Source organism: Halomonas sp. IOP_31, assembly GCF_021151495.1.
In the GTDB taxonomy this organism is placed as follows: domain Bacteria; phylum Pseudomonadota; class Gammaproteobacteria; order Pseudomonadales; family Halomonadaceae; genus Modicisalibacter; species Modicisalibacter zincidurans.
In genome coordinates this window covers 57672-113946 of sequence record NZ_JAIRBP010000008.1, presented here as the reverse complement: position 1 = coordinate 113946, position 56275 = coordinate 57672, and the positions used below count along the sequence as shown (strand labels likewise).

At 64.5% G+C, this 56275-nt stretch carries 53 protein-coding genes and 2 pseudogenes (2 of these 55 only partly in view); 23 read left to right on the top strand and 32 right to left on the bottom strand.

The window, feature by feature from the left end; all coding sequences use genetic code 11:
- Nucleotides 1-244: the beginning of a sigma-54 interaction domain-containing protein gene (locus K7I12_RS06655; protein WP_231663592.1), read on the bottom strand. The gene continues 665 nt to the left of window position 1, outside the view; the window shows 244 of its 909 coding nt (coding positions 1-244); its start codon is at nt 242-244; its stop codon lies off the left edge, out of view.
- A gap of 636 nt (nt 245-880) precedes the next feature.
- Between K7I12_RS06655 and K7I12_RS06650 the strand changes: the two genes are divergently transcribed.
- From K7I12_RS06650 to K7I12_RS06640, 3 genes are read left to right on the top strand one after another with little or no spacing between them, the layout of a single operon-like run.
- Nucleotides 881-1729 carry a CsgG/HfaB family protein gene (locus K7I12_RS06650; protein WP_084173352.1) on the top strand — a complete coding sequence of 283 codons (849 nt, stop codon included), beginning with the start codon at nt 881-883 and terminating at the stop codon, nt 1727-1729.
- Nucleotides 1713-2459, top strand: a complete 747-nt coding sequence (locus K7I12_RS06645; protein WP_031383067.1) for a hypothetical protein — start codon at nt 1713-1715, stop codon at nt 2457-2459. The genes K7I12_RS06650 and K7I12_RS06645 overlap by 17 nt, the downstream gene beginning before the upstream one ends.
- 51 nt (nt 2460-2510) lie before the next feature.
- Nucleotides 2511-2909 carry a hypothetical protein gene (locus tag K7I12_RS06640; protein ID WP_031383066.1) on the top strand — a complete coding sequence of 133 codons (399 nt, stop codon included), beginning with the start codon at nt 2511-2513 and terminating at the stop codon, nt 2907-2909.
- 26 nt (nt 2910-2935) lie between these two features.
- Here K7I12_RS06640 and idi read toward each other — a convergent pair whose 3' ends face one another.
- From idi to fadB, 3 genes are all read right to left on the bottom strand, one after another.
- Complete coding sequence (idi, locus tag K7I12_RS06635) at nt 2936-3475, bottom strand: isopentenyl-diphosphate Delta-isomerase (protein ID WP_231663590.1); 540 nt, start codon at nt 3473-3475, stop codon at nt 2936-2938.
- Between the two features lie 196 nt (nt 3476-3671).
- Nucleotides 3672-4850, bottom strand: a complete 1179-nt coding sequence (gene fadA, locus K7I12_RS06630; protein WP_031383064.1) for an acetyl-CoA C-acyltransferase FadA — start codon at nt 4848-4850, stop codon at nt 3672-3674.
- A 27-nt stretch (nt 4851-4877) separates the two neighbouring features.
- Nucleotides 4878-7058, bottom strand: coding sequence for a fatty acid oxidation complex subunit alpha FadB (gene fadB / locus K7I12_RS06625; RefSeq protein ID WP_231663588.1), 2181 nt, complete (start codon nt 7056-7058; stop codon nt 4878-4880).
- Between the two features lie 199 nt (nt 7059-7257).
- Here fadB and K7I12_RS06620 point away from each other — a divergent pair, with 199 nt between their 5' ends.
- The gene (locus K7I12_RS06620) at nt 7258-8397 is read left to right on the top strand and encodes a DUF5924 family protein (protein ID WP_231663586.1); all 1140 of its coding nucleotides are present in this window, start codon (nt 7258-7260) and stop codon (nt 8395-8397) included.
- A gap of 65 nt (nt 8398-8462) precedes the next feature.
- The gene (slyA, locus tag K7I12_RS06615; RefSeq protein WP_031383061.1) at nt 8463-8912 is read left to right on the top strand and encodes a transcriptional regulator SlyA; all 450 of its coding nucleotides are present in this window, start codon (nt 8463-8465) and stop codon (nt 8910-8912) included.
- 28 nt (nt 8913-8940) lie between these two features.
- On the opposite strand, the gene K7I12_RS06610 is transcribed toward slyA, so the two are convergent.
- Nucleotides 8941-9465 (bottom strand): preprotein translocase subunit YajC, encoded by a 525-nt coding sequence (locus tag K7I12_RS06610; protein WP_231663584.1) that lies wholly within the window; start codon nt 9463-9465, stop codon nt 8941-8943.
- 96 nt (nt 9466-9561) lie between these two features.
- On the opposite strand from K7I12_RS06610, the gene K7I12_RS06605 reads away from it, so the two are divergent.
- Nucleotides 9562-10017 (top strand): universal stress protein, encoded by a 456-nt coding sequence (locus tag K7I12_RS06605; RefSeq protein ID WP_031383059.1) that lies wholly within the window; start codon nt 9562-9564, stop codon nt 10015-10017.
- 48 nt (nt 10018-10065) lie between these two features.
- On the opposite strand, the pseudogene K7I12_RS17655 reads toward K7I12_RS06605, so the two are convergent.
- A pseudogene (locus K7I12_RS17655) lies at nt 10066-10281 on the bottom strand (ABC transporter ATP-binding protein); the annotation flags it as partial.
- A gap of 291 nt (nt 10282-10572) precedes the next feature.
- Nucleotides 10573-11997: pseudogene (locus K7I12_RS06600) on the bottom strand (ATP-binding cassette domain-containing protein); the annotation flags it as partial.
- 140 nt (nt 11998-12137) lie between these two features.
- Here K7I12_RS06600 and K7I12_RS06595 point away from each other — a divergent pair.
- Both K7I12_RS06595 and K7I12_RS06590 read left to right on the top strand, forming a co-directional pair.
- Nucleotides 12138-12980: a TatD family hydrolase gene (locus K7I12_RS06595; protein WP_442908027.1), complete on the top strand. Its 843-nt coding sequence runs from the start codon at nt 12138-12140 to the stop codon at nt 12978-12980.
- On the top strand, nt 12980-13465 hold the full coding sequence (locus tag K7I12_RS06590) for a hypothetical protein (protein ID WP_231663576.1): 486 nt from the start codon (nt 12980-12982) through the stop codon (nt 13463-13465). The genes K7I12_RS06595 and K7I12_RS06590 overlap by 1 nt, the downstream gene beginning before the upstream one ends.
- Nucleotides 13466-13478: 13 nt before the next feature.
- Here the strand turns inward: K7I12_RS06590 and K7I12_RS06585 are convergent, their stop codons facing one another.
- Complete coding sequence (locus tag K7I12_RS06585; protein WP_231663575.1) at nt 13479-14063, bottom strand: elongation factor P hydroxylase; 585 nt, start codon at nt 14061-14063, stop codon at nt 13479-13481.
- A 137-nt stretch (nt 14064-14200) separates the two neighbouring features.
- Here K7I12_RS06585 and K7I12_RS06580 point away from each other — a divergent pair, with 137 nt between their 5' ends.
- Both K7I12_RS06580 and K7I12_RS06575 read left to right on the top strand, forming a co-directional pair.
- A complete protein-coding gene (locus K7I12_RS06580) occupies nt 14201-15652 on the top strand; it encodes an MATE family efflux transporter (protein WP_231663573.1) in 1452 nt (483 codons plus the stop codon).
- A gap of 71 nt (nt 15653-15723) precedes the next feature.
- Entirely contained in the window at nt 15724-16422 is a 699-nt protein-coding gene (locus K7I12_RS06575; RefSeq protein WP_231663571.1) for a hypothetical protein, read from the top strand.
- Between the two features lie 45 nt (nt 16423-16467).
- Here the strand turns inward: K7I12_RS06575 and tusA are convergent, their stop codons facing one another.
- On the bottom strand, nt 16468-16716 hold the full coding sequence (tusA, locus tag K7I12_RS06570) for a sulfurtransferase TusA (RefSeq protein WP_231663569.1): 249 nt from the start codon (nt 16714-16716) through the stop codon (nt 16468-16470).
- Nucleotides 16717-16752: 36 nt separating this feature from the next.
- Nucleotides 16753-17877 carry a 23S rRNA (cytidine(2498)-2'-O)-methyltransferase RlmM gene (gene rlmM / locus K7I12_RS06565; RefSeq protein WP_231663566.1) on the bottom strand — a complete coding sequence of 375 codons (1125 nt, stop codon included), beginning with the start codon at nt 17875-17877 and terminating at the stop codon, nt 16753-16755.
- 124 nt (nt 17878-18001) lie between these two features.
- Here rlmM and K7I12_RS06560 point away from each other — a divergent pair, with 124 nt between their 5' ends.
- Complete coding sequence (locus K7I12_RS06560) at nt 18002-18736, top strand: RNA methyltransferase (RefSeq protein ID WP_231663565.1); 735 nt, start codon at nt 18002-18004, stop codon at nt 18734-18736.
- A gap of 149 nt (nt 18737-18885) precedes the next feature.
- On the opposite strand, the gene rpsA is transcribed toward K7I12_RS06560, so the two are convergent.
- The 7 genes from rpsA to K7I12_RS06525 form a co-directional block, all read right to left on the bottom strand.
- Nucleotides 18886-20559, bottom strand: coding sequence for a 30S ribosomal protein S1 (gene rpsA / locus K7I12_RS06555; RefSeq protein ID WP_231663563.1), 1674 nt, complete (start codon nt 20557-20559; stop codon nt 18886-18888).
- A 204-nt stretch (nt 20560-20763) separates the two neighbouring features.
- Nucleotides 20764-21459, bottom strand: a complete 696-nt coding sequence (cmk, locus tag K7I12_RS06550) for a (d)CMP kinase (RefSeq protein WP_231663562.1) — start codon at nt 21457-21459, stop codon at nt 20764-20766.
- On the bottom strand, nt 21456-23723 hold the full coding sequence (locus tag K7I12_RS06545; protein WP_231663608.1) for a bifunctional prephenate dehydrogenase/3-phosphoshikimate 1-carboxyvinyltransferase: 2268 nt from the start codon (nt 23721-23723) through the stop codon (nt 21456-21458). Before K7I12_RS06545 ends, cmk begins: the two co-directional genes overlap by 4 nt.
- A 45-nt stretch (nt 23724-23768) precedes the next feature.
- A complete protein-coding gene (gene pheA, locus K7I12_RS06540) occupies nt 23769-24860 on the bottom strand; it encodes a prephenate dehydratase (RefSeq protein WP_031383046.1) in 1092 nt (363 codons plus the stop codon).
- Nucleotides 24861-24948: 88 nt separating this feature from the next.
- Nucleotides 24949-26031, bottom strand: coding sequence for a 3-phosphoserine/phosphohydroxythreonine transaminase (gene serC / locus K7I12_RS06535; protein ID WP_031383045.1), 1083 nt, complete (start codon nt 26029-26031; stop codon nt 24949-24951).
- Nucleotides 26032-26187: 156 nt separating this feature from the next.
- Entirely contained in the window at nt 26188-28971 is a 2784-nt protein-coding gene (gyrA, locus tag K7I12_RS06530) for a DNA gyrase subunit A (RefSeq protein ID WP_231663560.1), read from the bottom strand.
- A gap of 213 nt (nt 28972-29184) precedes the next feature.
- Nucleotides 29185-29619: an acyl-CoA thioesterase gene (locus K7I12_RS06525; RefSeq protein WP_231663557.1), complete on the bottom strand. Its 435-nt coding sequence runs from the start codon at nt 29617-29619 to the stop codon at nt 29185-29187.
- Between the two features lie 373 nt (nt 29620-29992).
- On the opposite strand from K7I12_RS06525, the gene K7I12_RS06520 reads away from it, so the two are divergent.
- Both K7I12_RS06520 and K7I12_RS06515 read left to right on the top strand, forming a co-directional pair.
- Nucleotides 29993-30922, top strand: a complete 930-nt coding sequence (locus K7I12_RS06520) for a recombination-associated protein RdgC (protein WP_231663555.1) — start codon at nt 29993-29995, stop codon at nt 30920-30922.
- Nucleotides 30919-32079 (top strand): 1-acyl-sn-glycerol-3-phosphate acyltransferase, encoded by a 1161-nt coding sequence (locus tag K7I12_RS06515; RefSeq protein ID WP_231663552.1) that lies wholly within the window; start codon nt 30919-30921, stop codon nt 32077-32079. The genes K7I12_RS06520 and K7I12_RS06515 overlap by 4 nt, the downstream gene beginning before the upstream one ends.
- Before the next feature lie 111 nt (nt 32080-32190).
- Here the strand turns inward: K7I12_RS06515 and K7I12_RS06510 are convergent, their stop codons facing one another.
- Together K7I12_RS06510 and K7I12_RS06505 are read right to left on the bottom strand one after the other, a co-directional pair.
- Nucleotides 32191-33669: a TrkH family potassium uptake protein gene (locus K7I12_RS06510; RefSeq protein ID WP_231663550.1), complete on the bottom strand. Its 1479-nt coding sequence runs from the start codon at nt 33667-33669 to the stop codon at nt 32191-32193.
- Nucleotides 33670-33801: 132 nt separating this feature from the next.
- Entirely contained in the window at nt 33802-34143 is a 342-nt protein-coding gene (locus tag K7I12_RS06505; protein ID WP_231663548.1) for a tryptophan synthase subunit beta like protein, read from the bottom strand.
- Nucleotides 34144-34484: 341 nt separating this feature from the next.
- Between K7I12_RS06505 and K7I12_RS06500 the strand changes: the two genes are divergently transcribed.
- A complete protein-coding gene (locus tag K7I12_RS06500; protein ID WP_224421277.1) occupies nt 34485-34766 on the top strand; it encodes a hypothetical protein in 282 nt (93 codons plus the stop codon).
- Between the two features lie 64 nt (nt 34767-34830).
- Here K7I12_RS06500 and K7I12_RS06495 read toward each other — a convergent pair whose 3' ends face one another.
- On the bottom strand, nt 34831-35268 hold the full coding sequence (locus tag K7I12_RS06495) for a pilin (RefSeq protein ID WP_269438581.1): 438 nt from the start codon (nt 35266-35268) through the stop codon (nt 34831-34833).
- 312 nt (nt 35269-35580) lie between these two features.
- On the opposite strand from K7I12_RS06495, the gene pilB reads away from it, so the two are divergent.
- From pilB to yacG, 5 genes are all read left to right on the top strand, one after another.
- Nucleotides 35581-37401: a type IV-A pilus assembly ATPase PilB gene (gene pilB / locus K7I12_RS06490; protein WP_269438580.1), complete on the top strand. Its 1821-nt coding sequence runs from the start codon at nt 35581-35583 to the stop codon at nt 37399-37401.
- Nucleotides 37402-37493: 92 nt separating this feature from the next.
- A complete protein-coding gene (locus K7I12_RS06485) occupies nt 37494-38762 on the top strand; it encodes a type II secretion system F family protein (RefSeq protein WP_231663546.1) in 1269 nt (422 codons plus the stop codon).
- 240 nt (nt 38763-39002) lie between these two features.
- Complete coding sequence (locus K7I12_RS06480) at nt 39003-39824, top strand: prepilin peptidase (RefSeq protein WP_231663602.1); 822 nt, start codon at nt 39003-39005, stop codon at nt 39822-39824.
- A 45-nt stretch (nt 39825-39869) separates the two neighbouring features.
- Complete coding sequence (coaE, locus tag K7I12_RS06475; RefSeq protein ID WP_442908026.1) at nt 39870-40499, top strand: dephospho-CoA kinase; 630 nt, start codon at nt 39870-39872, stop codon at nt 40497-40499.
- A complete protein-coding gene (gene yacG, locus K7I12_RS06470) occupies nt 40496-40759 on the top strand; it encodes a DNA gyrase inhibitor YacG (RefSeq protein WP_231663544.1) in 264 nt (87 codons plus the stop codon). The genes coaE and yacG overlap by 4 nt, the downstream gene beginning before the upstream one ends.
- Before the next feature lie 60 nt (nt 40760-40819).
- On the opposite strand, the gene brnA is transcribed toward yacG, so the two are convergent.
- From brnA to K7I12_RS06440, 6 genes are all read right to left on the bottom strand, one after another.
- The gene (gene brnA / locus K7I12_RS06465; protein ID WP_231663542.1) at nt 40820-41098 is read right to left on the bottom strand and encodes a type II toxin-antitoxin system BrnA family antitoxin; all 279 of its coding nucleotides are present in this window, start codon (nt 41096-41098) and stop codon (nt 40820-40822) included.
- Nucleotides 41088-41246 carry a hypothetical protein gene (locus K7I12_RS06460; protein ID WP_231663540.1) on the bottom strand — a complete coding sequence of 53 codons (159 nt, stop codon included), beginning with the start codon at nt 41244-41246 and terminating at the stop codon, nt 41088-41090. The genes brnA and K7I12_RS06460 overlap by 11 nt, the downstream gene beginning before the upstream one ends.
- Before the next feature lie 153 nt (nt 41247-41399).
- The gene (gene prpD / locus K7I12_RS06455; protein ID WP_231663538.1) at nt 41400-42884 is read right to left on the bottom strand and encodes a 2-methylcitrate dehydratase; all 1485 of its coding nucleotides are present in this window, start codon (nt 42882-42884) and stop codon (nt 41400-41402) included.
- A gap of 137 nt (nt 42885-43021) precedes the next feature.
- Nucleotides 43022-44149 carry a bifunctional 2-methylcitrate synthase/citrate synthase gene (prpC, locus tag K7I12_RS06450; protein ID WP_231663536.1) on the bottom strand — a complete coding sequence of 376 codons (1128 nt, stop codon included), beginning with the start codon at nt 44147-44149 and terminating at the stop codon, nt 43022-43024.
- Between the two features lie 166 nt (nt 44150-44315).
- Nucleotides 44316-45197, bottom strand: coding sequence for a methylisocitrate lyase (prpB, locus tag K7I12_RS06445; RefSeq protein ID WP_231663534.1), 882 nt, complete (start codon nt 45195-45197; stop codon nt 44316-44318).
- Complete coding sequence (locus tag K7I12_RS06440) at nt 45194-45931, bottom strand: GntR family transcriptional regulator (RefSeq protein ID WP_231663532.1); 738 nt, start codon at nt 45929-45931, stop codon at nt 45194-45196. The genes prpB and K7I12_RS06440 overlap by 4 nt, the downstream gene beginning before the upstream one ends.
- 258 nt (nt 45932-46189) lie before the next feature.
- On the opposite strand from K7I12_RS06440, the gene pabB reads away from it, so the two are divergent.
- Together pabB and K7I12_RS06430 are read left to right on the top strand one after the other, a co-directional pair.
- Complete coding sequence (pabB, locus tag K7I12_RS06435) at nt 46190-47575, top strand: aminodeoxychorismate synthase component I (protein ID WP_231663529.1); 1386 nt, start codon at nt 46190-46192, stop codon at nt 47573-47575.
- A gap of 121 nt (nt 47576-47696) precedes the next feature.
- Complete coding sequence (locus K7I12_RS06430) at nt 47697-48317, top strand: phosphoadenosine phosphosulfate reductase domain-containing protein (RefSeq protein ID WP_231663527.1); 621 nt, start codon at nt 47697-47699, stop codon at nt 48315-48317.
- 71 nt (nt 48318-48388) lie between these two features.
- On the opposite strand, the gene cysB is transcribed toward K7I12_RS06430, so the two are convergent.
- A complete protein-coding gene (cysB, locus tag K7I12_RS06425; protein ID WP_231663524.1) occupies nt 48389-49360 on the bottom strand; it encodes an HTH-type transcriptional regulator CysB in 972 nt (323 codons plus the stop codon).
- 278 nt (nt 49361-49638) lie between these two features.
- Here cysB and trxA point away from each other — a divergent pair, with 278 nt between their 5' ends.
- Nucleotides 49639-49962 carry a thioredoxin gene (gene trxA / locus K7I12_RS06420; RefSeq protein ID WP_231663522.1) on the top strand — a complete coding sequence of 108 codons (324 nt, stop codon included), beginning with the start codon at nt 49639-49641 and terminating at the stop codon, nt 49960-49962.
- A gap of 71 nt (nt 49963-50033) precedes the next feature.
- On the opposite strand, the gene K7I12_RS06415 is transcribed toward trxA, so the two are convergent.
- The 4 genes from K7I12_RS06415 to K7I12_RS06400 form a co-directional block, all read right to left on the bottom strand.
- A complete protein-coding gene (locus K7I12_RS06415) occupies nt 50034-51080 on the bottom strand; it encodes an AI-2E family transporter (RefSeq protein WP_231663597.1) in 1047 nt (348 codons plus the stop codon).
- A gap of 174 nt (nt 51081-51254) precedes the next feature.
- Entirely contained in the window at nt 51255-53078 is a 1824-nt protein-coding gene (locus tag K7I12_RS06410; protein WP_231663520.1) for an acyl-CoA dehydrogenase C-terminal domain-containing protein, read from the bottom strand.
- A gap of 185 nt (nt 53079-53263) precedes the next feature.
- Complete coding sequence (locus tag K7I12_RS06405; RefSeq protein WP_231663518.1) at nt 53264-54037, bottom strand: SDR family NAD(P)-dependent oxidoreductase; 774 nt, start codon at nt 54035-54037, stop codon at nt 53264-53266.
- On the bottom strand, nt 54038-54640 hold the full coding sequence (locus K7I12_RS06400; protein ID WP_231663515.1) for a TetR/AcrR family transcriptional regulator: 603 nt from the start codon (nt 54638-54640) through the stop codon (nt 54038-54040).
- Nucleotides 54641-54755: 115 nt separating this feature from the next.
- Here K7I12_RS06400 and K7I12_RS06395 point away from each other — a divergent pair, with 115 nt between their 5' ends.
- Nucleotides 54756-55943 (top strand): acetyl-CoA C-acyltransferase, encoded by a 1188-nt coding sequence (locus K7I12_RS06395; protein WP_231663513.1) that lies wholly within the window; start codon nt 54756-54758, stop codon nt 55941-55943.
- A gap of 140 nt (nt 55944-56083) precedes the next feature.
- On the opposite strand, the gene crcB is transcribed toward K7I12_RS06395, so the two are convergent.
- On the bottom strand, nt 56084-56275 hold the 3' end of the coding sequence (gene crcB / locus K7I12_RS06390; protein WP_231663511.1) for a fluoride efflux transporter CrcB. The gene runs 207 nt beyond the window's last position; the window shows 192 of its 399 coding nt (coding positions 208-399); the start codon falls outside the window, past its right edge; the stop codon is at nt 56084-56086.

The window sequence follows — 56275 nt, the reverse complement described above, 5'->3', positions numbered from 1 at the left end:
TAAAGGCGCCCCTCAAGTGGCCGAATAATTGCGACTCGAAGAGTTCAGACGGAATCGCCGCACAATTGACGGCGATGAAAGGGCCTTGATGGCGCTTTCCGTATTTATGGAGAACACTGGCGCAGAGTTCCTTGCCGGTGCCACTTTCTCCGCTAATAAAAACGGGCGCATCGGAACGTGAAACTTGCTTCAGCTTTTTGTATAACATTTTCATCGGCAGCGAGTCACCGATAAAGGCGCTCATGACCCGAGGATCCGTTGCCGCACCTTGCCTGCTTGAAAGATATGATTCACAACCCATAACAAGCCCCCAGAAAACTTCTAGATTCATTTGTTTAATAATTTTATTGAGTTATATAACATCAACCAACACACTAAGCATCTTTATTACTTTTTCAATCGCTTACATCCAATAAAACGCAGACTAACCGAACGTCGCCAGCTTGCAACAATAAAAGCAAGAGCACAGCCATTAAAAAATCAACGCAAACCATTGAAAACTAATCCAAATTACTGAAAAATTAAATAGACGCCCTGTCATAGCTCTCAAAAACCCCAAAAAAACATTATGCCAACATCTGCGAAAATAACAAAAAAGCATCAACGAGCTAATCGATATTACCTACATCAAAACATTAGCAAAGTGCGCAACCATCGCTCACATCAAGTCTCGATCTTCAAGCGTCATCAACTTATAAACTCTGAGGCTGGTCACACTAATAAGAATTTTTCAAAATACAAGGCATTTTGCAAAAAACAACAATAACATCACGCCATTATTGTCCAACAACTCATTGCCAGAAAGAGAAAATGAATATTTGGCACACATGATGCTTAAAGGATAGCCAAGCACTTACGGACTATCTCGGGTGAATAACACATGCTCAATTTCAAGTATTATCCGGCGCTCTTGTTCGTTCTCCTGGGTAGTGGTTGTGCAGCAGTCGATCCGGACTTCGAGCATGTGAAGCCGCTGCTAGGGCCGCCCGTGACCAGCAATAACACACCCTATAGCCAATGCCTGGCCGATCTCGACAAGTTACCGGCTGCCAATAATCTTCCAGTGATTGCCGTGGGCCAGATCGCCGACAAGACCGGCCAACGTACCTATACCACGGTTACTGAAAGCACCGCGCTCACCCAGGGTGTCTCGGAAATGCTGATCAGTGCCCTGTACAAGACGGGCAAGGTCAACCTCACTGAGCGCCTCGACGTGCGCGTGCCACTGGCTGAGCAGCAGCTATTCGAACGCAATGCGATGGCCTACGAGCCCAAGCCTATCGCCGTTCTGCCGGCCAACTTCGTGATCCTCGGCGCGCTCACCGAACTCAACTACAACATTGCCAGCGGCGGGGCACGTCTCTATGTCAGTGGCATTGGCGGCGGTGTTCGTACGGCGGTGATCAACGTTGGAATCGACCTACGCCTGGTCGATGTCAGGACTTTCCGAACGCTCTATGTCACCAGCCTGCAGAAGCAGATCGTCGGTTACGAGGTGGAAACCGGGATCTATCGTTTTTTTGGCAACCAACTCATCGAATTCGACGCCGGCGGTGTCAGGAATGAACCCCTGCAACTCGGCGTTCGATCGGTCGTGGAAATGGGTACCTACCAGATCCTGACCGAAGGCCTGGGTCTTCCGATACCAGACGGGGAGACCTGTCAGCCGGAAACCGGGCAATACCTAGCCGTAAGTCAAGAGGAACGCAACAATGAAACAACTGAATAAACTGGCCTTCGCCATCAGCGCCGCAAGCGCCATGGTGCTGGGAATCTCGCAGGCTCAGGCCTTTGATAGATCTGACTGGGATTGGGATCTTGATGTCGATACATATGTTGATCAAGATATCGATATAAATGTGGGTCTCGATGATCCCAGCGGGCTCGCACTAGCCGAGATCGACCAGACATTCACCGGCAGTGTTAGTGCTACCAGTAACGTCACCAACATCGACAACATGGTCAAGCCGGACAAGACCATCGATGCCGACTGGTGGTCCACCGGCCATGGCAAAGGCGGCGTCGACGTCGACATCAACTACGACTACTCGGCCATCGGTAATGGCGCCATCGAAAGTGCAGCGACCGCTGTCGCCAATAACGCCAGTGTCGAAACCGACGTGCAAACCAACCTGGATAGCAACCAGATCTGGTACGGCTCGGGCAGTATCAGCGCCAGCTCCACGGTTGCTGGGATCGACAACATGACCGTTGACAGTGCAGCGACGGCTGTCGGCAATAACTTGTCGCTGGATCTTCAGGCCAATACAGCTGCAGACTCCATCCTGCTTGCTAACATTAACCAGGTCGGCACAGGCAGCGTATCAGCCTACTCCTACGTCAATGACGTAAGCCTCATGGTTACTGATCCTGGAACATTGAAAGGCCCTGAGATCAGCTCTGTGGCAACAGCTGTTGGTAACAACGTCAACGTCAGCCTGGGTAGTTTCAGTAACTGACAACATCAGGGACTGCCGGGGGGCATTCGCCCCCCGGTTCGGGAGAACCTTATGAACCTATTGGACAAGGCGCTTGCCCACGAAAAAACGCTCATCCCGATCCGCGTTTTACTGGCTATCGGCGCTTGGATGACAGTCTTCCCGATTGCACAAGCCGGTGACGGTTCCTTGATCGGCCCGCAACCGTATAATTTTCCGGCTCGAAGTGCCCAGGCCGCGGCGATACTCTACGAAAGCAAGCAGAACGCTTCATCTTCGGGCTCCTCCGGCTCCGCCACCATATATAGCAATACGACTATTTCTGCTACCAATTGGCAGCAGATCGAGATGACACTGGGTGACAATGCTCAGGGATCGTTAAGCACCGATTCCAGTCAGACATCTAACGGTGGGACAGCCACTTCACAATCGGACTTCCTGAGTTCACAGGAAGAAGCGCTGGCCCAGTAACCGAGACTTATCTCGGGCGAGAATATTTACGGCTGACCTTGCAAGCGTACGATGCCGGTCTCGCCCGAACGCCTCAGATAAATTCGCAGCCAAGGCGTGAATGCGCATGGTGACTCGGCGATCTCTTGACGTAGCGCTACGATATCCAGCCAACGGTAGTCGCTGACTTCAGCGGGGTCGGGCCGAATCATCACTCCTTCGGCTTCGCATTCGGCAGAAAACAGATGCACGTGCTCATTTTCCACCAGACCACTGCCGACATCGGCCCGGTAATCCATGATACCGGCGCTGTGCACCGGTAGATCCAAGCCCATTTCCTCCTTGAGCCGGCGGTGAGCGCAGTCGATTACCGCCTCGCCCCAGTCGGGATGCGAGCAGCAGGCGTTGGCCCATTGTCCAGCCGAGTGGTATTTGCCCGGGGCGCGCTGTTGCAGCAACACTTGAGTGCCCGAGAACACGAAGACCGAAATGGCGACGTGGCGCGTTCCCAGACGGTGCGCCCCGAGCTTGTCGATGGGATACAACTGGCCACCTTCGTCAATGGCAGTGATCATGCGTTGTTCCATGACGCCTCCTCGCTGGCCTGCCTTCAAGTATAACCGATCGATACGTCGCGCCGCTTGTAGCTTGGGCTCGCCATACGCCGGTATCCGCGCACCAGAAAGCCGCCCGTAGGCGGCTTGGAAAGCGGCGCGAGTCCTTCACCCCGCCCTGTGTTTGATGCTGGAGTCAGGTAAGGCCCGCCTGGAAATCACGCCGCTCTTATTTGAGACGCTCGAAGATCGTCGCCACCCCCTGACCCATGCCGATGCACATGGTCGCCAGTCCCAGCGTGGTGTCCTGCTGACGCATCACGTTGAGCAGGGTGGTCGAGATACGCGCGCCCGAGCAGCCCAATGGATGGCCCAACGCGATGGCGCCGCCATTGAGATTGACGGCCTCGTCCATGCGCTCGCGCAGGCCGAGCTCCTTGAGCACCGTCAACGCCTGGGCGGCGAAGGCCTCGTTGAGCTCGACGCTCTGGATGTCGTCGATCTTCAACCCCGCCGCGGCAAGCGCCTTCTTGCTCGCCGGCACCGGGCCATAGCCCATGATCGAGGCGTCGCAGCCGGCCACGCCGGTGGACAGCACCCGGGCGATCGGCTCGAGCCCCAGCGCCTTGGCACGCTCGTAACTCATCACCGCAAGGCCCGACGCGCCCACCGACAGCGCCGAGGACGTGCCGGCCGAGACGGTACCGCCTTTGGGATCGAAGATCGGCTTGAGCTTGGCCATGTCCTCGAGGTTGGCGTCGATACGCACCACCTCGTCGCGGGTCACGAGCTGCCGGAAACCGTCGCTGTCGTGGCCCTCGACACCGATGATCTCGTTATCGAAATAGCCCTTCTCATTGGCCGCGAGCGCACGCTGATGAGAACGCACCCCGAACTTGTCCTGCTCCTCGCGAGTGACGCCGTGCATCTTGCCCAGCAGTTCGGCAGTCAGGCCCATCATCATCGCCGCCTTGGCGGCGTGCTTGCTGGCCGCCGGATTGACGTCGACGCCGTGATCCATCGGCACATGCTCCATGTGCTCGACGCCGCCGATGACGTAGAAGTCGCCCATCCCGGCCTTGATGTTGGCGGCGGCGATGTGCAGCGCGCTCATCGACGAACCGCACAGGCGATTGACGGTCTGCGCCGGTACCGAGCGCGGAATGCCGGTCATGATCGCCGCGTTGCGGGCGATGTTCATGGCCTGTTCGAGAGTCTGGTTGACGCAGCCCCAGATCACGTCATCGACCTCGGCGGGGTCGAGCTTGGGGTTGCGATCGAACAGCGCCTGCATCACCGCGGCGGACAGGTTCTCGGCGCGCACGTTGCGAAACGCCCCGTTCCTGGCCTTGGCCATGGCGGTGCGTACGGCATCGACCACCACGATGTCTCTGGAATTCAAACTCATCTCGTCTCTCCTGAAATACGTGGCGGATCAGGCCGGGTTGTGGCTGGAAGTCGCATCGGCGCTATAGAAACGCTCGCCGTTGGCGGCCATCTCGCGTAACCGCCGGGTCGGCGCGTAAAGCGGCCCGAGCTCTTCGGCCAGGCGCTCGGCCAGCGCCACGAACTCGGCCACGCCCATGGCGTCGATGTAGCGCAACGCGCCCCCGCGGAACGGCGGGAAGCCGATGCCGTAGATCAGCGCCATGTCGGCTTCAGCCGGGCTGCCGACGATACCGTCTTCCAGGCAGCGCACGCTTTCCATGCACAACGGCACCATCATCCGCGCGACGATCTCGTCGTCCTCGAATTCGCGCTTGGCAACGGCCACCTCGCCGGCCAGCGCCCTGGCCTGCTCATCAGAGACCTTGCGTGGCTTGCCCTTCTTGTCTTCCTCGTAGCGGTAGAAGCCCTTGCCGTTCTTCTGGCCCAGGCGGCCGTTTTCGTACATCACCTGAATGACGGTTTTCTCGTCACGTGCCATGCGCTCGGGGAAGCCCTCGGCCATCACCTCGTTGGCGTGTACCGCGGTGTCCATGCCGACCACGTCGAGCAGGTAGGCTGGCCCCATCGGCCAGCCGAATTTTTCCATGACCTTGTCGACGTGCTCGAAGTCGGCGCCCTGCTCGACCAGGAAGCTGAAACCACCGAAGTAGGGGAACAGCACGCGATTGACCAGAAAGCCCGGGCAGTCGTTGACCACGATCGGCGTCTTGCCCATCTTGCGGGCATAAGCCACGGTCGCCGCCAAGGCGGCATCGCTGGTCTTCTCGCCGCGGATCACCTCGACCAGCGGCATGCGGTGCACCGGGTTGAAGAAGTGCATGCCGCAGAAGTTCTCGGGGCGCTTCAGGTTCTGCGCCAGCCGATTGATCGAGATCGTCGAGGTGTTGGAGGTAAGAATGGTGTTCTCGCCGACCTGGCCTTCGACCTCGGTGAGCACCGCGTCCTTGATCTTGGAGTTTTCGACCACCGCCTCGACGATAAGATCGACCTCGCCGAAATCGCCGTAGGAAAGCGTCGGGCGAATATTGGATAGCGCCTCGGCCATCTGCTCGGTAGTCAGCTTGCCGCGCTCGACCTGCTTGGCAAGCAGCTTGCGCGCCTCCTTCAGCCCCAGTTGGACGGCCTCCTCGTTGATGTCCTTCATCAGGATCGGCGTGCCCTTGTAGGCGCTCTGGTAGGCGATCCCGCCGCCCATGATGCCGGCTCCAAGCACCGCCGCCCGGTTGACCGGCGCGGCCTTTCTCTCGTACTGGCTGCCCTTCTTCTTGACCAGCTGGTCGTTGAGGAACAGCCCCACCAGGTTGTAGCAGACATCGCTCAGCGCCAGCTTGGCGAAGGCCTTGGCCTCGATCGCCTGAGCCCGTTCGCGGTTTTCTCCCGCCCCTTTCTGGATCACCTTGATGGCTTCGATGGGTGCCGGATAGTGCGGCCCGGCCTTGCCGGCGACGTAGCCCTTGGCGGTCTCGAAGACCATCATCTGCTCGATGGCGTTGAGCTTGAGCGGCCCGGTCTTCTCCGCGCGACGTGCCCGATAGTCCAGCTCACCGTCATTGGCCCGCGCCAGGATGTCCAGCGCCGCGGCTTCGAGCCGCTCGCCCGGCACCACCGCATCCACCGCGGCGATCTTCAACGCCTGGTTGGCCCCGTTCTGGGAGCCGGCGGCGATCCACTCGATGGCGTTGTCGGCCCCGGTCAACCGCGACAGGCGCACGCAACCACCCCAGCCCGGCAGGATGCCCAGCTTGGTTTCCGGCAGGCCGACCTGGGCCGAATCCGCCATCACCCGGAAGTCGGTGGTCAGGGTGACCTCGAAACCGCCCCCCAGTGCCAGGCCATTGATGGCGGTGACGGTGGGAAAGGGCAGGTCCTCGATACGATTGAACAGCGCATGAACCTGCTGATTCATGTCGACCAGATAGTCCTCGCCCTTGGCGAACAGCGCGTGAAACTCGGTGATGTCGGCGCCGACGATGAACACGTCCTTGGCGCTGGCGATCACCAGCCCCGTGATGCCCCGCTCGGTATCGAGCGCATCGATTGCCTCTCTCAGTTGCGCAATGACGGTGCTGGAGAGCTTGTTGATCGATTCGTCCTGCAAGTCGAAGGTCAGCATGGCGATGCCATCGCTGCGTTTCACAACCGACAGGGCGCTGCCTTGGTAGATCATGGACCCATCTCCACGGGTTGAGAAGAACATTCATACAAGCGTTTGAATACAGCTAGCTTGAGTCAAGCCCGGTGACTTCGTCAAGCACTGAATGGCGACCCGTCGGCGCTGTCGCACCGGGGCGACTCCCTCAGGCGCGGCGACAGCTGCTAGGATGCGCGACTTCGCACCGACCACGAGCCCCGACCGAGTCAGCCCAATGCCCGCCGCCGCACAGCCTCGTCTGACTCGCCTGAATGACTTCATCGAACGCTGGGTGAGGCGTTTGCAGCCTTATGCCTGGCTGTGGCCGCCCATGGCGTTTGTGATCGGTGCGCTGAGTTTCTTCCTGGTCGACCGCCAGCAGGCGCTCGGCGTCATGCTGGCGCTGGGGCTACTGCTCGCCTGGCTGCTACTGCTTTCAGAAAGCATGATAGGCCGTATCCTGGCGCGCCGGGGTTATCCCACCCTGCCCTCGGGGGTGACCACCTTCATCGCCCAGATGATTCATCAGGAGACACTGTTCTTCACCCTGCCTTTTCTGCTGGCGACCACCGTGTGGGCCAGTGGCCAGGTATTCTTCACCCTGGCGATGATCGGCTGCGCTTTACTCTCGATTCTCGACCCGCTGTATTTCAAGCTCGCCGAGCGTCATCGCTGGCTGTATTTCGCCTTTCACGCCCAATGCGTATTCCTGGTAGTGCTGGTCACCCTGCCCCTGATGCTGCAACTGACCACCGGCGAGAGCCTGTTGCTCGCCGTGCTGGCGATCATGATCTTCGGCCTGCCGAGCCTGATCCATCTGTTGCAGCCCAAGGGACTGCTACGCTGGCTGGCGATGATCGGCCTGGCGCTGCTGCTGGGCGCTACCGCCTGGGCCGGCCGCGCCTGGGTGCCACCGGCGACGCTGTGGCTGACCGGCACCGCGCTTTCGCCGAGCTTCGATGCGAGCCGCCGCCAACCCAGCGGCAGGCTCACGCTGACCAATAGCGCGCTGCGCAATCAAGGCCTCTATGCATATACGGCGATCCGCGCGCCCCGCGGGCTGCGCGAGAAGATCTATCATGAATGGCGCTACGAGGGACAACTGATCGACCGCATCCCCTTGATCATTGAAGGCGGGCGCGACCAGGGCTACCGCGCCTGGACGCACAAGCAGCAGTTCCCCCTGGACAGCGTCGGGCGCTGGCGCATCGATGTGGTGACCGCCACCGGTCAGCTTATCGGCGTGATGCGCTTCACGGTCACCGAATCGGCCGCACGGGCCGACACGGCCGATGGCCTGATTCGCTCTCCCGTCGGCATTCCCGGCCTGGACGTGCGGCAACTGTTGCCTGGCGGCGAGAAGACCCAACCTTAGGGGTTGCATTGCGCCGCGGTTTACGGACAATCGACTGAATATTAGCCTGCGAAATGACAACCCCAATGCCTGAGACCATCGGATTCAAACTGTCCCGCCTGCCGCGCCTGTGGCGCGCCATCCTCGATGAGCGTCTGGCGCCGCTGGACCTGACCCAGACCCGCTGGGTCACCCTCTACCATCTCTGGCAGATGGGCGATGGCCAGCCGCAGTGCGACCTGGCTCGCGCCATCGGCGTCGAGGCGCCCTCGCTGGTGCGTACGCTTGATCAGTTGAGCGATCAAGGCCTGATCGAGCGCCGCCCCTGCCCCAACGACCGGCGCACCAAGCGGGTCTACCTGACCGAAAGCGCCATGCCCATGCTGGAACAGATCGTATCGATTGCCGACCAGGCGCGCACCGAGATACTCGAAGGCATCTCGCCCCAGGAAGTCGCCACTCTCGAGGACCTGCTGAACCGCATCGAGCGCAACGCCCAGCGTCTACAGACGCGCAGCCCCGGGGGCGATTGCTAGCACCACCGCCGCCCGCGCCTTCGGGGCGCTAGCCAGGCGGCACATTGGGCGCGCCGCGGCTTGTCTCATCGCCTTCCAGGGCATCGCGCAGCCTCGCCATGGACCTTTCGATGTCGCTGAACGCCGCCGCGTCCAGCGACTCGCCCCACCACAGCCATAGATGGTCGCGAGTCGACTCGAGCACCAGCGCATCCTCCGGCAAGCGCGCCAGGAGTTGCTGCAGCCGTTGGTCCGCCTCCGCGGGCAAGCGCCGCAGCGGCTCGATCCGCCAACGCCAGTTCGTCCCGTACGGCTTCAACTGCGTACTGGCATGCGCCTCGCGCACCAGTACGCAACGCGGTCCTGGACGCGTCTGCGGGTAACGCCAACGATAGCTCGCCAGGTCGGCCGGTGCCATGTGCAGCGGCGACTTGGAAAACCCCACAGAAACGCCTGCCTCCCGCGCCGCCTGGCGCAATGCGGCGATCCGGTGGTCGCGTCGCGAGGGCCGCAGCCACACGGCCGGCGAAATGATCGCCAACATGGTCACTGCGAGAATCAGCCAAAACGTCATGTCGTATCCTGAAACGTTGATTAGGCTCATTGTGAGGCAAACACTCTCGATTTAGAGTGACTGCATCCAATCGTTGAATGAGGGAGGGCCCTTCCCATGAGTAACGAATACCATCATGTGCTGGTCGCCGTGGATCTGACCAAGGATTCATACAAGGTGCTGGAGCGCGCCATTCCCATTGCTCGACGTAATCACGCCAAGCTGTCGGTCATGCATACCCTGGAGCCACTGGGCTTCGCCTACGGTGGCGACATCCCCATGGACTTGACCAGCATTCAAGATCAACTCGACGACCATGCCAAGCATCGCCTGGCCGAGATCGCCGATCCCCACGACATCCCGCGAGAAGATCAATATGTAGTGGTGGGTATGCCGGATACCGAAATCCACCGTTTCTCGAAGGAACATGGCGTCGATCTGATCGTGGTCGGTTCGCATGGCCGCCATGGCTTCGCCCTGCTGCTGGGTTCGACATCCACGGGTGTGTTGCATGGCGCCGAATGCGACGTCCTCGCGGTACGCGTCGGCAAGGACGGCGAAACCGACGAATGACCGGCCGCCTGAACATGACCACGGGCCGCCAGCCGGCCCGTGGTCGTGCTATTCGCCGTGCGTCATGGCCTCAAGCTCCATCCAGCGCTCCATCGCCGCATCGAGCTCCGCCTGCCTGGCGGACAGCGCCTCGAGCGACTGGCTCACCGTCTCGGCATCCTGCCGATAGAATCCCGGGTCGGCGATCTGCGCTTCGAAGTCGGCGATCTGCGCCTCGAGCGACTCGATGGTCGCCGGCAGGCTATCCAGCTCGCGCTGCAGCTTGTAGGAAAGCTTGACAACCTTCCTGGCGGGCTTTGCCGTAGCGTCGTAGGCCGTGGACTCAGGCTTCCCGCCGCCTTCGTTCCTGCTCCCCTTGTCGACGCCCGCCGCATCGAAGGCCCAGGGCGCCGGCGGCAATTTACCGCCCTGGCGCACCCAGTCACTGTAGCCGCCGACGTAGTCGTTGACGCGGCCGTTGCCCTCGAAGGCCAGCACCTCGGTGACCACGTTATCCATGAACACCCGGTCGTGGGAGACCAGCAGCAGCGTTCCCGCAAAGTCGAGCAGCAGCTCCTCGAGCAGTTCCAGCGTCTCGACGTCGAGATCGTTGGTCGGTTCGTCGAGTACCAGCACGTTGGCCGGCTGGGTGAACAGCTTGGCCAGCAACAGCCGATTCGACTCGCCGCCCGACAGCGCCTTGACCGGCTGGCGGGCGCGCTCGGGGGTGAACAGGAAGTCCTGCAGGTAGCTGATCACGTGCTTGTCCTTGCCGCCCACGCTGACCCGGTCGCTGCCCTGGGCGACGTTGTCGTAGACGCTCTTCTCCGGCTCCAGCCCGGCGCGCAGCTGATCGAAATAGGCCACGCTGATGTTGGTGCCCATGCGCACCCGGCCCTCGCTGGGCTCGAGTTCGCCGAGCAGGATCTTGAGCAGCGTGGTCTTGCCGGCGCCGTTGCGCCCGATCAGCCCCACCCGATCGCCACGCTGGATCTCCAGATCGAGATCGCGAATCACCCAGTCGTCGCCGTAGCGCTGGCTGACGCGGCTCAACTCGACCACGCGCTTGCCGCTGCGCTCGCCGCCGTCGACGCGGATCGTCGCCCGGCCCTGGCGCTCGCGGCGTTCGGCGCGCTCGCCGCGCATCTTCTGCAGGGCGCGCACCCGGCCCTCGTTGCGGGTCCGCCGCGCCTTGATGCCCTGGCGAATCCACGCCTCCTCCTGGGCGAGCTTCTTGTCGAACTCGGCGCGCTCGCGGGCCTCGACCTCGAGCTCGTGATTCTTCTGCGCCTGGTAGCGCGCGTAGTCGCCGGGGTAGCGCCCCAGCCGGCCGCGATCGAGTTCGAGGATGGCGGTGGCCAGGCGCGACAGAAAGGCCCGGTCGTGGGTGATGAACAGCACCGCGCCGGCGAATGCCGCCAGCTGCTCCTCGAGCCAGGTGATGGTGTCCAGATCGAGGTGGTTGGTCGGCTCGTCGAGCAGCAGCAGGTCGGGATCGGCGACCAGTGCCCGGGCCAGCGCCACGCGCCGCCGCCAGCCACCGGACAGCGCGCTCATCTGGCTGTCGGCGGGCAATCCGAGCCGGGTCAGCACGCTATCGATGCGCTGATGGAACGACCAGCCGTCGATCGCCTCGAGCCGCGTCTGCAACTGCGCCAGGCGGTTCATGTCGGGATCGTCCGACTGGATCAGATGATGATACTCGGCGAGCAGTTCGCCGGCCTGGGGCAGCCCCTGGGCGACGACGTCGAAGATCGTCTCGCCGCTGGCCACCGGCAGATCCTGGGCCAGCACGCCGATGCGCAGGCCCGGGGCGCGCCAGATGTGGCCGCCGTCGGGAAGATTGTCGCCGGCCACCAGCCCCAGCAGGGTCGACTTGCCGGTGCCGTTGCGCCCCACCAGCGCCAGACGCTCACCCCGTTCCAGGGTCAGGTCGGCGCCATCGAGCAGGACTTGTGGGCCATAGGCCAATTGCAGCTGTTCGAGCCGTAGCAGCGTCACGCCTACCTCGTCGTGGAGAGTTTCAAGAAGAATATGTTTCAGGAACGGGCATTGTAACGCATGGCCGGCGCCGCGTGGCCTTGGGTACAATGATCGTTCCCGCGACCCAGGAGATCGACGTGAGCGACACCTCGCCAGGCATCGCCGACAGCGCCAACCCGTTGCCCGACACGCTGCGCTTCAAGGCCGCCGCGCCGCTGGTCGACATCGGCGCCAACCTGACCCACGACAGCTTTCGCCGCGACGTTCAGGCGGTCATCGAGCGCGCCCGCGATGCCGGCGTCGGGACGCTGATCGTCACCGGCACCGACCTTGAGCATGCGCATCAGGCCCTCGAGCTGGCCGCGCGCCATCGCGGGCTCCACGCCACCGCCGGCGTGCACCCCCACGAGGCCAGCCAATGGTCGGCCACGCTGGCCAAAGAGTTCGCCGCGCTGTACCGCGAGCCGGGAATCGTCGCCGTCGGCGAATGCGGGCTCGATTTCAACCGCAACTTCTCGTCACCGGCCGATCAGGAGCGCGCCTTCGAGGCCCAACTGGGGCTTGCCGTCGAGGCCGGCCTGCCGCTGTTCATCCACGAGCGCGATGCCGGTCCGCGCATGCTCGAGATGCTCAGGAGCTGGCGCGACGACATCGCCGACGCAGTCATCCACTGCTTCACCGGCGAGCGCAAGACGTTGCATGGCTATCTCGATCTTGACCTGCACATCGGCCTGACCGGCTGGCTGTGCGACGAGCGTCGCGGCCATCACCTGCGCGAACTGCTCGCCGACATCCCGCTCGAGCGGCTGATGGTCGAGACCGATTGCCCCTACCTGCTGCCGCGCAACCTGCCGGCCAAGGCGCCCGGGCGACGCCACGAGCCCGCGCTGCTACCCTGGATTGTGCGCGAGATCGCCCACTGGCGTGGCGACGGCGAGGGCGACATCTGCCGGGCGACCACGTCGACGGCGCAACGCTTCTTCCGCTTGGAGGATAACTGATGGCGGATTATCCCGGCTTTATCACCATCGAGACCGGCGAGGACGATGCCCTCCCGCTGGCCATCGCCTGGGCGCTGCCCGATGGCCAGATCAAGCACACCCTGATCCAGCCCGACGACGCGTGGCTGAACGACGAACTGCTCAAGCTCGGCGACTACAGTCTGGAGGAGCTGCGCACCTTCGGCGTCAGCCCGCTGGACGTGATCCGCGAGCTCGAAGGCGATCATTTCAGCGCCACGCTGTTCACCGCCGGGGTGTTCGACGACGAGGCCGGGTTGTCGCGGCTGTTCGACGACTATGGCGTCGACCCGTTCGTCGAGCTGGCCCCGGCCGAGAGCCTGTACCCCGACCTCGCCACCGGCGAATGGGCCCGCGCGCGCAACGAGCTGTTCGGCGAACTGGGCCTCGAACCGTTGCGCCCCGATCATGAAGTGCAGGTCATGCTCTACCTTCATCAGCGCCTGATCGAGGACGCCGCCAGCTAACCTGGCGCATCCGTCACGATATGCAGCCCCCCGCCGCGCCGCGGGCCAGCCGCTCATGGCCCATGGCGACCGCCGCATCGCGCGACACGCGGTCACGATAGAACGCCTCGAGCGCGGTGCAGAAAGCATCGCCACGCCGCGGTAGCCCCTCGCGCCGGTAACGCTCGGCGCGGGCCTCGACGCGCGCCCTGAAGGCGTGGCGATCGACCGCCATGTCACCGAGGTTATCGACGCTGACGTGGAAGCGTCGCCGACAGGCCCGCGAGAACAGCAACTCCAGGGCCTGCGGCGCCACCTCGGCGTTCTCGAACGCCTGCTGCATGTTGCCATCGCGCCCATCGGGGCAATACCAGTAGCCGTAGTCCTCGAATTGCCGGCGACGCTCGCCGGCGATGCACCAGTGGCTGATCTCGTGCAGCGCGCTGGCGAAATAGTCGCGCGTGAAGATCACCTGGTGGTGGCCATCGCCATGCGCGGCAGGCCGGTACAGCGGCTCATCGCCGCCGCTCACCAGCCGGGTGCGGTGAACGGCGCCAAACAGACCGTCGAACAGCGCGATGACGTCGTCGATGCGATGGGAGCCGCTAGCTTCGTTCATGGCCGACATTATACGTGTCGTCCGCTCGACTGGCATCCGCTTGCTGGGCCCGGCCCTGCGACGACGGTCGCCGTAGGCAGGCCGTCGCGAGTCACCTAGAATGCGGTTTCCCCCGCCGGCCGATAGGGAGCGTCGCCGTGGCGATAACCGGAAACCGCTGGCAGCGCTGGCGGCGAGAAAACGCCGCGCTGATCCGCCTGGCATTGCCGATCTGTGGCGCACAGCTGGCCCAGTCGGGAATGAGCGTGACCGACGTGATCATGGCCGGGCGCGCCAGCGCCACCGATCTCGCGGCGATCTCGGTGGGTTCCAGCCTGTGGCTGCCGTTGATGCTGTTCGCCACCGGCACGCTGATGGGCCTGACGCCGATCGTCGCCCAGTTGCTGGGCGGCAAGCGTGTCGATCGGATCCGGCCCTTCGTGCATCAGGCCCTGTGGCTGGCGCTGGGTCTCGGGGTGGTCGCCGCCCTGTTGCTGGCGTTCGCGGTGATGCCGGTGTTTCGTCTGATGGCAGTGCCCGAGCCCGTGGCTTCGCTCTCGGCCAGCTACCTGGCGATGGTCGCCTTCGGCATGCCGGGCGTGGCCGCCTTCCAGGCGCTGCGTGCCTTCGCCGACGGCATGAACCATACCCGTCCGGCATTATGGATCAGCCTGCTGGGGCTGGGCGTGAACGTTCCCTTCAATTATCTGCTGATCTACGGCGGTCCCGGCCTCGAGACGCTGTTCGGCGACGCCCTGCCGCTGGGGTTGAGCCGGTTACCGGCACTGGGCGCGGTGGGCTGCGGCATCGCCACCGCGCTGGCGATGTGGGTGATGTGCCTGGCGCTGCTGATCTATACGCAGCGCAGCGCGATATTCGCTTCCTTGAACCTGTGGTCGAGGCTGGCCCGCCCGCAACGCGCCATGCTCGGTGAATTGCTGCATGTCGGCGCGCCGATCGGCGTGGCGATCTTCGTCGAAGTGACGTTGTTCACGCTGATCGCGCTGTTCATCGCCAGCTTCGGGGAGATTGCCGTCGCCGCCCACCAGATCGCGCTCAACTACACCTCGATCCTGTTCATGCTGCCGCTGTCACTGGGCATGGCATTGACGATACGTGTCGGTCACACGCTGGGCAGCGGGCAGCGCCGCGGCGCCGCTTTCGTGGCCTGGAACGGCATCGTCGCCTGTCTGCTGGTGGCGCTGCTCAACGACCTGATCCTGTGGCTCACCGCCGGGCCGGTGGTGGCGCTGTACAGTCCCAACGAAGAAGTCCAGTCGCTGGCGGTGTCGCTGATCTGGCTGGCCATGATCTATCAGTTCTCCGACGCCCTGCAGGTCAACCTGGCCGGGGCGCTGCGCGGCTACAAGGATACTCGAATCATCATGGCGATCACCCTGGTGTCCTACTGGGCGGTGGGTCTCGGCGGCGGCTACCTGCTGGGCAGCGCCGGTATCGGCGACTGGCAGCCGCTCGGCGTCTACGGCTACTGGCTCGGCCTGGTTGCGGGATTGAGCGTCGCCGCGCTGCTGCTGGGATGGCGTCTCTGGCGGGTCAGCCGGGGGAATACCGATGTCAGCGTTGCACGCGCGTCCGTCGACAGGGGTTAACTTCGACTGGCGAGCTGTGCTAATAGTGAATCGAGGCCTAGGCCGAAATCTTGCCGATGAGGAGGGTAACCATGGGTATCCCAATGTCCCCCCGCTCCGCCCGGGTCATCGATCTGGAGACCATGCGCAACCGGCTGAGGGCCAAGCGTCATCTGGTTCGCCTCGCCCCCGAGCTGGACGGCCTCGAGATGGTCTATCATCTGGCCTCCGATCTCGACACGCTCTACGGCATGCCGTTGCTCGCCTGGGGCCTGCGCGACGACGGGGAGGTGGTCGGCCTGGTGCCGTGGATGGAAGCGCTGACACCCTGTCACGATCTCGACGATCCGGAGCACGGTCACTTCGTCGGCTACCGCGATCCCGAAACCGAAGAGATCTTCTACACCGCGCCCGAGCACAAGGTCTACGAACTCGAGCATGCCGCCGCCTATTTCGATTACGAGGAGAGCGGCGAAACGACCCTTCTTCAGCAGTTGCCCGAGACGCTGGGCACGCATGCCTTGTGCCTCGACGAGGAGGCGACGACCTGGCAGCTCAAGCTGGTGTTCGGCTGGCGGCTCTACAGCAATGGCACGATCGAGGCCCTGCTGGTCGACGAGAGCCGGGTCGAGTCGACCCCGGTGGTCGCCGGCGACGACTGTCTATACCCCGGCCACAGCCGCCACCAGGTGGTCTACTTCTTCCAGCGGGCCATCGCCAATCGCATTCGTCAGGAGGACCCGGCCACCCTCGAGGCGCTGGCCTGCATGGTGGGTCACGACGACGCTTGACAGGCATCCGGCACCGCGCAACGCAAGCCGTGCTGCTGCTGGGTCTCAGCCGAGGCGAATATAGTAAAGGTAGTCGTCGCCGCGCTGCTCCTGGGCGAGCAGTTCATGGCCCAGGAAGTTGCAGAACTTTGGCACGTCGCGGGTGGTCGCGGGATCGCTGGCGACGACCTTGAGCACCTCGCCGGCGCGCATGTCGCGTACCCGGTTGTGCATCAGCATGATCGGTTCGGGGCAATAAAGCCCGATGGTATCCAGCTCGGCATTGGCATCGTAGGAATCGGATTGCGGATCCATCGTTGGCCTCTCGGGTGGCGTGTTGGATGTATAGGGTCATGACAGCCGCACGTGGACGGTAACCTCCTCGCGATCGTGATAGAGCTGCTTGCAGGCGATGCGTGCCTCGACTCCGGCATCCGCCAGACGCGCTTCCAGCCGCTCGAGACAGCGCGCCACTTCCTCCCAGCGCTGCTTCATCGGCAGCTTCAGGTTGAACACCGCCTCGCGACACCAGCGCTTTAACAGCCAGCGCTCGACCATGTCGACGACCCGCATCGGCTTGTCGACGATATCACACACCAGCCAGTCCAGGCGCTGCGGCGGCTGCCAGGTGAAGCCATCCTCGCGCAGATGCTCGACCTGACCGGTCGCCATCAGCTCGCGGCCCATGGGGCCATTGTCGATGGCGTAGACGTACATGCCCTGGCGTACCAGCTGATAGGTCCAGCCGCCCGGCGCCGCGCCCAGATCCGCCGCCTGCATCCCCGCGTGCAGCCGCTCCGGCCATTCCTCGCGAGGGATGAATTCGTGCCAGGCTTCCTCCAGCTTGAGCGTGGAGCGGCTCGGCGCGTCATGGGGGGAGCGCAGCCGGCGTATGCCGCCCAGCGTCTCACTGCGGTTGCCGGGGAAACTCATGCCCAACTGCACGCCGTCGCCGGCCGTCCAGTAAAGATGCAGACGCCGCCCGCCGGCCTTGCGCCGCAGCGCACCGCGCTTGCGCAGCGTCGACTCCAGCGGCCACTGCAGCGCTTTCATCAAGCCGGCCAGCGCCTTGGCGTCGTTGGAATCCGGCGTCTCCTGCCACAACGACTCGAAACTCCAGCCGCTGGCCACGACCTGCGCGATGATCGGGGTCAATCGGTCGTCGCGAGAGAGTCCGCCGAGCGGCGGCAAGGCAACCAGCGATTGGCGGGCGAAGACCAGCGCATCGAGCGGCAGTTCACGATGCAGGCCATTGGCGGCCCGGCCATTGTCCATTATCCAGCTCACATGGCCGGCGTTCGGCTCGGCTGTCGCATGCCCCGCGGCGTCCCGGGCATCCAGTGCGTCGATCCTGGCCTGCAACTCGGCACTCAGGTCGCTCTCGAAACCCGGCCGGCAATACAGCAACAGCTCGTTGGGCACCAGCGTCGCGGCGGGCTTGGCGTGCGGCTTGTTGCGGGATGAATTCGGCGGCATGACGGCTCCTTGGAAGGCCCGCAGTCTAGCCGCGCCACCCTTATCGGACAACCCCGACGCAGCGCACTCGTGCCGGCCGGAGTCGTCGCGTAAACTGACGGAATTTCGCCACCAAGCGCCCAGCATGCTCGACAATATTCGCATCGTTCTCGTCCAGACCTTCCACCCCGGCAATATCGGTGCCAGCGCCCGCGCCATGAAGACCATGGGGCTCACCCGGCTGACGCTGGTCAATCCGCGCTGTTTTCCCGATGCCGAAGCGACGCGGCTGGCCGCCGGGGCCAGCGACGTGGTCGAGCAGGCTCGGGTCGTCACCAGCCTTGAAGCGGCGGTCGGCGATTGCGTGCAGGTGATCGGTGCCAGCGCGCGCCTGCGCAGCCTGCCGTTGCCCCACTTCGACGAACCCGACGAGATGGCCCGTACGGTAATCGCCAATGCCGCGCAGGGCCCGGTGGCGCTGGTCTTCGGTCGCGAGCGCTACGGCCTGACCAACGACGAAATCCGCCACTGCACCCACCAGGCCAGCATCCCCGCCAACCCCGACTATGGCGTGCTCAACCTGTCCCAGGCGGTCCAGGTGCTCGCCCATGAGGTCTATGGCGCCTGGCGGCGGGCCGATAACGCGGTGCCCACGGCCTCGCCAACCCACGGCCCGCTGCCGACCCAGCAACAGCTTGGCTACTTCCACGAGCACCTGCAGCGCGTCATGGAGAGCTCGGGCTTTCTCAACCAGCCCCATGCGCGGACCTCGGATCACCTGCATGCGCTGTTCGCCCGCGCCCAGCCCAACCGCAAGGAGCTTTCGCTATTGAGAGGCCTGTTGAGCGCGCTGGAAACGCATATCGACCCGCCACCCTGAACCGTGTCGGCGTGGACGCGGTCTTCTCACCCGCCGAGCGGGATTAAACGAGCGAGTATAAAAAAGCCGCGACCCGAAGGTCGCGGCTCTTATCTGGCCATCTTGCGTCTTGCGTCTTGCGTCTTGCGTCTTGCGAGACTAGTGGACGATCAATCCTGACCCATCTGCTGCTTGATCAGGTCGCCGATGGTGGTCGGGCTGGACTCGCTTTCCTGCTCGCGCAGGCGGCCCATGTTGCGGCGCGTGTCCGCCTGGTCCTTGGCCTTGATCGACAGGCTGATGCCGCGGTTCTTGCGATCGACACTGACAATACGGGCCTCGACGCTGTCGCCTTCGCTAAGCACGTTACGCGCGTCTTCGACACGATCGGCGCTGATCTCGGAGGCCTTGAGGATACCGATGACATCGGTCGCCAGCTCGACGTGAGCTTCCTTGGCGTCGACTTCGACGACACGACCGGTAACCATCGAGCCCTTGTCGTTGACCGCCAGGAACTCGGAAACCGGGTCGGTCTCGAGCTGCTTGATGCCCAACGAGATGCGCTCGCGCTCGGGGTCGATCGACAGGATGACGGCTTCGGCTTCGTCACCCTTCTTGAACTGGCGCACCGCCTCTTCGCCGGTCTCGGACCAGGAAATGTCGGACAGGTGAACCAGACCGTCAATGCCGCCTTCCAGACCGATGAAGATACCGAAATCGGTAATCGACTTGATGGTCCCGGCAACCCGATCGCCCTTGTTGTAACGGGCGTTGAAGTCTTCCCACGGGTTGGTGGTGCACTGCTTGATGCCCAGCGAGATACGCCGACGCTCTTCGTCGATGTCCAGCACCATGACCTGAACGTCGTCACCGACCTGCACGACCTTGGACGGATGGATGTTCTTGTTGGTCCAGTCCATTTCGGAGACGTGAACCAGACCCTCGACACCCTCTTCCAGCTCGGCGAAGCAGCCGTAGTCGGTGAGGTTGGTGACGCGCGCGTCGACCTTGGTGCCTTCCGGGTAACGCGCCTTGATGTTGACCCAGGGATCTTCGCCCAACTGCTTGAGGCCCAGCGACACGCGGTTGCGCTCGCGATCGAACTTCAGCACCTTGACGTTGATCTCGTCGCCGACACCGACGATCTCGGACGGATGCTTGATGCGCTTCCAGGCCATGTCGGTGATGTGCAGCAGACCATCGACGCCGCCCAGATCGACGAACGCGCCATAATCGGTGAGGTTCTTGACGATACCCTGGATCTGCTGGCCTTCCTGCAGGGTCGCCAGCAACGCTTCACGCTCGGCGCTGTTCTCGGCTTCGAGTACGGCACGGCGGGAAACGACCACGTTGTTGCGCTTGGGATCGAGCTTGATGACCTTGAAGTCGAGCTCTTTGTTCTCGAGGTGCGTGGTGTCGCGCACCGGGCGCACGTCGACCAGCGAACCCGGCAGGAAGGCGCGGATGGAAGCCACGTCGACCGTGAAACCGCCCTTGACCTTGCCGTTGATCACGCCCTTGACGATCTCGTCCTTCTCGAAGGCGGCTTCCAGCTCTTTCCAGGCTTCGGCACGCTTGGCCTTCTCGCGGGACAGACGCGTCTCACCGAACCCGTCTTCGACGGCTTCGAGTGCAACCTTGACTTCGTCGCCAATGCCGATGGTCAGTTCGCCGTTATCGTTACGGAACTGCGCCACGGGGATCTGGCCTTCGGATTTCAGGCCGGCATTGACGGTAATCCAGTCACCTTCGATGTCCACCACGGTGGCCATGACGATGGCACCGGGTTCCATGTTGATGTCCTGGAGGGACTGTTCGAACAGTTCAGCAAAGCTTTCGCTCATGAGCATCCTACGTGATCAACGGTAATGGCGGTTGTCGCCTTCTCCACACCACCAGCGAGTGCGGGCCTACTTTACAAATCCCCGGGGATGTTGGCGCTGGTTCGACCTGATCCGGCTCTCAGTCGCATGGGGTCAGGTTGCCGGAGCACGTCATTACATCTTGCCGGGGGCACCCGGAAGCGTCGTCGCATCGGGGACTTCACTTCAGATCGAGGCGATCAGACTTCGATCCTCAAGCAGCCTCTGAATGTGATCCACCACATCCGGTATCGACAGCTCGGTGGTATCCAGCTCAATGGCATCGTCGGCCGGCTTGAGCGGAGCCACGGCACGCTGCATGTCGCGCGCATCGCGAGCCTGAATCTCTTTTAAAAGACTCGGTAGACTAGCATCCACGCCCGCTTCCTGCAACTGGAGGCGGCGGCGGCGGGCACGCTCCTCGGCGGAGGCGGTGAGAAATATCTTCAGCGCCGCGCCGGGAAACACCACGGTGCCCATGTCGCGGCCGTCGGCGACCAGCCCGGGCGGCTTCTGAAAGTCGCGCTGGCGGGCCAGCAACGCCTGGCGAACCGCCGCCAGTGCCGCAACCCGGGAGGCGCATTCGCCCATCGCCTCGGTACGGATCGCCGCGCTGACGTCCTCGCCCTCGAGCACCACCCGCGCCGCGCCGTCCTCGGCGAGAAAGGCGACATCCAGCGACCCGGCCAAGCGCGCCACCGCCGGCTCGTCGTCGAGGGCGATGCCGTGCTTGAGCGCCGCCTGGGCGGTGAGTCGGTAGAGCGCGCCGGAATCCAGCAGATGCCAGCCCAGGCGTTCGGCGATCAGCCGGCTGACCGTGCCCTTGCCAGCCCCGCCGGGGCCGTCGATGGCGAGCACCGCGGCGCAAGCGTCCTGGCTCATGCACCCTCCTCGGCCCGCTCTTCGAGCGCCAATCCAACCTTGCGTGCCAGCTCGATGAAGCCCGGGAACGAGGTCGCCACGTTGGCGCAGTCATCGATCACGATCGCCTCGCGGGCGCGCAGCGCGGCGACGCTGAACGCCATGGCGATGCGATGATCGCCGAGGCTGTCGATGCGCCCGCCGCCATAGCTGGGGCCGTCATCGCCCTGACCGTCCAGACGACCGACGATGTCGATGCCGTCGGCGTAGAGGGTGACCTCGACGCCCAGCGCGGCCAGGCCGTCGGCCATCGCCTGCAGTCGGTCGGACTCCTTGACCCGCAGCTCCTCGGCGCCGCGCAGCCGCGTGGTGCCCTCGGCGCTGGCCGCGGCAACGAACAGCGCCGGGAACTCGTCGATCGCCAGCGGCACCTGATCGGCGGGAATCTCGATGCCCTTGAGCGGCGTGTAGCGCACGCGGATGTCGGCCACCGGCTCGCCGCCCACCTCATGCTGGTTGGAAAGCACGAGATCGGCGCCCATCGCCTTGAGAATGTTGATCACGCCGATCCGCGTGGGATTGACGCCAACATGCTCGAGCGTCAGATCCGAGCCCGGGGTGATCGCCGCGGCGACCAGGAAGAACGTCGCCGAGGAGATGTCCGAGGGTACGTCGATCGGCCCGGCGGTCAGCGTGCCGCCGCCGTTGAGCCAGGCGAGATCGCCGTCGCGGGAAACCGGATAACCGAAACCATTGAGCATGCGCTCGGTATGATCGCGGGTCGGCGCCGGCTCGCGCACCCGGGTTTCGCCGTCGGCGTACATCCCGGCCAGCAGCAGGCAGGATTTCACCTGGGCGCTGGCCATCGGCATGGCGTAATCGATGCCCTTGAGCGCCTGGCCGCCCTTGATCTTGAGCGGCGGCCGACCGCCCTCGGCGGTCTCGATCACCGCGCCCATCGCGCGCAGCGGATCGGCCACGCGGCCCATCGGCCGCCTGGTCAGCGAGACGTCGCCGGTCAACTCGGTATCGAAGGCCTGACCCGCCAGCAGCCCGGCGAACAGCCGCATGGCGGTGCCGGCGTTGCCCACGTAGAGCGGGCCGACCGGCGCCTTGAGGCCATGCATGCCGACCCCATGGATGGTCACGCGACCCTGGTGCGGCCCCTCGATCGCCACGCCCATCTCGCGGAACGCCTGCAGCGTGGCCAGGCTGTCCTCGCCCTCGAGAAAGCCCTGCACCTGGGTCACGCCTTCGGCCAGCGCACCGAGCATGATCGAACGGTGCGAGATCGACTTGTCGCCGGGCACGCGGATCGTGCCGCGAACGCTGCCGCCGGGCTGCACGCGGTAGCGGATGTTGCGTTGTTCCATCGCCTGATATCTCGTCTGGTTCAAAAGGGTGTCGAAATAGTGCCGAGCATGACTGGCGCGGTCCAGCGTCGCCAGCATGGCATCGCCGTCGCCGCGCTCGACCGCCACGCGCAGCCGCGCCACGCCGGCCTCGAAATCGTCGAGCGCGGCGAGCACCGCGTCGCGGTTGGCGGTGAACACGTCGCGCCACATCACCGGGTCGCTGCCGGCGATCCGCGTGAAGTCGCGAAAGCCGCCGGCGGCATAGCGGAAGATCTCGAGACGCTCGTCCTGGCGCGCCAGGCTGTCGACCAGCGAGAAGGCCAGCAGGTGCGGCAGGTGGCTGGTCCGCGCCAGCACCTGATCGTGACGCTCGACGGCCATCTCCAGCACCTCGGCGCCGCACGCCGCCCACAGCGCGCGCACCCGCGCCACCGCCTGCGGGTCGTTGTCGGGCTCGGGAGTGAGGATCACCTTGTGACCGCAATAGAGCGTCGGGTTGGATGCCGCCACGCCGCTCTTCTCGGAACCGGCGATCGGATGGCCGAGCACGAAGCGCGCCGGCAGCGCGCCGAATACCGCCTCGGCGGCGGTGCGAATCGCCAGCTTGGTGCTGCCGACATCGGTGATCACCTGATCGTCGAGCAGCGGGCGCAGCGCGGCCATCACGCCCTGCATGGCCATCACCGGCACCGCCAGCACGATCAGGCTGCTGGCCTCGACCCACGGCGCCAACTCGCTGCTGCCGTCGTCGACTACGCCCATGGCGATGCCGCGGGCGATTTCGTCGGGATCGCGATCGCAGGCGACGATCTCGCCGCGATAGCCGCCGGCCTTGAGTGCCGCGGCCAGCGAGCCGCCGATCAGGCCCAGGCCGACGATCAGGATCCGCGATTCGGCGACTTGCCGCGCGCCGTCATGGCTTCGCTCCAGCGTGTCGTGGCTGCGTTTCGCCACCGCATGGCTGCGTTTCACCACCTAAAGCACCCCCTGCGGGTAGGAGCCCAGCACCTTCATCTCGGCGGCGCGCAGGCGCACCTCGTCGAGCAGCGCGGCGACCTCGGGCTGGTCGACGTGGCCCTTGAAGTCGATGAAGAACACGTAGTTCCACACCCCGCTGCGCGACGGCCGGGTCTCGAGGCGGGTCATGTCGATCTGATGTCGATGGAACGGTTCGAGCAGGTCGTGCAGCGCGCCCGGCTGGTTACGCATCGCCACCACCAGCGAGGTCTTGTCGGTGCCGCACATCGGCACGTCCTGATGGCCGATGATCAGAAAGCGCGTCGAGTTGTCGGGACGATCCTCGATCTTCTCGGCGACCCGCTCCAGTTCATAGAGCTTGGCCGCCATGTCGCCGGCGATCGCCGCGCTGTGCCATTCGCTCTTGACCAGCCGCGCGGCCTCGGCGTTCGACGACACCGGCACGCGCTCGGCCTGTGGATAATGGGCGTCGAGCCACTTGCGGCACTGGGCGAAGGATTGCGGATGGGAGTAGATGCGCGAGATCTTGTCCTGCCGGGTAGTGCCGGCGATCAGCAGGTGATGGTGGATGCGCAGCACGACCTCGCCACAGATGTGCAGCGACGAATCCATGAACGAGTCCAGAGTGTGGTTGACCACCCCCTCGGTGGAGTTCTCGACCGGCACCACGCCGTAGTTGACCGCACCCGCCTCGACCTCGCGGAAGACCTCGTCGATCGCCGCCATCGGCAGGCTCACGGCACTCTCGCCGAAATGCTTGAGCGCGGCCTGCTGGGTAAAGGTGCCCTCGGGGCCCAGGTAGGCGACCTTGACCGGCTGCTCCAGCGCCAGGCAGGCGGACATGATCTCGCGAAACAACCGGGCCATCTCCTCGGCGTCCAGCGGGCCGGGGTTGAGCGCCATGATGCGTCTAAGCACCTGGGCCTCGCGCTCGGGACGGTAGAACACCGCCTGAGGGTCGTCGGCGGTCTTGACCTGGGCGACGCGTTGCGCGCACCGGGCGCGCTCGCTGATCAACTCAAGGATCCGGGTATCGATCTCGTCGATGCGCTCGCGCAGGGCATCGAGATTGACAGGGGTGTCGCTCATCAGTAGTCCTCGGTCGAGACAGCACTGGAAGCCAACGTTCCGCTTCTGGTTTTACTTCCAGCTTACCGCTTCAAGCTTACGGCTGGGTTCAGCCGTGACGTTGTTCGAAATCGCCCATGAACGCCACCAGCGCCTCGACCGCCTGCTGGCCGACGGCGTTGTAGAGGCTGGCGCGCATGCCGCCGACGCTGCGATGGCCCCTCAAGTTGAGCAGCCCCGCCGCCTCGGCCTCGCCGAGGAAGGTGTCGTTGAGCGCCTCGTCGGCGAGCACGAACGGCACGTTCATGAGCGAACGGTTGGCCGGGGCGATCGGGTTGCTGTAGAAGTCGCTGGTCTCGATGGCATCATACAGCGTGGCGGCCTTGCGTCGGTTGATCGCCGCCATCGCCTCGAGGCCGCCGATGTCGTCCTTGAGCCACTCGAAGACCAGCCCGGCCAGGTACCAGGCGTAGGTCGGCGGCGTATTGATCATCGAAGCGTTGTCGGCGTAGACCTTCCAGTCCAGCAGCGAGGGCGTCTGCGGCAGCGCGCGCCCGAGCAGGTCGTCGCGGACGATCACCAGGGTCAGCCCGGCCGGGCCGATGTTCTTCTGCGCGCCGGCGTAGATCACGCCGAATCGCGAGACGTCGAGCGGCGCCGAGAGAATCGACGAGGACATGTCGCAGACCAGCGGCACCGCCACGTCGGGGACGTAATCGTAGGCCAGGCCGCCGATGGTTTCGTTGTGACAATAATGCAAATAAGCCGCGTCCGCGGACAGCGCGATCCGGTCGCTGGCCGGCACGTCGACATACCCCCCCGCCCGGCTGCTGGCGGCGAGGTGCGAGCCGGCCAGGTGGTCGGCTTCCTTGATCGCCTTGCCCGACCAGATGCCGGTGTCGAGATAGTTGGGCGTTCCGCCGCCGCCCAGCAGATTGAGCGGCACACAGGCAAACTGCATCGTCGCCCCGCCCTGCATGAACAGCACCCGATAGTTGTCGGGGATCCGCAGCAAGGTGCGCAGATTGGCCTCGGCGGCCTCGGCGATGGCCGTGAACTCGGGGCTGCGGTGACTCATCTCCATGACCGACAGGCCACGGCCCCGGTAGTCGAGCAGCTCTTCGCGGGCCCGCTCGAGTACCGGGGTGGGCAACGCGGCCGGCCCGGCACAGAAGTTGTAGCGGCGTGTCATCGGCGTCGTCTCTCGCAACTTATTCTGCTGAAGTGCTCTCGCTGAAGTGCTATTCGCTGAAAAGCTGATGCGCTGTTACAACGGCCGCACTAACCATGGCAAGCTATGCCAAGCGACCGCCGATAAACGGCGATCGCGGATGAACCAGGCCCGGCCTCACTGTGGCTCTTCCGGTCCCGGCTCGTCGCTAGCGTCGCCGAGATCGTCGGTGTCGGCAGCGCCGTCATCCTCGGCTAGCGCCTGGCTGTCAGCGCCTTCACCGGGTGCAATCTCGCTCTCGATCGCCGCCTCGACCTGCTCCTCGCTGGGCTCGTCGACGCGCACGGTCTTGACCAGCGATTCGCCCTCGCCCAGGCGGATCAGCATCACCCCCTGGGTGTTGCGCGAGGTCGCCGAGACCTCCTCGACACGGGTGCGCACCAAGGTGCCGCGATCGGTGATCAGCATCATCTCGTCGCAGGCGTGCACCTGGATCGCCGACACCAGCTCACCGTTGCGCGCGCTGGTCTGCATGGCGATCACGCCCTGGCCGCCGCGTCCGCGCAGCGGGAAGGCTTCCAGCCGCGTGCGCTTGCCGTAGCCGCGCTGCGAGGCGGTCAGAATGTAGATCTGCTCGTCGCTGCCGTCAGCACTGGCCTCGAGCTGCGATTCGATCGCCTCGTTGTCCGCGCTGGCGTTTTCGTCGTCGTTGGGGTCGCTGTCGTCGATCTGCGTCGAGCGCGGAATGATCAGGCTGATCACTTCGGCATCGCCCTGCAGGCGCATGCCGCGCACGCCGCGCGCGGTACGACCCATGGCGCGGACGTTGCCTTCCTCGAAGCGGATCGCCTTGCCGTTGGACGACAGCAGCATGGCGTGGTCCTCGCCATTGGTCACCGCGGCGCCGACCAGGCGATCGCCCTCGTCCAGATCGATGGCGATCAGCCCCACGCTACGCGGCCGCGAGAACTGGTCGAGCGTGGTGCGCTTGACAGTGCCGTTGGCGGTGGCGAAGAAGATGTAGCTGTCCTCGCGATACTCGCGCACCGGCAGCATGGCGTTGATCGCCTCGTCGCCGTCCAGCGGCAGCAGATTGACCAGCGGCTTGCCCCTCGAGCCGCGACTGGCCGCCGGAATCTCGTAGACCTTGAGCCAGTAGACCTTGCCCTTGTTGGAAAACAGCAGCACGGTGTCGTGGGTCGAGGCCACCAGCAGGTGCTCGATGACGTCCTCGTCCTTCATCGCGGTCGCCGACTTGCCGCGTCCGCCGCGGCGCTGGGCCTGGTAGTCGGTGATCGGCTGGGTCTTGGCATAGCCCGAGCGCGAGATGGTGACCACCATGTCCTCTTCGTTGATCAGATCGGCGATGGTCAAATCGAGTCGGCTGGTCTGGATGAGCGTCTTGCGCGCGTCGCCGTACTGATCGCGCACCGCGATCAACTCCTCGCGGATCACCTCGAGCAGGCGATCGGCGGAGGCCAGGATCGCGCTGAGTTCGGCGATCTTCTCGAGAATCCCCAGATACTCGTTGAGCAGCTTCTCGGTCTCGAGCCCGGTCAGCCGGTGCAGGCGCAACTCGAGGATCGCCTGGGCCTGGGCCGGCGACAGCCGATATTCGCGCTGGTCGCCGGAAAGCCCCAGGCCTTCCTCGAGGCCTTCCGGCTTGCACGACACCGCCCCGGCGCGCTCGAGCATGTTGGTCACCTGGCCCGGCTGCCAGGCCTTGTCGAGCAGCTTCTCCTTGGCTTCGGCGGCGCTCGGCGAGGCCTTGATCAGCTCGATCACCTCGTCGATGTTGGAGATCGCCACCGCCAGGCCTTCGAGGATGTGACCACGCTCGCGGGCCTTCTTGAGCTCAAACAGCGTGCGCCGGGTCACCACCTCGCGGCGGTGGCGGACGAAGGCCTCGAGTATCTGCTTGAGGTTGAGCGTCTTGGGCTGGCCATCTTCCAGTGCCACCATGTTGATGCCGAACACGGTCTCGAGCTGGGTATGCGCGAACAGGTTGTTGACCACCACCTCGCCGGACTCGCCGCGCTTGACCTCGATCACCACGCGCAGGCCGTCCTTGTCGGACTCGTCGCGCAGCTCGGCGATGCCCTCGATGCGCTTGTCCTTGACCAGCTCGGCGATCTTCTCGATCAGCCGCGCCTTGTTGACCTGATACGGCAGCTCGGTGATGACGATATGATCGCGACCGCTCTTGTCGTGGTGCTCCACGCTGTACTGGGCGCGCACGTAGATGCGCCCGCGGCCGGTGCGGTAGGCGTCGAGGATGCCGGCCTTGCCGTTGATGATCCCGGCGGTGGGAAAATCGGGCCCGGGGATGTACTCCATCAGGTCGTCGATGGTCAGCGTGTAGTCGTCGATCAGCGCCAGGCAGCCGTTGATCACCTCGACCATGTTGTGCGGCGGAATGTTGGTCGCCATGCCCACCGCAATGCCTGAGCCGCCGTTGACCAGCAGGTTGGGCACCCGGGTCGGCAGCACGTCGGGAATGCGTTCGGTGCCGTCGTAGTTGTCGACCCAATCGACGGTGTCCTTCTCGAGATCGGCCAGCAGCTCATGGGAAAGCCGCGCCATGCGCACCTCGGTGTAACGCATCGCTGCCGCGCTGTCGCCATCGATCGAGCCGAAGTTGCCCTGGCCGTCGACCAGCACGTAGCGCATCGAGAAGTCCTGGGCCATGCGCACGATGGTGTCGTAGACGGCGCTATCGCCATGCGGGTGATACTTACCGATCACGTCACCGACCACACGGGCGGACTTCTTGTAGGACTTGTTCCAGTCGTTGCCCAGTTCGTGCATGGCGTAGAGCACACGACGGTGAACGGGCTTGAGCCCATCGCGCACGTCCGGCAACGCGCGGCCGATGATCACGCTCATCGCGTAATCGAGGTACGACTGCTTGAGCTCGTCCTCGATATTGACTGGCAGAATCTCTCTGGCGATGTCACCCATGTGTCGTCGAATCCTTTGCACTGCGACTGATAAGCGCTGGCATAACAGCAAGCGATTAACCTTCGCTCCCGTCCGGCTGGCACCGATGAGGTGACGAGGCGAAGGCTGTGCGCCCCGCGGGGCGACACGATCGAGCGATTATACCATCGCGCGGCCCATTAAGGCAGCGCCGGGGAGGTCGGCTCGCTGACGCCGCCGGTTGCGCGCCTCGGTCTAGACAGCCGTATGCGGCTCGCCGAGCACGTAGGGGCGCAGGGTAGCGCGCAGCTCGCCGTCGATCGGCAAGGTCTTGCCGGTGTTGGTATCCAGCAGCACGAAGGTAAAGTCGGCATCGGCGATGCGCTTGCCGTCGCCGACCCGGTTGATCTCCTGGTGGATCACGGCACTGCGATGGTTGAGACTCGCCAGCGACGTCAGTATCTCCAGCTCATCGTGGATCACCGCGGCGCGGCGATAATTGATGTTGAGATTGACGGCGACCGCGGCCAGGCCCTGATTGAACAGCGCCGCAAGGTCGAACTGCTGCTCGAAATACGCCCAGCGCCCCTCCTCGAGAAACTCCAGGTAGCGGGCGTTATTGACGTGGGCATAGCCGTCGAGATGAAAGCCGCGCACGCGCAGCGTGGAACGGGCGATTTTGGGGTCCATGGCGAGCGATCCTTGGCATGAGGAAAACTGCATAAATGTCTGCGCGGGCAAATCGCTGCGTTGTGCGGTGCTGGCACGCCAGCCCGGGCGGAATCCTCACATATAACCCATATGCTCCGGTTCCTGTGCTCCGTACGCCTTGCGCTTCACTTGGGGGCGCCTAGCCCGCTCGCCTATTTATTCAGCGTTTCCTGAGATAAGAGAATGGCGATGAGCTTGGGCCGCCTCGATTCTAACCAGCCCCCGGCTGGCTATCAAACGAGAGTTTAAAACTACTCTCAACCAAACGGACGAGCCAACCGAAGTCGCTCGAGCTATGGCACCCGGCGGGACGATTAGCCATAATGTGCCCCTTTTGCAACGGAACGACACCATGTGGTTCAAGCACTTGCACCTCTATCGCGTGCATGACGCCCCGCCGCTCACAAGCGACGAGATGACCACCGCGCTCGACGCCCAGGCCTTTCGGCCGCTGGGCGGCAGCGAGGCCCGGCGGTTGGGCTGGAGCGCACCCGCGGGACGCGCCGGCGAGCAACTGCAGCACGAGCTTCACGGCCACCGCCTGCTCTCGGCGCTGCGCCAGGAGCGCCTGCTGCCGGCCTCGGTGGTCCGCGAGGAAGTCGACTCCCGCGCCGCCGAGCAGGAAGCCCATGAAGGCCGCCCGCTGCGTCGCCAGGAGAAGCAGGCGCTCAAGGAACAGGTCTATGAAGAATTCCTGCCGCGCGCCTTCGTGCGCACCCAGCGCTTCGACCTGTGGTGGGATACAAAGCGCCAGCTGATCGGCGTCAACGCCTCGAGCCGTGCGCGCACCGAAGATATCCTCGACCTGCTGCGCCAGACATTGGGCAGCCTCAAGGTCACGCCGCTGGCGACCAGGACGACGCCGACCCGGGCGATGACCGAGTGGCTGACCCAGCCCGACAATCGCCCCGCCGCGCTCGAGCTCGGCGATCAGGTCGAACTCAAGGCCACCAGCGGCGACGAGAGCGTGCTGCGCGGTCGCCAGGTCGATCTCGACGGCGAGGAGATCCAGACCGTTCTCGCCACCGGCCGTCAGGCCACGCGGCTGGCGCTGACCATCGACGAGGCGGTGTCGCTGGTGCTTCACGACGACCTGGCGATCAAGTCGCTACGCTTCGCCGACGCCGTGCTCGACGAGGCCGCCCAGGTCGAGGACGACGACGACCCGACACTGCGCCTGGAAGCCGATTTCGCGCTGATGACCCAGGTACTCAGCAACGCCATCGAACAACTCATCGACTGGCTGGGTGGCGAAGCCAACCCCGCCGCGCCGACGCCATGACCCAGAAGCCTTCAGCGGACAATTTCGACAGCATCCGCCCCTATTACGACGCGGAAGTCCCCGCGGTGCTCGATCGTCTCGCCCACGACCGCGAGTTCCTCGACGCCATCACCCGTTATCGCCTGCCACGGCTGTCGCGCCACGCCCCCTGGCTGGCCCGCGCGCTGGCCGGCTACAAGCTGCAACGCCAGATGCGCGGCGTGACAAGCGTGCGCGACTTCCAGAACCACATCGCCTATTACATGCGGCGCATGCTCGCCACCAGCACCGACGCCTTCGAGGTCGAGGGCCTGGACAAGCTCGACCCCCAGCGCGGCTACCTGTTCATCGGCAATCACCGCGACATCGCCCTCGACCCGGCCTTCGTCAACTATGCGCTGTACCAGGCCGGGCGCGACACGGTGCGCATCGCGATCGGCGACAACCTGCTGCAAAAGCCGTTCGTCACCGACCTGATGCGGCTCAACAAGAGCTTCATCGTGCCGCGTTCGGCCCGCGGCAAGCGCGCCATGCTGGCCGCCTACCAGGCGCTGTCCGGCTACATTCGCCATTCGATCACCCGAGACAATCATCCGGTGTGGATGGCCCAGCGCGAAGGCCGCGCCAAGGACGGCATTGACCGCGCCGACCCGGCGATCATCAAGATGCTGACCATGGCCCACCGTCAGCACGACAAGAGCGCCAGCCTCGGCGACGCGATCCGCGAATTGCGCATGGTGCCGGTGTCGATCAGCTACGAATACGATCCCTGCGATACCCAGAAGGCTCGCGAGCTGCACGCCGTGCACACCCAGGGCCGCTATGAGAAGGTCGAGTTCGAGGACATCCGCTCGATCGTCGCCGGCATCACCGGCGCCAAGGGGCGCATCCGGCTGAGCTTCGGCGAGCCGCTGAGCGCCGACTTCGAGACCCCAGAGCAGGTCGCCGCCGAGATCGACCGTCAGGTACTCGGCAACTACCACACCTTTCCCAGCCATCAGCTGGCGCTGGAGGCCACCGGCCAGGCCCCCGAGCTGCTCGACTTGAGCGAAGTCACCGAGGCCGACCGCACGCGCTTTGCCGCGCGCCTGGCGGGCGTACCCGAGGAGTTGCGCGACTGGTGGCTGGCGCAATACGCCAACCCGATTCTCAATCGCGCCGGGCGAATTAAAGGCTGAAGATGGAAGAGCCCTGCGGGCTGAAGAGAGAAGATAACAACGCCTCAAGGCGCGTAGCGCCGTTCTTCTTTTTTCTTACTTCTTCAAGGCGCGCAGCGCCATTCTTCCCTCCTATTTCCGCCAGAACATCGGCGTCAGCAGCACTAACACCGTCAAGATCTCCAGCCGGCCCATCAGCATGCCCACGCTGAGCAGCCACTTGGCGGCATCGGGCAGGCTCGAGAAGTTGCCGGCCGGGCCGATCACGTCGCCCAGCCCCGGACCGACGTTGGCCACCGCAGTGGCCGCGCCGGACAGCGCGGTGACCAGATCGAGCCCCAGCGCCGCCAGCGCCAGCGCCAATGCCGCCACGGTCAGAAAGAAGAAGAACGAAAACGCCACCACCCCGCGCACGATCTCGTCGCTGAGCAGGCTGGCGTTGTAGCGCTGGGCGAACACCCCGTTGCCGTGAATCAGAAAGCGCAGCTGGTTGCGCAGCATCAGCAGCGCGATCTGGAAACGGAATATCTTCATCCCGCCGCTGGTCGACCCGCTGCAGCCGCCGACGAAGGTCAGATAGAAGAACGCCACGATCGCCAGCCCGCCCCAGAGGGTGTAATCGTCCGCGGCGTACCCGGTGGTGGTGACCACCGAGATCACGTTGAAAGCCACCTGAGTCAGCGCCTCGAAGGCCGGCGTGCCGCTCATGACGCGATAGATCGTCAGCATGACGATCGCCAGCGTCAGCAACATCAGCATGCCGCGCACCTGCTGGTCGCACCACAATGCCGAAGGCGCGCCGCGCATGCTGCGGATATACAGCACGAACGGCAGCGCACCGCTGAGCATGAACAACGACCCCAGCCACAGCAGCAGCGGCTTCTCGGCATAAGCGCCGAACGAGGCATCGGAGTTGGCAAAGCCGCCGGTGGACAGCGAGGTCATGCCCAGCACCACCGCATCCAGCGGCAGCATGCCCGCCAGCCAGTAGCTCACCACCGCCAGTCCGGTCAGGCCCACGTACACCGTCATGGTCGCCTTGGCGATGCCGCCGGTGCGCGGCATCACCTTGTCCGACCAGTCCGAGGATTCGGTGTGGAACAGCCGCATGCCGCCGACCTTGAGAAACGGCAGGATGGCGATCGCCATGACGATGATGCCGACACCGCCCAGCCACTGCATCATGCCGCGCCATAGCTTGAGCCCGTCGGACAGCCGCTCGATGCCCACCAGCACCGTCGAACCGGTGGTGGTGACCGCCGAGACCGACTCGAAGACCGCATCGGCGAGCGACAGTTGCGGCGCGCCGAGAATCAACGGCAGACTGGCGAAGCCACTGACCGTCACCCAGCTCAGCGTGGTCAGCACGAACATCTGACGCGGCCTGAGCTCGATCTCGACACGCCAGGTCAACAGCAGCGCGACCGCCACCGCGCCCATCACGATCGCCAGCGACAGTGCGAAGGCCCGCGCATCGCCATCGCGCTCGGCAATCAGCACCAGCCACGGCACCACCATGAAGGCGGCCAGTACCAGCCAGAGCATGGCCAGCACCTTGAGCACCGGCGCCCAGCGCGCTGACACCAGGTGCGGCACTGCAATCGAAGCCATTGAAATCGTTCCCTTGCGTTTTCGGCCTTGCGTTCCCGATATTGGTATCCGGCAACGGGCCGCAACTATAGCGCAATTTTTCCTGTTCGCGGGCCGGCGGTCGGACTAGCTTCAGCGCTCTTCGGACTAGCTTCAATGCTCTTCATGCTGGTCTTCAAAATAGCGCAGTTCGATCTGCGCCTTGTCGACCTGCTGCTGGTAGCGCATCAACCGCCGGTCGGCCAGTTTGCTGCGCGCCGCTTCGGGCAGCTTGGCGATATCCAGCGTGCCGCTTTCGATCAGCGCCTCGATCAGATCCTCGAGCACGCGGATGAATTGCTGGTCGGACTCGTGCCACTGCGTTCGCGGGCCGCTCTCTTCGGCCAGAAACGCACGCCAGTCCTTGGCATCGGCGGCCAGGTACTCGGTGCAGTCCGGCGTCAGGTGCCGGCTGACTAGTTCAATATCTCCGTGCGCATTGCGTTTGACGTACATGACTTCCTCTTGGCTATCCGCTATTCGGCCGGTTGCGGCGTTCGGCGACCGGGGCATGGCACCGTCCCGGGTGCCACGCTTCCCTTTACCCTATACGAGCCAACTACCCGGCCGGTTTCATCCAGCGCCGAAGTGAGCGCTTAGCGAGACAGTGTAAGCCAGCCATCGACCCACTGGTAACAAAAAGTCACACGAGATAGAAACCACCCCCTCACGACCCAGACGCCTCCTGTCCAGCATCGGCCCCAGCCCGCTGACGCGCGCGGCGCGGCCATGCTATCGTTCACGGCATGTTGTTTCAGCCAGTCACATCGCAGTCATCAAACGGTGGAGAGGCAGACATGGCCAGCTCGGAAATGCAGAAAGTCCGTGTCATCAACGAACTGCGGGATTTCATCAAGAAGCTGCTGCAGGACCCGGCGATCCTCGAGCAGTCGCTCGTCATCGCCCGCCAGCGCCTGGATCAGGACAGCGGCCCGGCGGCCCTGGCGCAGATCGCCAACGAGATCAGCGACACCACCAGCATTCATATTCCGGACGATCCAGAGTCTTATTCGGAAGCGGACAAGCTATTTCTGGAGTTGCTGAAGGAAGTGGTGAGTGAGGAGAAGGCGCTTTATTAACATTAAAACTTATGAGCTGCTCGCAATCCCGAGCAGCCCATAAGATTTTTTCAACTCTTAAGAATTAGGGAGCCTCATCAGAGCAGTTATTTGGAATCGCCTGATCCGGAATATTGGCGGTAGTACAGGTCCACACCCCGTCAGCGTCACGCGTAAGAGTTACTGTTGAATTGGCCGGCAAAACAGCGCTGTCATTAAAGGTAAAAGTCAGGGTTCCATCAGCCTGAGATACTGACGCTTTACCCAGAGAACTTGCATCTGACTGCATGCCAAGGTCGGTGACATCCGTAATCGTATCTGAAGAAAATATAGCTGCATCGTAAGGAGTTTGTAACGACCTGATAGTCGAATAGCCAGCCGACGCCTCTGATCGCTCAACATAATTCTGGTATTGAGGGACAGCAATCGCTGCCAAAACCCCAATAATAGCTACAACCACCAGCAACTCGATCAGCGTAAAACCGCCCTGCGCCCGGGCCGTCCGGGTCATCGTTTTCGTCATTTCCAGCTCCCTCGAATTCCATGCGTACCGTGTCGGCCCGTTGCCGACGCTGTCCGACGCTATCACAGCCCGGGCGGCATCGTGGACCCTGAGATGTCAACGCGGCATGAGGCGATCGCCTGCACGCCCATGACGGACGTCATGCCTGCGATGGCAGGCCTGCACTACCGACGCTGAAATAGACTACATTATTTTACACCAGAAATGCCCTGCCGGGAGTACCGTATCGGATGGGAGCTTGGGTCAGTAACATGACTGGCACGCGCCCCACGCAGGAACGCGATCGCAACGAGAGGCAGAACGCCCGAGGCCATGTCTTCCTATCAGCCCCCCTACGCCCCCGATACCGCCGACACGCCGGATGCACCGGCGGACGACGCGCCGACCATCGACTCCACCCTGGCCCGCGCCTCGGCGGGGCACTCGGACGGATTGCGCGGCCTCTCCCGGCGGCTGATCGCCGAGGGGCTGGTCAGCGAGGCGGCGATGCACCGGGCGGAGGAAGAAGCCCGCGCCAATGAAACCTCGCTGCTCAAGCACGTCATCGACAGCGGCCTGGTGCCGGCCCGCGAGGCGACCCAGGCCGCGGCCCACGAATACGGCCTGCCGATCGTCGATCTCGACGCGCTGCGCAAGGAGATATTGCCGCCGCATCGCGACATGCCCGACCAGGTGCTGCGCCGCCACTGCATCCTGCCGCTGATTCGCGTCGGCCATCGGCTGACCGTGGCGGTGCCCTACCCCTCGTCGCTGGCGACGCTCGACGAGTTGCAGTTCGCCACCGGGCTGTCGGTCGAGGGCGTGCTGGCCCCCATCGACCAGCTCGAGCCGGCGGTGGAGAGCTACCTGGCGCAGGGCGATGCCGACACCATGCTCGAGGCGCTCGGCGACGAGGAGGGCCTGGATGGCCTGGAGTACGGCGAGCAGCCCCTCGACGAAGGCGCCGAGACCGGCATCACCGCCTCCGGCGACGATGCCCCGGTGGTCAAGTACGTCAACAAGCTGCTGCTCGACGCCATTCGCCGCGGCGCCTCGGACATCCACTTCGAGCCCTACGAGACCAGCTACCGGATTCGTCTGCGCATCGACGGCATCCTGCACGAGGTCGCGCGTCCGCCCTTCAACATGCGCACCCGCATCGCCGCGCGCCTCAAGGTGATGGCCAGGCTCGATATCTCCGAGCGCCGCCTGCCCCAGGACGGCGCGATCAAGCTGCGCCTGTCCAAGAACCGCTCGATCGACTTCCGCGTCAACTCGCTGCCCACCGTCTACGGCGAGAAGATCGTCCTGCGCCTGCTCGACCCCGCCTCGGCCCAGCTGGGGATCGACGCGCTGGGCTTCACCCCCCGGCAGAAGGCGATCTACGAGCACACCCTGGCCCAGCCGCAGGGGATGATCCTGGTCACCGGCCCCACCGGCAGCGGCAAGACGGTGACGCTCTACACCGGCCTGAACATCCTCAATACCGCCGAGCGCAACATCTCCACCGCCGAGGACCCGGTGGAGATCAAGCTGCAGGGCGTCAATCAGGTCAACGTGCAGCCCAAGATCGGCCTCGACTTCGCCACCGCCCTGCGCGCCTTCCTGCGCCAGGACCCCGACGTGGTGATGGTCGGCGAGATCCGCGACCTGGAAACCGCCGAGATCGCCGTCAAGGCCTCGCAGACCGGCCACCTGGTGCTCTCCACGCTGCACACCAATTCGGCGGCGGAAACCCTGGCCCGGCTACGCAACATGGGCATCGCGCCGTTCAACATCGCAAGCTCGGTGTCGCTGATCATCGCCCAGCGGCTGGTCCGCAAGCTGTGCAGCCACTGCAAGAAGCCCGCCGACATCCCCCGCCAGGCGCTGCACGAGGAAGGCTTCAGCGACGATGAGCTCGCCGGCGCGACGATCTATCAGCCGGCGGGCTGCAACCAGTGCACGCTGGGCTACCAGGGCCGGCTGGGCATCTACGAGGTAGTGCCGATTCGCACCAAGATCGGCCGACTGATCATGCAGGAAGCCAACGCCATGGACATCGACGAGGCCGCTCGCCAGGAGGGCTACCCCGATTTGCGCCGCAGCGGCCTGCAGAAAGTCCTCGAGGGCCTGACCAGCCTCGAGGAGGTCAACCGCGTCACCAAGGACTGAAGCGCTCCGTAGAGGACGCCTATCAAGACCGCGTCAGCGCGGCCGATAACCAATAAACGCACGGGCGCCGCAATCGGCGCAGGGAACCGACAATGGCTACTACCTCAAGCACCGCCACCAGGCGCCCGCAGTCCCGCAAGGCGCGCGACGGCCGTGAAAAGACCCAGCTCTACCGCTGGCGCTGGAAGGGCAAGAACAGCCGTGGCCAGGTGGTCGACGGCGAGATCGTCGCGACCCTGCGCGGCGAGGTCGAACGCGAACTCGCCAAGCAGGGCGTGATCGTCTCGAGCATCCGCAAGAAAAGCAGCCTGTTCGGCGGCGGCGGGCGCATCAAGGCCCGCGACGTGATGCTGTTCTCGCGCCAGATGGCAACCATGATCCGCGCCGGGGTGCCGGTGCTGCAGGCCTTCAACGTGGTCACCGAGAGCCTCAAGAACCCGGCGATGCGCAACCTGGTGCAGAAGCTCGCCGACGAGGTGGCCGCCGGCTCGAGTTTCTCCGACGCGCTACGCCAGCACCCGCGCCACTTCGACCGGCTGTTCGTCAACATGGTCGACGCCGGCGAGCAGTCCGGCGCGCTGGATCGCATGCTCGAACGGGTGGCGAGCTACAAGGAAAAGGTCGAATCGCTCAAGTCGCGGGTACGCAAGGCGCTGTACTACCCGGTTGCGGTGCTCGCGGTGGGCGTCGGCGTCACCGCGCTGCTGCTGGTCAAGGTGGTGCCCCAGTTCGAAAGCCTGTTCGCCGGCTTCGGCGCCGAACTGCCGGCGATGACGCGCATGACCATCACGCTTTCGGAATTCGCCCAGGCCTATTGGCTGCCCGGGCTGGCGGTCGTCGCCGCGGCGATCGTCGCTCTCGTCCAGGGCACCAGGCGCTCGCCGGCGTTCGCCTATCGGGTTCACAAGCTCGCGCTCAAGCTGCCGGTGATCGGCGACATCCTCGACAAGTCGGCGGTGGCGCGCTATTCGCGCACCCTGTCGACCACCTTCTCGGCCGGCGTGCCGCTGGTCGAGTCGCTGGAGACCGCCTCCGGGGCGACCGGCAACTACGTCTACGAGCGCGCCATCCTGCGCATTCGCGACGACGTCTCCAACGGCCAGCAACTGCACTTCGCGATGCGCACCGGCAACCTGTTCCCGACGCTGGCGGTGCAGATGGTCAGCATCGGCGAGGAAGCCGGCTCGATGGACACCATGCTCAACAAGGTCGCCGACTTCTACGAGGAAGAGGTCGACAACAAGGTCGACGCCCTGACCTCGCTGCTCGAGCCGTTCATCATCGTGGTATTGGGGGTGCTGGTCGGCGGCCTGGTGGTGTCGATGTATTTGCCGATCTTCGAGTTGGGCAACGCCATTTGAGCAGGTGCTACTGCGCTCGACGATACGGCGTTGACATTCACCTCGGCATGCTCATTTAGCGCTGCTAAACTCCGCGGCCTCGGTGAATGTCGCCTTGTCTCGCCTTCGCTCGTGACGCACCTCAGCCATGTCAGCAATGCACGGCTATGGTACCGTCTGGCGCCGATGCCTGCCGACGATTAGAAGGAGTCTCCCTTGCCGGCCGATTTCCCGCCTTTGCTGTTATGGCCGCTGGTCGCGATGCTCGGGCTATTTCTGGGCTCGTTCGTCAATGTGGTGATCGCCCGGCTGCCGGCGATGCTGATGCGTCAGTGGCACGAGGAAGCCCGCGCGGCGCTCGAGATGGACGTCGATCCCAAGGTCGCCGAGCTGCCGAAGGTCAACCTGGCCATGCCGGGCTCGCACTGCCCCAATTGCGCCGCAAAGATCGCCTGGCACGACAACATCCCGCTGCTCGGCTATCTCAAGCGCCGCGGACGCTGCGCTCACTGCAGCCAGCCGATCAGCGCGCGCTATCCGCTGATCGAGCTGGCCGGCGGCGTGCTGGCGGTGGCGGTGGTCGCCCTGCACGGCGCCACGCTGGCCAGCCTGGCGCTGATCGGCGCCTGCCTGACCCTGCTCGCGTTGGCGGTGATCGACCTGCGCACCCAGCTGTTGCCGGACGTGCTGACCCTGCCGCTACTCTGGGCGGGGCTTCTGTACCAGTTATTCTTTCAGCCCTGGCAACTGCCCAGCGCGGTGATCGGCGCCGTCGCCGGCTACCTGGTGCTGTGGGCCTTCTACTGGCTGTTCAAGCTGATCACCGGCAAGGAGGGCATGGGCTACGGCGACTTCAAGCTGCTCGCCGCGCTGGGCGCCTGGCTGGGCTGGCCGCTGCTGCCGCTGCTGTTGATCCTGTCCGCCGGGGTCGGCGCGGTGATCGGCTCGATCGTGCAACTGACGATTCCCCGGCTGCGCGGCATGCCGCTGCCCTTCGGCCCCTTCCTGGCGTTGGCCGGCTGGATCGCGCTGCTGTATGGCGCGCCGTTGATGGCGGCCTATCGGTCGCTGTTGCTAGGCTGAGCACATTCCGACCTTAGCTATGAAGGACTGAGCGTGAATCGCCTCCTGACCATCGGTGTGACCGGCGGTATCGCCGCCGGCAAGAACGCCGTCGCCCAGGCCTTCGCCGCCCACGGCGTGCCCTGGGTCGATGCCGACGACGTGGCCCGCGAGATCGTCGCGCCCGGCGAGCCGGCGCTGGCCGAGATCGCCGCGCATTTCGGCGAGCAGGTGCTCGACGCCGACGGCCGGCTCGACCGGCGCCGGCTGCGCGCCATCGTGTTCGCCAAGCCCGAGGAGCGCGCCTGGCTGGAATCGGTGACCCATCCGCGGGTTCGCGAGCGCCTGCTGACGCACCTTGCGCGCATGCGCAAAAGCGGCGCGCCCTATCACCTGCTGGTCTCGCCGCTGCTGTTCGAGTCGGGACAGCATCGGCTGGTCGACCGCCGCCTGGTGATCGACGTGCCCGAGGCGCTGCAACTGGCCCGCACTACCGCGCGCGACGACGTCGACGACGCCCAGGCCCGCGCCATCGTCGCCGCACAGATGTCCCGCGACGAGCGTCTGGCCAAGGCCGACGACGTGATCGACAATGGCGGCGATCTCGACGCGCTCGCCGTCCAGGTCGCACGGCTCGACGCCCTTTATCGCCAACTCACCGCACCATTCACCCGCCCATCCGGTGACCCATCATGACTCAGGATTCACGCAACAACGCCTCCCGCAACGACGCGGCGAACGACCGCCCGCTGCAAGTCGCCTGCCCGCAATGCCGCAAGAGCGTCGAATGGATCAGCGACAACCCCTACCGGCCGTTCTGTTCCCAGCGCTGCCGGCTGATCGATCTCGGCGCCTGGGCCGACGAATCGCATCGCATCGTCGGCGAACCGGCGATGGACGAAGCCGACCTGGATGCGCTGATCGACAAGCTGGAGCGCGGCGGCGATAACCGCTGAACCGCTTGCGGATTTCTAAAACAGAATCGCGAACAAGTTCGCCCCCATGGGGGACGCAATCTAACGCTCGCTAATGTGCGCCGCCTGCGGCGCACCGCTGAGTGGCTTGTTAGCAGATTCTGCTTGAAGGCGCTCCACCAGCCACACCTTGATGATCGATTGGCGGGTAACGCCAATGCGAGCGGCCTCACGATCCAACGATTCCACGACCCAAGCCGGAAAATCGACGTTAATTCGCTTTTGTTCCTGGTTAACGCGGCGAGCCGAGGACAGCTCCAGGTCGGTAACAATATCTTCCTGGTCTTCCTCAAATTTTTTATCGAAGTCTTTAGCTTTCATAGAGCTCAACCTCCTTCCGGCGGGAACGCCTGACTGAAATCAGACGAATACGGCCTTCTGTCCAAAGCGTTTGAGCAGTCTCGAAATCAACACCGTGCTTTTCCAGATTGGCTTGGCTTTTTACTGCGTCGAATTCAAACTCATCCATGAGTACAAATTATTCCTTTTTTACTCACTCCACAAGGAGGCGTAGAGCAACGGCTAACAAGCTCATGGTCCGAGCGGTGGAGTGCGGAGGGAACTTGTTCCCGATAGAGCTTGGCAGAACACGCCGAGGGGGCAGTCGCCCCCTCGGTTGCGCTCAGATCACGAACAGATCCATGAACGCATCCACGGCGGTGCTCTCGAGTCGCGCCTGATCCTTGCACAGCGCGAAGATCCGCTCGCTGCGCGCGGCCGGGAAGCGCGTCGCCAGGTTGGCCTTGAACTTGGCCTCGAGCAGCGGGATGCCCTCCTCACGGCGCCGACGATGGCCGACCGGATAGTCGATGGCGATACGCTCGGTCTTGCTGCCATCGGTGAAGAACACCTGCAGCGCATTGGCGATCGAGCGCTTGTCGGCCTCCAGGTATTCGCGGCTGTAGCGTTCGTCCTCCTCGATCACCATCTTGGCGCGCAACTCGTCGATGATCGGGTTGTCGGCGTGGAAGCTGTCCTCGTAGTGCTCGGCGATCAGGTTGCCGAACGCCAGCGGCACCGCGGTCATGTACTGCAGGCAATGATCGCGGTCGGCCGGATTGGCCAGCTCGCCGACCTTGGAGATGATGCGGATCGCCGACTCGTGGGTGGTGATGACGATCTTGTCGATCTCGCCGAGACGATCCTTGACCTGCGGATGCAGCCGCACCGCCGCCTCGCAGGCGGTCTGCGAGTGGAACTCGGCGGGGAAGGAGATCTTGAACAGTACGCTCTCCATCACGTAGCTGCCGTACTCCTGCGACACCTTGAAGCGCCGCTGATCCTCGGGCTTGACCTGCTGGTCCTTGTTGGTCTTGGCGAACAGCACATCGTAGAAGCCCCACTGCGGCGCGCTGAGCACGCCCGGAATGCCCATCTCGCCGCGCATGGCGATATCCGCCAGGCGCACCGCCCGGGAAGTGGCGTCGCCCGCCGCCCATGACTTGCGCGAGCCGGCATTGGGGGCGTGGCGATAGGTGCGCAGCGACTGGCCGTCGACGAAAGCGTGCGACAGCGCCGCGAGCAGCTGCTCGCGATCGGCGCCCATCAGCTTGGCGACCACCGCGGTGGAAGCGACCTTGACCAGCACCACATGATCGAGCCCGACGCGATTGAAGGAGTTTTCCAGCGCCAGCACGCCCTGGATCTCGTGGGCCATGATCATCGCCTCGAGCACGTCGCGCATGGTCAACGGTGCCGCACCACGCGCCACGCGCTGCTGCGAGAGGTGATCGGCGACGGCCAGGATCGCCCCCAGGTTATCCGACGGATGGCCCCACTCGGCGGCCAGCCAGGTGTCGTTGTAGTCCAGCCAGCGGATGATCGCGCCGATGTCCCAGGCCGCCTTGACCGGGTCGAGGCGCAGCTGGGTGCCCGGCACCCGCGCGCCGTGCGGCACCACGGTGCCTTCCACCAGCGGCCCCAGGTGCTTGGTGCACTCGGGAAAGCGCAGCGCGAGAAGGCCGCAGCCCAGGGTATCCATCAGGCAGTTGCGGGCGGTATCCAGGGCTTCCTGACTGTCGATGCGGTAGCCGAGCACATAATCGGCGATCTTTTGTAGTTCGGGGTCGTAATCGGGACGCTGATTCTGTTCGACGTTGGCGCTCATGGCGTTTCCTTGAATTGTTACTTATAACGGCTTGGCCGTGGCAGCCGTTGGCCTTGTGGGAGGGAACTTGTTCCCGATGGGTTTCGGCTTCCAATCGCGAATAAATTCGCTCCCACTAAACCCGCGCGTAGGCCACCTCAGCTACGCTGCTCGATCGGCACCCATTGCTGCTTTTCCGGCCCGGTGTAGTCCGCATTGGGGCGGATGATGCGGTTGTTCTCGCGCTGTTCGAAGACGTGGGCGCACCAGCCGGTCAGCCGCGAACAGACGAAGATCGGGGTGAACAGCTTGGTGGGGATGCCCATGAAGTGATAGGCGCTGGCGTGGAAGAAATCGGCGTTGCAGAACAGCTTCTTCTCGCGCCACATGACTTCCTCGACACGCTCCGATACCGGGTAGAGGCGCGTATCGCCGACATCCTCGGAGAGCTTCCTGGACCACTGCTTGATGATCGCGTTGCGCGGATCGGACTCGCGATAGATCGCATGGCCGAAGCCCATGATCTTGTCGCGGCGGGAGAGCATGGCGAGGATCTCGCGCTCGGCCTCGTCGGGCGACTGCCAGTCTTCGATCATCGCCATCGCCGCCTCGTTGGCGCCGCCGTGCAGCGGTCCGCGCAGCGAGCCGATCGCCCCGGTCACGCAGCTATGGATGTCCGAGAGCGTCGAGGCGCAGACCCGCGCGGTGAACGTCGAGGCATTGAACTCGTGCTCGGCATAGAGAATCAGCGAGACGTTCATGACCCGCGCGTGCAGCTCGGAGGCCGGCTTGCCGTGCAGCAGGTGCAGGAAGTGGCCACCAACGGACTCATCGTCGGTCTCGGTGTCGATGCGCACGTTATCGTGCGAATAGCGGTACCAGTAGTTGATGATCGAGGGGAACGCCGCGAGCATGCGATCGGACTGGTCCTGCTGCTCGTCGAAGTGCTGCTCGGTCTCAAGATTGCCGAGCATCGAGGCACCGGTGCGCATCACGTCCATCGGATGGGCGCCGGCGGGGATCTGTTCGAGCACCGCCTTGAGCGCATCGGGCAGGCCGCGCAGCGTCTTGAGCCTGGCGACGTAGGCATCGAGCTCGGCCTGGGTCGGCAGCTTGCCCTTGAGCAGCAGGTAGGCGACTTCCTCGAAGCGCGCATGCTCGGCCAGGTCGTGGATGTCGTAACCGCGGTAGGTCAGCCCCGAGCCTTCCTTGCCGACGGTACACAGCGCGGTGCTGCCGGCGCTCTGGCCGCGCAGGCCGGCGCTGTTAGGCGTCTTCTCTGCCATAATGTGTCTCCTTGGCGTGGATTTTAGCTTCGCCGCTTATGTTTAGATAACGGTGCCGGGGACAAGGCGGAGCGAGGGTCTTTTGCCATGGATGGCAAAAGTAGCTTCCAAGGAAGGATTTACAGCGCCCTCGCGCAGGCTTATCGCCGGCAAGCCGTACCAGTCTTCATTGCTCCTGATCGAACAACTCATCGAGCTTGTTCTCGAAGGCATGGTAGTCGAGGAAATCGTAGAGCTCGTCGCGGGTCTGCATCAGCTCGACCACGTCGTGCTGATGGCCCTGCTGGTGAATGCTGCGATAGACCTTGAGCGCGGCGGCGTTCATGGCGCGAAACGCCGACAACGGATAGAGCACCATCCGGCAGCCCACCTCGCCCAACTCGGTCTGGGTGAACAGCGGCGTGGCGCCGAATTCAGTGATGTTGGCGAGAATCGGCGCCTCGACGCCCTCGCAGAACGCGCGGTAGTCATCGAGACTGTGCACCGCCTCGGCGAAGATCGCATCGGCGCCGGCCTCGACACAGGCGTTGGCACGGGCGACGGCCGCTTCCAGGCCCTCCTTCTGGAAGGCATCGGTGCGCGCGATCAGGTAGAAGTCGGGGTCGAGCCGGGCATCCGCGGCGGCCTTGATGCGATCGACCATTTCCTGCTGCGAGACGATCGCCTTGTTGGGCCGGTGGCCGCAGCGCTTCTGCGCCACCTGGTCCTCGATGTGCACCGCCGCCACCCCGGCGCGACCCATCTCCTTGATGGTGCGGGCAATGTTGAAGGCCCCGCCCCAGCCGGTATCGATGTCGACCAGCAGCGGCACGTCGGTGGCTCCGGTGATCCGGTGGGCGTCCTCGACCACGTCGTTCATGGTGGTCATGCCCAGATCGGGCAGCCCGAACGAGGCGTTGGCGACGCCGCCGCCGGAGAGATAGATCGCCGGATGGCCGACCTTGTCGGCCATCAGCGCGGTATAGGCGTTGATGGTGCCGACGATGGGCAGCGGCCGATGGGCCTCGAGCGCGGCGCGAAAGCGCGCCCCGGGAGTCATTCGGGTCATGACGATTTCCTCTGGATGGGGGTCACGGTGGTCTCGGCTTCCTGCTCGAGAACCGCGGCATAGCGTTGCGCGACGTTCTCGCGGGAGGCGCTGACGTGGCGGCGCATCAGCAGCTCGGCGAGTTCCTCGTCGCCGGCCTCGATGGCATCGACGATGCGATGATGCTCGACGAACGCCCGCTGCGGGCGGGCGCCGCTGGCGCTGAACTGGGTGCGGTAGAGGCGCACCAGGTAGTAGAGATCGTCGCACAGCAGCGTCATCAGCATGCGGTTGTGGCTGCCGAGCACGATGCGATAATGGAAGTCGAGATCGCCCTCGCGCTGGTAGTAGGCCTCGCCCCGCGAAAGATCGCTCTGACGCTCGTGAACCGCCAGCACCTCGCGCAGCCCGGCGATCTCCTCGGCGCTCATGTGGCGGGCGGCAAGCCGCGCGGCCATGCTCTCCATCGCCTCGCGCACGTCGAACAGCTCGAGCAGTTCCTTCATCGACAGCTTGACCACCCGCGCGCCGACGTGCGGCACTCGCTCGATCAGCCGGTGGGTCTCGAGGCGGCGCATCGCCTCGCGCAACGGCCCGCGCGAGATGCCGTAGGCCGCGGCGAGCCCCGGCTCGGTGATCTTGGTGCCCGGCGCCAGCTCGCCACGTACGATGGCGTCCTGCAGTTGATTGAAGACCCGCTCGGCGAGCGTGCGGACTTCGGGTACGTCGCTGTCCTGCATGGTCTTGCTTACCATTGTCGACAATCTAGAGAAATAAGCACTCTAGCCAGCAGCCGATAGCGCGTCAATACCGCGCCATAATAAACTGATACACCTTTCGGCGTATATTGCAGACGGGGGCATGCGAAAGGTTGTCGACAATGAATCCAGCCGGCCGACAAGTGGCCGGTCAGCTTGAGCCCATGGCGTTGATCGGCGAGCCGCGCCTCGACAAACGCACGACAACGCCGGCCACTGATAGAATGGGTCGCTCGTCCACCGCGATTACTCGGCATGCGCTCACGACTCGACATTCTCCCGCTGCCCTATCAGGGCGATCCCACGCTACGCTTTGCCGCGCTGAGCCAGCGACCCGGCGCCGTACTGCTGGATAGCGGCCGCCCCGACGCGCCCGGTGGCCGCCACGACATACTGACCAGCGACCCGTTGGCGACGCTGGAGATCGCCGCCGATGGCGGCACTCGCTGTGACCCGCCGATGGCGCTGCCCGGCGCACCGTTCGCCGCCCAGCAGGCGTTGCTCGATAGCCTCGACATCGAGGTTCCGGCCAGCGAGCTGCCGTTTCTCGGCGGGCTGATCGGTTACTGGGGGTATGATCTCAACCGTCAGCTCGAGCCGTTGCCCGGCCACGCCCAGGCGATCAACGCCCTGCCCGCCTGTCGCCTGGGGCTGTACGACTGGGCGGTGATCGAGGATCATCAGGCCCGAAAGGCCTGGCTGGTCGCCACGCCGGAGCGCCGCGTCCAGGCGCTTGCCTGGCTCGCCGCCGCGCCCGCCGCCGAAGAAGACGACTTCCAGTTGCGCGAAGCGTTTGCCGCCGAGCTCGATCGCGCCGCCTACGGCGAGCGCTTTCGCCGTGTCCAGCGCTATATCCACGCCGGCGACTGCTATCAGATCAATCTCGCCCAGCGTTTCAGCGCGGCTTATTCCGGCAGCGCCTGGCAGGCCTACCGGCGCCTGCGCCGCGCCACGCCCACGCCCTTCGCCGGCTACCTGGCGTGGGATGACAAGGCCGTGCTGTCGCTGTCGCCGGAGCGTTTCCTGGCGGTCGAGGATGGCCGAGTCGAGACCCGGCCGATCAAGGGCACCCGGGCACGCGGTGCGACACCCGGCGAGGATCGCGCCCTCGCCGACGACCTGCGTGCCAGTGCCAAGGATCGCGCCGAGAACGTGATGATCGTCGATCTGCTGCGCAACGACCTGGGCCGGGTATGCCGGCCGGGTAGCGTGCGGGTAGCGCAGCTCTGTGGTCTGGAAAGCTACGCCAACGTGCATCACCTGGTCAGCGTGGTCAGCGGCGAACTGGCCGCCGGCCACTCACCGCTCGACGTGTTGGCCGCCGCTTTCCCCGGCGGTTCGATCACCGGCGCGCCCAAGGTGCGCGCGATGCAGATCATCGACGAGCTCGAGCCCAGCCGGCGCAGCCTGTACTGCGGCAGTCTTGGCTACGTCGACGTGCGCGGCCGCATGGATACCTCGATCGCCATCCGCAGCGTGGTCGCCGATGCCGGGCGGCTGCATATCTGGGGCGGCGGCGGGCTGGTCGCCGACTCCGATGAAGAGGAGGAATATAAGGAGACCCTGGCCAAGATCGCGCGATTGATGGAGGCGCTCGCCGCGCCCGGTCGTTACGAAACTAGCTCATCGCGTTCTAGTTGAGCTTCATAACCTTCGATTTGGCTATATAAGGTTCGAACCAAACGGTATTGGGGGCCCGGCTCGGCGCTCTGCTACCGTAAGAACATTTCGGGGAAGTCCCCGGACGATTCCAGGAGACGGCATGGACCTGAACATCGATGCGATCAACGAGCAACTGGGCAACGACCCGGAAGGTCTGACGCGTTGGGCGCTGAGTCTCGACAAGCGCGCCATCTGCACCACAAACTTCCGGCCCTTCGAAGCGGTGATCCTGCACATGGCGACCCAGGTGCAGCCGGATATTCCCGTGGTATGGATGGATTCCGGTTACAACACCGATGCGACCTATCGCTTCGCCGACGAAGTCGCCAAGCGGCTGTCGCTGAACCTGACGATCTACCATCCGCGCCGCTCGCGGGCCCATCGCGAAGCCGTCGACGGGTCGCTGCCGAGTATCGACGATCCGCGTCACGCCGTCTTCACCGAGGAGGTCAAGCTCGAGCCGTTCGCACGCGCACTGCGCGAGATGGACCCGCAGGTCTGGCTGACCGCGCTGCGCGCCGAGGACACCGCCGAGCGCTCGCAGATGCAGCCGGTCTCGGTCAACGCCGCCGGGCTGATCAAGGTCGCGCCGGTGCTGCACTGGACCGCCAAGGAGATGTACCAGTATCTGCAGCGCCACGACCTGCCCAACAACTTCGACTACTTCGACCCCACCAAGGTCGAGGACAAGCGCGAATGCGGCCTGCATCTGCAGCACTGAGCGCATCGAGCTTGGTGAACAAAACCCGCCGCGGCGGGTTTTTTCAGGTTTGCGTAGCGCTCAAGCCGCGCTCAGCGTACCGGCAGTTCGACATTGGTGAACAGCTCCTGCTCGTGACGCGGCCCCGCGGCCAGCGCGGCGTCGATCAGGTCGCGATCGAGATGCGGCGCGAAGCGCTGGATGAAATCGTACATGTAGCTGCGCATGAAGGTGCCGCGACGAATGCCGATCTTGGTGGTGGAGCTGGCGAATAGATGGCTGGCATCCAGCGGCACCAGATCGTCGTCGGCCTCGGGGTCGATCGCCATGCGCGCGACGATGCCCACGCCCATCCCCAAGCGTACGTAGGTCTTGATCACGTCGGCATCGGCGGCGGTGAGCACCACGTTGGGCGTCAGCCCCTTGGTGCGAAAGGCGTCGTCGAGTTGCGAGCGACCGGTGAAACCGAAGACGTAGGTGACCAACGGGTATTCGGCGAGTCGCTCGAGGGTCAGCTCGCCCAGCTTGGCCAGCGGATGATCCTCGGGCACCAGGATGCAGCGGTTCCAGCGGTAGCACGGCAACAGTACCAGGTCGTTGAACAGCTCCAGCGACTCGGTGCAGATCGCGAAATCGGCGAGCCCTTCGCTGACCATCTGAGCGATCTGCTTGGGCGTACCTTGCTGCATGTGCAGGGCGACATCAGGATACTTGCGGGTGAACTCGCCGATCAGCGGCGGCAGCGCATAGCGCGCCTGAGTATGCGTGGTGGCCAACGACAGGCTGCCGCGCCGCTCGTCGCTGTGTTCCTGGGCGACCTGCTTGATGTTGTCGACGGTGCGCAGCACCTCGCCGGCCAGTTCGACGATCGGCTCGCCGGCCGGGGTCACCCGGGTCAGGTGCTTGCCGCTGCGGGCGAAGATCTCCACACCCAGTTCGTCCTCGAGCAGGCGGATCTGCTTGGAGATGCCCGGCTGCGAGGTGAACAGGCTCTGTGCCGTTGCCGAGACATTGAGGTTGTGCCGGGTGACTTCCCAGATATAGCGCAATTGCTGCAATTTCATGCCGTATCCCTGATTGCTACTGACGCTGCTGCTGACCTGCGGGCGCCTTTGCGTACCGCGCGTGAAATTCCCCAAAGGAACTAAAACTCTTTAAATCGATTACTTTATGGCATATAAAGGCATCATAGTCGGCACGCCAGCCGGCGGCAAGACGGGTCGATTATTGATAGCATGCAACTATCGGGCAGCCTGCCAATGAGTATTTGCCAGCCCGAAAGCCGCCAGCTACCATCGGTCGACTACGCTAAGAGAAGTGCGCAAGCAATCTGGAGAGATACATGGCTAACAACGTCGATGTCACCATGGCCAACTTCGAGCAGGAAGTTCTCGGCGCCGACAAGCCCGTTCTGCTGAAGTTCTGGGCACCCTGGTGCGGACCCTGCAAGATGATGGCCCCCGTGATCGAGGAAGTCGCCGACGAGAAGGCCGACGATCTCAAGGTGGTCAGCGTCAATGTCGATGATGCGCCGGACATCGCCGCCGAGCAGGGCGTGCGCGGCGTCCCCACCGTCATGCTGTTCAAGTCGGGTGCCAAGATCGCCTCGCTGGTCGGCGCCCAGTCCAAGTCGCAGCTGGTCCAGTTCATCGACCAGAACGCCTGATTCGGACTCGCCCCTGGCTAGCCATCGTCCCGCTTCACACGGGGCGATGGCTCCGTCACCACGTCGTTATCTTATTCGAGGCGCCCACCCAGCATGCGTGCCAGCCAGCGCGTTTCGGGATGACTGTTCAGCGCGATCTTCAGGGTCATCGTCAACGGCACCGACAGCAGCATGCCGGCCGGCCCGAGAATCCAGCCCCACACCACCAGCGACAAGAAGGCGACCAGCGTCGATAGCCCCAGTGTCCTGCCCATGACCCGCGGCTCGATGAGATTGCCGATCACGAAGTTGATGACCAGATAGGCGCTGGCCAGCATCCCCGCCTTGGCCAGGCCGCCATCGGGCATTACCAGCGTCAGCAGCACGGCGGGCAGCGCCGCCAGGGCCGAGCCGATATTGGGTATGTAATTGAGGCCGAAGGCCAGCGTTCCCCACAACAGCGGAAATTGTACCCCCAGCAGCAGGCAGGCGGCGTAGATCAGCGCTCCGGTCACCAGACTGATCAACGTCTTGATCGCCAGATAGCGCTTCAAGTTATAGCTGAATTCCTTGAACCGTCGCAGGCTCGGCGCGGGGTTTTCCAGCGATTGCGCCACCTTGTTGCGAAAGTCCAGGGTCTCGAAAAGCATGAAGATCACCAGCAGGATGATCAGCACGCTTTGCGACAGCAAGCTGCCCAGGCTACCGAGGAAGGTCGGTACCATCTGCATGGTGCTGCTCGGATCGAGCCATTCGGATATTTGCTTGGGCTGAATGTACACGCCCAGGCTCGATAGCCAGTTGAGCAGGCTCAGATACTGCTTGCGCAGTTGCCCCTCGAGCTTGGGCAACGCTTCCATGAAGGTCGCGAAACTGCTCGCCAGCAACGAACCCAGCAGCACCAGAAAGACCCCGGCAATCAGCAGGGTCAGCAGCACGGCGCTGCGGCGCCCCACCCCCATGCGGTATAGCCAGTGTACCGGCGAGGTACAGATTATCGCGATGAACAGCGACAGAATCAAAGGCACCAGCAAGTCGGCGCCGAGTTTCATGCCACCGATGATGATGACCAGTGCCGCCAAGGTCAGCGTCAGGTTGAGAGGCATACGGCGCTTATCGTCGTCGACGTCGTGCTCCATGGGGTCATCCTGGCTTTTTTGCGGTGCTTCCATGATGACCCCATCCGCGACCGACGACAAACCGCCTGGTATTGTTTTGAATAAGAAAACGAGGAGTCACAAAAATGGCGAGCCGAGGCCCGCCTGCAAGGGTCAGAGCGCCTGACCTAGAGACATCGTGTCATGCCCGAAACCTTAGATCTCGAAGCCAAGGCCGAACTCATCGGCACTCAACGCCATCAACGAAACGCCACCGGCGCGGATCATCTCGGCATGCCCGCGGGTGCGCGGCAGCAGGCGCTGGAAGTAGAAATCCGCCGTCGCCAGCTTGGCCCGATAGAACGCCCCGTCGCCCTTGCCCGCGGCGAGCGCCTGGCTGGCGGTATTCGCAGCCCGTGCCCACAGATAGGCCAACGCCACATAGCCCGAATAAAGCAGGTAGTCGACACTCGCCGCACCGACTTCCTCGCGATCGTGCATGGCCTTCATGCCCACCGCCATGGTCAGCTCGCCCCACTCGGCGTTGAGTCTGGACAGCGGCTCGATATAGGCCTTGAGGGCGCTGTTGTCGGCTTGCGCCTGGCAGAACTTGTGGATCTCCCTGGTAAAGACCTTGAGCGTTTCACCCTGGCTCATCAGTACCTTGCGGCCCAGGAGGTCGAGCGCCTGGATGCCGGTCGTGCCCTCGTAGAGCCGGGTGATGCGCGCATCGCGAACGAACTGCTCCATGCCCCACTCGGCGATGAAGCCGTGGCCGCCGAACACCTGCACGCCCTCGTTGGTCGCCTCGAAGCCCAGCTCGGTGAGAAACGCCTTGACGATCGGCGTGAGCAGGCCGAGCAGCGTCTCGGCACGCTCGCGCTCGGCGGCATCGGCTGCGTGCTCGGCCAGGTCGACCTGTTGACCGGTATACATCACCAGCATCCGCCCGCCCTCGGCGAGCGCCTTCTGGGTCAGCAGCATGCGGCGCACGTCGGGATGCACGATGATCGGATCGGCCGGCTTGTCGGTGGCCTTGGGCCCCGACAGCGCACGCATCTGCAGGCGATCCCGGGCGTACGCCAGGGCATTCTGGAAACTCGCCTCCATCAGCCCCAGCCCCTGGATGCCCACCCCGATACGCGCCTCGTTCATCATCGTGAACATGCACGCCAGGCCCTTGTGCTTCGGCCCCACCAGGTAGCCCTTGGCGGCGTCGAAGTTGATCACGCAGGTGGCGTTGCCGTGGATGCCCATCTTGTGTTCCAGCGAGCCGCAGCTCACGCCGTTGCGCTCGCCGACGCGGCCCCCGGCGTCCGGCAGGCTTTCTGGCAAGTACTTGGGCACCACGAACAGCGAAATGCCCCGCGAGCCCTCCGGCGCGTCGGGCAGCTTGGCCAGTACCAGGTGAACGATGTTCTCGGTCAGGTCGTGATCGCCGGCGGAGATGAAGATCTTGGTGCCGGTGATCCGATAGCCGCCATCGTCGTCGGGCACTGCACGGGTCTTGATCAGTCCCAGGTCGGTGCCGCAATGCGGCTCGGTCAGGCACATGGTGCCGGTCCACACGCCCTCGACCAGCTTGCTCAGGTAGCTGGCCTTCTGGGCATCGCTGCCATGATGGCGCAGCGCATCGGCGGCCCCGTGGGACAGCCCCGGGTACATGCCCCAGGCCAGGTTGCTCGAGCAGATCATCTCCGACAGCGCCAGGTTCAGCGACGCCGGCAACCCCTGGCCGCCGAACTCGGGCTCGGCCGCCAACCCCGGCCAGCCGCCGTCGACGTACTGGGCATAGGCCTCCTTGAAGCCCTGCGGGGTCTTGACCTCGCCGCCCTCGAGCACACAGCCCTCCTGATCGCCACGCTGATTGAGCGGCAGCAGCACCTCGCGGGCGAAGCGTCCGCCCTCCTCGAGGATCGCCGCAATCACGTCCGGCGAGGCGTCTTCGCCGCCCGGCAGGCCTGCGTAGTGGCCGGGGTAGTCCAGCAGCTCATCCATGACGAAGCGCAGATCGCGCAGCGGAGCCTGATAGTCGGGCATGACGAACACTCCTCAATACACGCCGGAATCGGTCGGTCGTGCGGCCTGGGCCGCTCTCAAACATGCGTTTGAAATTATCCCGGCGCCGAGTGCAAGTCAAGCGTTCGTTTGATTCTCGCGAGGTAGGCCCACAGACCGTCGGGCGGCTCCCTCGAGCTATTCATGGAACCGCCCGACGAGGTTCATCACTGCATGCGGATGCCGCCGTCGAGGCGAATGGTCTCGCCGTTGAGCATCGCGTTGGTGACGATCTGCTCGGCCAGCATGGCGAACTCCGTGGCCCGTCCCAGGCGCTTGGGAAACGGCACCGCGGCCGACAGCGCGGCGAGGGCATCATCGGGGATGCCCGCCATCATCGGCGTCTCGAAGACCCCCGGAGCGATGGTCATCACGCGGATGCCGTGGCGCGACAGCTCGCGGGCCAGCGGCAGGGTCATGCCCGCCACCCCGGCCTTGGACGCGCTGTAGGCGGCTTGGCCCACCTGGCCGTCGAAGGCGGCGATCGACGCCGTGTCGATGATCACTCCGCGCTCGCCATCCTCGCCCTGCGGCTCGTTGCGCGCCATCGCCGCCGCCGCCAGTCGCAACACGTTGAAGGTGCCCACCAGATTGACGTTGACGGTGCGTGCGAAGGCCTCGAGATCCGCCGGCTTGCCGTCGCGATCGAGCAGCTTGGCGACGCTGACCACCCCGGCGCAGTGCACTACTCCATGCAAACCGCCATACAAACCGCCCCACTCCAGCGCGCGATCGACGACGGACTGCATGGCGTCGCCATCGGTGACGTCGCCGCGGCACGCCAAGGCCGCCTCGCCCAGCTGTTCGGCAAGCGCCTCGACGGCCTCGCTCAGGTCGCAGAGCACCACCCGGGCGCCGCCGGCCACCAGCCGTTCGGCGGTCGCCGCGCCCAGCCCCGAGGCGGCGCCGGTGATCAGGAAGGTACGTTCGGTCAATTGCATTCAGCGTGTCTCCGTTTGTGCGGCGGCCAACGCGCGGCCGCTCAGCATGGCAAGCAGTTCGCCGGCCAGCGCTTCGGGCGAGCGCGGCCCTGCCGGGTCGTACCAGCGCACCGTCCAGTTGAGCGCGCCGAGCACGAAACGCCGCACCAGCAAGCGATCGCCGTGGATCAGCCCGGCCTCCAGCGCTTCGTCGACCACCTTCTGCCACAGCGACTCGTAGGCGTCACGCAGGTGGATCAGGTGATCCCGCGAAGCAGCGTCCAGACGCCGCCATTCATAGAGCGCCACGACATGCGCATTGCGCTCGGTCAGCAACGTCTCGAGGTGCGCCCGCGCCAGCGCATCGAGGCGCACCTCGGGCGAGCATCCGGCCTCGGCCAGCGACCCACGCGCCAGTGTCAGCGCATGCTGCATGCCGATCTCGATCACCGCGCGGAGAATCGCCTGCTTGTCGCTGAAGTGGTGAAACAGGCTGCCCGACTTGATCCCCATCGCCTGGGACAGCATGCGCACCGTGGTCCGGTCGAAGCCCTCTTCGACGAACAGACGAGCGGCGATCCGGACCAACTCCTTGCGACGGGGTGAGGCGTTCACTAAAGTCATTGAGCCAGGACCTGAACACGAGCGTTTGCTTGGTTTTTACCGAGCAAAGCATAGGGCCACCCGGCGGTCAACGCAGCCATGCCGGCCCCATCGAATAACGAGAGTGGAGAACGCCATGTCTTCAACGAGCGATATCGTCATCCTGGGCGGTGCGCGCACCCCAATGGGCGGCATGCTCGGCAGCCTGTCGAGCCTGAGCGCACCGCAGCTCGGCGCCGTCGCCATCCGTGCCGCCATCCAGCGTGGCGGCATCGACGCCGACGCCATCGACGAAGGCATCCTCGGCTGCGTGCTGCCCGCCGGGGTCAAGCAGGGGCCGGCACGCCAGGCGATGCGCCAGGCCGGGATCAGCGATGCGCGCGGCGCGACCACCGTCAACAAGCTGTGCGGCTCGGGCATGAAGGCCGCCATGTTCGCCCACGACCTGATTCGCGCCGGCAGCGGCGAGATCCTGCTCGCCGGCGGCATGGAGTCGATGTCCAACGCCCCGCACCTGCTGACCCGCGCCCGCGGCGGCTATCGCCTGGGCCATGGCGAACTCAAGGATCACATGTTCCTCGATGGCCTTGAGGACGCCGAGAGCGGACAGCTGATGGGCGCCTTCGCCCAGCAGGTCGCCGATGGCCGGGGCTACGCCCGCGAACGCATGGACGATTTCGCCATCGCCTCGCTGGAGCGCGCCATGGCGGCGCACGAAGCCGGTGAACTCGACGCCGAGATCGCCCCGGTCACGGTCGCCTCGCGCCATGGCGAGAGCGTGGTCGAGCATGACGAGCAGCCGTTCGCGGCGCGCCTCGACAAGATCCGTACGCTGCGCCCTGCCTTCAGTCGCGACGGCACCATCACCGCCGCCAACTCAAGCTCGATCTCCGACGGCGCCTCGGCGCTGATCCTGGCCAGCCGTGGCGCGGCCGAGGCCGTCGGCGCCTCGGTGCAGGCCACGCTCCTCGGCCATGCCACGCATTCCCAGCACCCCAGCGAATTCACCCTCGCTCCGGTGGGCGCGATCGGCAAGTTGCTCGAGCGCCTCGGCTGGTCGGCCGATGACGTCGATCTCTACGAGATCAACGAGGCTTTTGCCGTGGTCACGCTGATCGCCATCGACGAGTTGCGGCTGGATCACGACAAGGTCAACGTCTTCGGCGGCGCCTGCGCCCAGGGCCACCCGATCGGTTCCACCGGCTCGCGGATCATCGTCACGCTGCTCAACGCACTGCGCCGACGCGGCGGCAAGCGCGGCATCGCCAGCCTGTGCATCGGCGGCGGCGAGGCCACGGCAATCGCCGTCGAACTCGCCGACTGACACCGCGCTCGTTGGCGCCGATCGGCCAGCGGGCGTTCCCAGCATCCTGACAGCACCCGAGCGAGTGCCTATTTCAGCACCCGAGCGAGAGCCTATTTCAGCACCCGAGCGAGAGCCTATTTCAGCACCCGAGCGAGTGCCTATTTCAGCATCCCCGCCAGATGGCGCAGCGCGCCGAACGTCGCCATGCCCAGCGCGGCCATGCCCAGCGAACCGCCGACGTGCAGGGCGATGCCCGCCAGCGTCATGCCCCAGCGGCCCGTCTGGATATTGGCGAGCATTTCGATGGAAAACGTCGAGAAGGTCGTCAACGCGCCCAGAAAGCCGGTAAC

Coding starts and splice junctions, on each gene's coding strand:
- K7I12_RS06575 (WP_231663571.1), top strand. CDS start 15,724: ATGGGTATCCCAATGTCCCCCCGCTCCGCCCGGGTCATCGATCTGGAG.
- K7I12_RS06405 (WP_231663518.1), bottom strand. CDS start 54,037: ATGCAATTGACCGAACGTACCTTCCTGATCACCGGCGCCGCCTCGGGG.
- K7I12_RS06640 (WP_031383066.1), top strand. CDS start 2,511: ATGAACCTATTGGACAAGGCGCTTGCCCACGAAAAAACGCTCATCCCG.
- fadB (WP_231663588.1), bottom strand. CDS start 7,058: ATGATCTACCAAGGCAGCGCCCTGTCGGTTGTGAAACGCAGCGATGGC.
- K7I12_RS06430 (WP_231663527.1), top strand. CDS start 47,697: ATGGACCTGAACATCGATGCGATCAACGAGCAACTGGGCAACGACCCG.
- K7I12_RS06525 (WP_231663557.1), bottom strand. CDS start 29,619: ATGGACCCCAAAATCGCCCGTTCCACGCTGCGCGTGCGCGGCTTTCAT.
- serC (WP_031383045.1), bottom strand. CDS start 26,031: ATGACACGCCGCTACAACTTCTGTGCCGGGCCGGCCGCGTTGCCCACC.
- K7I12_RS06505 (WP_231663548.1), bottom strand. CDS start 34,143: ATGTACGTCAAACGCAATGCGCACGGAGATATTGAACTAGTCAGCCGG.
- tusA (WP_231663569.1), bottom strand. CDS start 16,716: ATGGATCCGCAATCCGATTCCTACGATGCCAATGCCGAGCTGGATACC.
- idi (WP_231663590.1), bottom strand. CDS start 3,475: ATGGAACAACGCATGATCACTGCCATTGACGAAGGTGGCCAGTTGTAT.
- K7I12_RS06515 (WP_231663552.1), top strand. CDS start 30,919: ATGACCCAGAAGCCTTCAGCGGACAATTTCGACAGCATCCGCCCCTAT.
- prpD (WP_231663538.1), bottom strand. CDS start 42,884: ATGAGCGCCAACGTCGAACAGAATCAGCGTCCCGATTACGACCCCGAA.
- yacG (WP_231663544.1), top strand. CDS start 40,496: ATGACTCAGGATTCACGCAACAACGCCTCCCGCAACGACGCGGCGAAC.
- trxA (WP_231663522.1), top strand. CDS start 49,639: ATGGCTAACAACGTCGATGTCACCATGGCCAACTTCGAGCAGGAAGTT.
- K7I12_RS06400 (WP_231663515.1), bottom strand. CDS start 54,640: ATGACTTTAGTGAACGCCTCACCCCGTCGCAAGGAGTTGGTCCGGATC.
- K7I12_RS06645 (WP_031383067.1), top strand. CDS start 1,713: ATGAAACAACTGAATAAACTGGCCTTCGCCATCAGCGCCGCAAGCGCC.
- K7I12_RS06610 (WP_231663584.1), bottom strand. CDS start 9,465: ATGACGTTTTGGCTGATTCTCGCAGTGACCATGTTGGCGATCATTTCG.
- K7I12_RS06480 (WP_231663602.1), top strand. CDS start 39,003: ATGCTCGGGCTATTTCTGGGCTCGTTCGTCAATGTGGTGATCGCCCGG.
- K7I12_RS06620 (WP_231663586.1), top strand. CDS start 7,258: ATGCCCGCCGCCGCACAGCCTCGTCTGACTCGCCTGAATGACTTCATC.
- K7I12_RS06650 (WP_084173352.1), top strand. CDS start 881: ATGCTCAATTTCAAGTATTATCCGGCGCTCTTGTTCGTTCTCCTGGGT.
- K7I12_RS06410 (WP_231663520.1), bottom strand. CDS start 53,078: ATGCCCGACTATCAGGCTCCGCTGCGCGATCTGCGCTTCGTCATGGAT.
- slyA (WP_031383061.1), top strand. CDS start 8,463: ATGCCTGAGACCATCGGATTCAAACTGTCCCGCCTGCCGCGCCTGTGG.
- cysB (WP_231663524.1), bottom strand. CDS start 49,360: ATGAAATTGCAGCAATTGCGCTATATCTGGGAAGTCACCCGGCACAAC.
- K7I12_RS06590 (WP_231663576.1), top strand. CDS start 12,980: ATGGCGGATTATCCCGGCTTTATCACCATCGAGACCGGCGAGGACGAT.
- K7I12_RS06395 (WP_231663513.1), top strand. CDS start 54,756: ATGTCTTCAACGAGCGATATCGTCATCCTGGGCGGTGCGCGCACCCCA.
- cmk (WP_231663562.1), bottom strand. CDS start 21,459: ATGAGCCAGGACGCTTGCGCCGCGGTGCTCGCCATCGACGGCCCCGGC.
- K7I12_RS06440 (WP_231663532.1), bottom strand. CDS start 45,931: ATGGTAAGCAAGACCATGCAGGACAGCGACGTACCCGAAGTCCGCACG.
- prpB (WP_231663534.1), bottom strand. CDS start 45,197: ATGACCCGAATGACTCCCGGGGCGCGCTTTCGCGCCGCGCTCGAGGCC.
- prpC (WP_231663536.1), bottom strand. CDS start 44,149: ATGGCAGAGAAGACGCCTAACAGCGCCGGCCTGCGCGGCCAGAGCGCC.
- K7I12_RS06460 (WP_231663540.1), bottom strand. CDS start 41,246: ATGGATGAGTTTGAATTCGACGCAGTAAAAAGCCAAGCCAATCTGGAA.
- K7I12_RS06510 (WP_231663550.1), bottom strand. CDS start 33,669: ATGGCTTCGATTGCAGTGCCGCACCTGGTGTCAGCGCGCTGGGCGCCG.
- rlmM (WP_231663566.1), bottom strand. CDS start 17,877: ATGCCGCCGAATTCATCCCGCAACAAGCCGCACGCCAAGCCCGCCGCG.
- K7I12_RS06495 (WP_269438581.1), bottom strand. CDS start 35,268: ATGACGAAAACGATGACCCGGACGGCCCGGGCGCAGGGCGGTTTTACG.
- pheA (WP_031383046.1), bottom strand. CDS start 24,860: ATGAGCGACACCCCTGTCAATCTCGATGCCCTGCGCGAGCGCATCGAC.
- rpsA (WP_231663563.1), bottom strand. CDS start 20,559: ATGAGCGAAAGCTTTGCTGAACTGTTCGAACAGTCCCTCCAGGACATC.
- K7I12_RS06560 (WP_231663565.1), top strand. CDS start 18,002: ATGCTCGACAATATTCGCATCGTTCTCGTCCAGACCTTCCACCCCGGC.
- pabB (WP_231663529.1), top strand. CDS start 46,190: ATGCGCTCACGACTCGACATTCTCCCGCTGCCCTATCAGGGCGATCCC.
- K7I12_RS06585 (WP_231663575.1), bottom strand. CDS start 14,063: ATGAACGAAGCTAGCGGCTCCCATCGCATCGACGACGTCATCGCGCTG.
- K7I12_RS06500 (WP_224421277.1), top strand. CDS start 34,485: ATGGCCAGCTCGGAAATGCAGAAAGTCCGTGTCATCAACGAACTGCGG.
- K7I12_RS06415 (WP_231663597.1), bottom strand. CDS start 51,080: ATGGAGCACGACGTCGACGACGATAAGCGCCGTATGCCTCTCAACCTG.
- K7I12_RS06485 (WP_231663546.1), top strand. CDS start 37,494: ATGGCTACTACCTCAAGCACCGCCACCAGGCGCCCGCAGTCCCGCAAG.
- pilB (WP_269438580.1), top strand. CDS start 35,581: ATGTCTTCCTATCAGCCCCCCTACGCCCCCGATACCGCCGACACGCCG.
- K7I12_RS06520 (WP_231663555.1), top strand. CDS start 29,993: ATGTGGTTCAAGCACTTGCACCTCTATCGCGTGCATGACGCCCCGCCG.
- fadA (WP_031383064.1), bottom strand. CDS start 4,850: ATGAGTTTGAATTCCAGAGACATCGTGGTGGTCGATGCCGTACGCACC.
- K7I12_RS06605 (WP_031383059.1), top strand. CDS start 9,562: ATGAGTAACGAATACCATCATGTGCTGGTCGCCGTGGATCTGACCAAG.
- gyrA (WP_231663560.1), bottom strand. CDS start 28,971: ATGGGTGACATCGCCAGAGAGATTCTGCCAGTCAATATCGAGGACGAG.
- brnA (WP_231663542.1), bottom strand. CDS start 41,098: ATGAAAGCTAAAGACTTCGATAAAAAATTTGAGGAAGACCAGGAAGAT.